This is a genomic window from Nostoc sp. ChiSLP03a, from assembly GCF_034531215.2.
In the GTDB taxonomy this organism is placed as follows: Bacteria; Cyanobacteriota; Cyanobacteriia; order Cyanobacteriales; family Nostocaceae; genus Nostoc.
Window position 1 is genome coordinate 1 of the sequence record NZ_JAVRBQ020000006.1, and the last position, 53,947, is coordinate 53,947.

Genomic DNA, 53,947 nt, shown 5'->3' on the forward strand with positions numbered 1-53,947 from the left:
TGTGACTTTAGGCACTTTAGATCCCCCCTAACCCCCCTTAAAAAGGGGGGAACCGGAGTCAAAGTCCCCCAATTTATCGGGGGATTTAGGGGGATCTAAAACTTTTGATACCGACAAGAGGACTTTTCAAACATCCTCTAAACCCGCTTGATAGATTTTTTAGATGAAAAAATCTATCGAGCGGGTCTTATTGAAAAGAGTAGAAAATTTCGAGCTACCTCTTTTTTTGAAGTTCGTGCATACTTCTAACAACCTTTGTGACTAAATTTCTCGGCGTAAATCTGACGCTTTCAGTTAATATCTTATTTCTCATCCCAGGAACAACAACAGTTTTGTTTTTCATTAAGCCCCGATAACCAATTCTAGCGACAGTTTCCGTATCCATCATTCTGTTGACACTAGCAATCTTTGAATTTTCCATCGCAGCATTTTGTTGGAATTCCGATGCTGTTGGCCCTGGACAAAGAACAGTCACGCTGACACCTGTACCCTCTAATTCATTTGCGATCGCTTCTGAAAATGATAATACATAGGCTTTCGTAGCAAAATAAACTGCCATTAGAGGCCCTGGTTGAAAAGCAGCTGCTGAGGCGACATTTAATATTTTTCCATAGTTTTGCTCGACCATATCTTTAAGAAACAATTTAGTTAAATGAGTCAGACTGACCATATTTACCTGTAGCATTTTCAATTCAATGCTGAGGTCTGTTTCGTTAAATACTCCATAAGTACCAAAGCCAGCATTATTAACTAGCACATCAATCTTAATGGATGCTTGCTGTAGTTCTATGAAAATTTCTTCCGGAGATGTGGGAATAGATAAATCCTTGACAAAAATTTTGACACAAATACCAAACTTTTCGGGAAATTCATCTATAATTTTAGTAAGTTTTTCTTCATTCTTATCTACTAACACAAGATTATAACTATGACGAGCAAAAATCTGGGTTAATTGATAGCCTATGCCACTAGCCGCTCCTGTAATTAAAGCAGTTTTTTTTTGCCGACTTTCAGATGTTTTATTCATGCTAGAAAAATGGCGAATGTGAATTAATTAATTTAAGTTTTATAAATTTAGCTACAGCAATATATATTTACTGTAGCTATTTCTATGCAGGCAATAAATGATGCTATCCACCTGAAACAAGTATGCTTCAATCAAGGATATTAAACGCAAATATAAAAAACTGTATCTATATAAACAAGAGCAAGAATATTTAATCTCGCCATTATAATTCAGTACCCACAAGTCAGTATTTAAAAATAATCTAGTATACTTAGTATATTTATTATCAAATATTCTCCTGATTCTTTAACTATTCTGACTCCTGTTAGCGGATAGCTAAGGTTTAGCTCATTCTGACTCCTGAATTCTTACATATCATCATCAATGTCACAACCTAATTCCGTTACTATAACTGACGTGCAAGCAGCACAAAAGCGAATTTTAGGGATTGCTCACCGCACACCCGTGCTAACATCTAGAATCGTTAACGATCGCACCAATAGCCAAGTATTCTTTAAGTGCGAAAACTTTCAACGCACGGGAGCATTTAAATTTAGAGGTGCATACAATGCCTTAACGCAACTATCGGTAGCACAAAAACAAACAGGCGTTATCACCTATTCATCGGGAAATCATGCCCAAGCGATCGCTTTAGCTGGACAATTACTAAATATTCCCACCACTATTGTCATGCCTGATGATGCACCTGTTGTCAAACAAACTGCTACTCGTGGCTATGGTGCAGAGATAATTTTGTACAATCGCCAAGAAACAAACCGAGAAGAATTAGCCCAAAATTTAGCAGATGAGCGCTCTTTGACACTCATTCCCCCTTACGATCATCCCCATGTAGTCGCTGGACAAGGGACAACTGCTTTAGAACTGATCCAAGAAGTTGGTGAATTGGACTTACTATTAGTTTGTTGTGGCGGTGGTGGATTACTTTCAGGATGTGCGATCGCAGCCAAATCACTTTTACCTAATTGTAAAGTAATCGGGGTAGAGCCAGCCCTTGGCGATGATGCTACCCGCTCCTTTCACACCAAAACTCTGCAAACAGTCAAAAACCCTAATACCATCGCTGATGGCGCGCGGACTCCTAGCCTTGGTAAAATTACTTTCCCCCTAGTGCTGCATTATGTCGATGATATGGTGACGGTATCGGAAGAAGCGATTCTTCGCACCATGTTTTTCTTGTGGGAACGTCTGAAAATTGTTGTTGAACCCACTGGGGTATTAGCTGCTGCTGCTTTACTCGAAGGTGTGGTGACAGCACCAGAAGCGAGAGTTGGTGTCATCATTAGCGGTGGAAATGTAGATTTGGCGCAAGTTGGTAAATTGTTTTCTGTGGGATTGAATTGAAAACTTAAATTCCCAGCAAAGTTTCTACACAAATTGGGCATTTCTTCAGTTAAACTTTTACTTTGCCATTGCTATTCACACCAACAATCATTGACGGTGGCTCATTACTAACAATTGGCGATTCACCTCGCAATCCCTTGCGGCGTTTGTTTTTAGGAACTCCTCCCGCCATACCATACTCTACACTGCTTTTGCCATATTTAGCCCCGATGCCCATGAGTATGTGTTCTGTCATGTCTGCCAACTGCTGCTCTGTTTCTAACATTTCACGGTATATCTTATCTAGGTTAGAAAGCGCAGTGTTGTAAATATTTTCTTTATTTCGCATTGTCTCAATCAGGCTTGAGTACGCAAATAAAGTGAGTCCATTACTTACATCTAAGTTTGGATCGATTGAACTGATACTGGCTGCACGACGTGCTGCTTTTTCTAGCACTTGAGAAGTTCTTTTTAGTCTAGCCATAAAATCTACCTTTTAATGCAGTTATTTATTTGATTATCAGTTCTCGAATTCACTGATTTAAGCTTCTTTACTTTAAAAAACTTCCGTATCGATCAGCCTGAGGAAATTTCTGCAAATCTCTATTAACTTTTATTACACTGTAAATTGCTAATAAATCAGTAAATTACGCAAAAAAGTACTCAAACCCCAGTTTGAGAACTCAATATTAGCTTTTGAGTACTAAATATACTCAATTGAGTTCTCAAACCCCAGTTTGAGAACGCAAATCGCCTTATGAGAAGTTTTCAATTTATTACTCCTCGCGGGAATGGAAAAATTGAGCGCAGTTGGCAGTGCGATATCTTCTCTACGAGACGCTACGCGAACGATGGGCTTCCCCTACGCATCTGCTACTTTAGTATTGGATTGCAAAAGGGTGTTAGTTTCACCAAGCAACTGTTTCAAATAAGCGATGTCTACGACGGTCACTGAGCGCAGCCGAAGTGCGGGCTACACCTACGCATTCTTAGCAAATGTGTCAAATTGGAAAAAGATTTAACTAAATGGATTCAACGTGGATATACCACAACCCTCAAAATCTTTAATATTTCTAGTAATAAGTGTCAAAGAATGTATTTTAGCTGTTGCCGCAATAAATATATCAGCTTGCGAGCGCGGTTTACCTTGAGTTCTTAAAAAACCTCTCAATTCACCCGAACACTTGGCAATTTCTGAGGTGATGGGGAGAATTTGACAGTGAGTGAAGAGAAAGTTTTCAAACCAGTTTTGGATTCTAGCATTAGGCTTGGCTGTTAAACCATAATAAATTTCCTCAATTGTAATCACACTTAAATTAATAGATGTCACAGTAGCAGTCCATTCTGTCACCCCTGGATTTGGTATTGGGCGAGTTAATTCACTGATTATATTCGTGTCACAAAGATGGCTCATCCTATTCTTCCGTAAAAGGATTGTCGCGATCGCTTCGTGGTGGTATCTCTAAGCTATAGTTTTCTTCGCTACATAACTGCTGAAGTTCTTTAAAGACTTGAGCTAGAGATGTTTTAGCAGTTTTTTGCCGCCAGTCTAAAAATTCTTTAAAAAGCTCAGGGTCTACAATTGCAGCCACTAATTCCTCTTGAGTATAAATTAGCTGAGGTTCAAGACTTGTAGCATTAATTATGGAAGGTAGCTGTGCTTTGGCTTCTTCAAGTGTCCATTTCATTGGAAAAACCTCCAAGTTTTGGAAGTATTGCATATAAAGGCTGTTCTCAAGTTAGCTTATTTTCTCAAGCGATGTCTGGTGACAACAAGCAAAGCTTCTACGCACACTTCGCTGCCAAATTAGCGATGTCTACGACGGGCTACACCTACGCACTATTGATGATGGGGTTAATGTAGGCGATCGCCTCCAGTTATTGCTCACATCATCGCGCTATCAGCTTTATTCTGTCAGAGTATCAAGTTTAGCCAGTACTCTTAATCCTTCTTCTGGGTTGCCAATTTCAGCCATTGCTTTAAATCTTGTATGGGCATCGAATTCTGCTAGAGCTATAGTTGAAAGTTCTTCAATCAACTTATTAACACTGATGCCTTTGGCTTGAGCTAGTTGCTTCAATCTATTATGCTTATCGTCTGGTAAACGAATAGTTAAAATTGCCATTAATGTTTTTTCCTGCGTGGTCTATTTCATTAATAAAGTGCTACAAATGACATTTATAATCCAAAAATTGTGTTGATAATGAAATGGCGATCGCTTATTTTCCAAAAAAATTTGCTTGAAAAACCAGGAACATCAGGGCTTTTACGAATAAAGTTAACATATGTTAATATTATTTGGTTTAAGTACGGATATTCACTATGGTTCCCATAAAGACCGTTCTAAAAAATTCAGAGCAAGTCACTCGGTTGTTTTCTCATCTGGAATTTGATGGAAAAAAACTCAATCATCAACCGGGTAGTGTATTGGGAAGTACTGCATTGATTGCAGGAACCACTGTTGGGGCTGGGATTCTGGCTCTACCAGCCGTTACGCTGCCATCGGGTATTGTACCATCCACATCTGGACTGATTGCTGTTTGGCTCTACGCTTTAGTTTCAGGGTTATTAGTTGCAGAAGTTACCTTAAACACGATGCGAACAGAAGGGCTTTCAAGTATAGGTTTTTTAGGAATTGTTGAGAAAATCCTTGGTAAGGTGGGAGCGCGAATTGCTGGCGGTGCATATTTATTCATGCACTATGCTCTGTTGGTGGCATACATCACAGAAGGCGGAGAGATTTTAGGAGCGGCGGCGGCAAAAGTCTGGGGTATGCAGATATTGCCGATGTGGATGGGCACAATGGCTTTCACGCTCTTGTTTGGTGGCATTATGTATCTTGGGCGAGAAAAGTTTATTGAGAAATTAAACAGCGCCTTTGTCGGAATTGTCATTGTTTCCTTCTTAGGACTATTATTTCTGGGAGGAAGGCATATTCAGAGTGCCCAACTATTATTTCAAAACTGGAGTGCGCTTGGTAGTGCCATTTCAGTGATGTCTGTGGCGCTGTTTTTCCAAAACGTTGTGCCATTGGTTGTGACGCAACTCGAAGGAGATGCCCGCAAAATTCGTCAGTCTATCTTTATTGGTTCTGTAATTCCTCTAATTATGTTCTTGGCGTGGAATGCCGTAATTTTAGGAAGCGTCAGTCCCGATATGCTACATAGCACATCTGGCGGTACAAGTGTTTTCGATCCACTACAAATTCTTCGAGCAGGTGGCGCGGGGGAATGGTTAGGAGTGCTAGTATCCATTTTTTCAGAGTTTGCGATCGTCACATCATTCATTGGATTTGTGTACGGGTTGCTGGATTTGTTCAAAGATATTTTCCTACCTGCACAGTGGCAACTTTCTAGCCGCTTACCCCTCTATTCCCTGGTTCTTTTCCCGCCGATGACTCTCGGAACGCTCAACCCCAGCATCTTTTTTACTGCCCTAGATTACACTGGAACATTTAGTATTTCAGTTATAGGTGGAATTATTCCGGCGTTAATGAGTTGGAAGCAACGTGAAAACTCAGATAGCACAAATCAACCACTCGTTCCTGGCGGCAAGGTAACACTCATTGCGATCGTTGGAGTGGCATTAGCCATGATCGGAAGACAAATTCTGTCAATTTACACCAAATAAAACCATCAATAAAAATTATGTACTACAAAAAAATATAATTGTAGTACAAATATATTAACCACAATCAAACTGCAACATGAGAGTCAAATGACCAATGACCAATGACCAATGACCAATGACTACTTAATCAAATGAATGATTCTCGACTCGTCAAAATCAGCAAATATCTCAGCAAATATCTACGACATACACCGGATGCTATTGGCATTAAACTTGCTCCTGGCGGTTGGGTTGCTGTTGATGACTTACTTACTGCTTGTGCTAAAAACAAGTTTCCGATTACCCGCCAGGAATTACAGATGGTAGTTGAATTCAACGAGAAGCAACGCTTTTCTTTTGATTCTACAGGTAATCTGATTCGTGCGAACCAAGGACATAGTGTAAAAGTCGATTTACAATTAGAAGCTGTTGTTCCTCCAGATGAGCTTTATCACGGCACAGGACACAAATCTGTAGAGTCAATTCTGCAAACAGGACTTTGCAAAATGTCGCGGCATCATGTCCATTTGTCAAAGGATATAAAAACAGCAGAAATCGTTGGTGCAAGGCATGGAAAACCAGTGGTTTTTGCTGTAAATACTGCGGCAATGCATCAGGCAGGTTACATCTTTTATTGTTCTGCTAATGGTGTTTGGTTAGTCGATCGCGTGCCACCTGAATATCTACAAAAAATTTAAATTTTAACGTGAGTTCAACGAGTGCTATTTTGACCTCTCCCCCAGCCCCTCTCCTACCAGGAGCTACGGTGTACACACAAGTGTTGGTGCAGTGTATCTATCCCGCCTCGAAATAAATTCCGAGTCTCATAACCAAAGGCTTCTTTTAGAGGACTAAACTAAATTTCTTGTTTAGTCCTCTAAAAGAAGCCTTTAGCTTATCAGCCCGGAACTTTAGTTCTGGGCGGGATATTTGCTCAGTGACTAAAGCCAGCAAAAAATAGCTCGACAGTAGATGAAATTGATTCTATGTCGAACACCCAAGGGGTCAGATGATGATTGCAATACAACTTTTTTATAACTTTGTCGTCATTGAAAAGGACAAGAGAATTTGGTGACAAGGGGATAGATTTTCAACAAATCATTTCTTCTGTTGCCTTGTCTGATTGCGATCGATACTTAAAATAGCTCGTTCAATTTATGAACTCAGATCGATGTACCCATAGCGCTTGCACTCCCAATACTGTATTCTCTGATAGATTAGCTTTTGCAAAAACAGGGATTAGCAGTAATTCCATTCCGGTTGACACCTAAAAAAGTAACTTTGTAGATTTGTCTATAAAATTACAAACTCTCAATAGTAAAAATACTATCAATCTCTTAGCCTACTCACCCAATGTAGGTTAAAAATCTCACCAAACAAGCATTTTAGACCTATCCAAACCCCAAGATGCCTTCTAAGCGAATCTTGTTTATCAGTAACGGCCACGGAGAGGACAACCACACCTCTCATGTTATTCAAACCCTGCGCCAATTGTGTCCTTCAATTGAGATGGCGGCAATGCCGATTGTGGGAGAAGGAAAAGCTTACCGTAGCTTGGATATTCCCATTATTGGGCCCACACAAACAATGCCCTCCGGCGGATTCTTTTACATGAAACGCCTCTATTTGCTGAAAGATTTTCAATCGGGATTAATTGGGTTAACGTGGCGACAATTACAAGCGGTGTTGCAGTATGCTCCCAACTGCGATTTAATTATGTCTACTGGGGATTTTATCTCCCAGACGTTTGCTTACTTAACAAAGCGTCCCTTCGTTTCGTTTATCTCTTGTCTTTCTGCCCTTTATGAAGGGCGATTGCGGATCAATCCACTGCTGTGGCACGACCTTAATTCTTCTCGATGTCTGACAGTTTTTACTAGAGATTCCTATACGGCTTTCGATCTCCAACGGCAAGGTATAGCTAAGGCTCAGTTTGGTGGGATTCCGGCTTTAGATCGTCTTGTCCCTACTGGCAAAGACTTGTACTTAAAACCAGACGTTCCGGCGATCGCACTTTTACCAGGATCGCGGATGCCGGAAGCCGCACGAAATTTCAGTTTGCAGTTGCAACTGGTGATAGATATTGCCAAGGTGATGCCTTCAGGATTCCAGTTTCGCGCCGCCTTAGTACCAAATTTGATGGCGCAATTAGACGACATTGCTCAAAGTCAAGGTTGGCAACTGAATCAAGGTATACTCACCTATTCTCCTCCAGGAAGTTCGGCTGAGGAATCACCGCTTGTAGAAGTGAGATGTTACTCAGATGCCTTCAGTGATATCGTATATTACTCCGATCTCGTTATTGGGATGGCAGGGTTGGCAGTGGATTTAGCTGTAGCGATCGGCAAACCGATTATCCAGATTCCCGGAGAAGGCCCTCAATTTACCTATCAATTTGCAGAAGCGCAAACGCGGCTGTTGGGTATTTCGGCTCAAACCATCGGCACTAAGCCAGCAACCCCTGAAATTCTCAAGCAAGCAGCAAAACGAGTCGTTGAAACTTTACAAGATTCAGACTACCTCGCTAAATGCAAAGAAAATGGCCCTGAGCGATTTGGCCCACCCGGCGCATCTGAGAGAATTGCCCGCTTTATACTAAACTCTCTAGGAGAAACTGAGTAAAAATTGCGTCAGAATTTAGGAGTCAGCACGGTTGGGTAACATGGTGTGGTAGGCTAACGCCTTAATGCGCCTAACTCCTAACTCCTGAATTCTTACTTACCTATGAAAGTCCGCTCTAGTTACTGGCAACTGTTGCCTTATCTTTGGCCCCAATGGCCGCTGTTAATCCGGGGATTGGCTTGTATCTTAGGATTTGTGTTATTTACTCTAGCAGTACCCTATTTAGCAGGTCAGGTCGCTTTTTATCTTGGTCAGGGAAATGTAAACCAGATTGCCTACTGGCTCGGACTTGCTACTTTAGTATTTTTGATTCGAGGGCTTTGTCAATACGGGCAGAATGTCTTTATGATCGCTGCTGCCCTGAACATGGTTTTAAATTTGCGTAAGCGGGTTTATGCCCACCTGCACAAACTTGGATTAGATTACTTTGAAACCACACAGACGGGAGACTTGACTTATCGCTTGACTGAAGATATTGATCGCGTCGGCGAAATTGTAGACAAGTTATCTCATCAGTTTCTTTCCAATTTGTTGCAGTTAATTGCAATTCCCATTTACATGCTCTACCTGAATTGGCTGCTCACTCTTGCGGGTTTGATTTTGGCTCCTTTAATGGCTTGGTTAATCGGGCAATTTGGTCAGCGATTGCTTGTGCTATCTCGCCAGAGCCAAAATCAGGTTTCCAATTTGTCGGCGATGCTAACTGAAGTATTTAGCGGGATTCGCGTTGTTCAAGCTTTTGCAGCCCAAGAATATGAAGTGAAGCGATTCAATAAAGAAGCAGAAATCAATCGCCAAGCTAAGTATCGCGCTCTACAACTTAAATCCATTCAGTTTCCCGTTGTCGGTTTTTTGGAAGCAGTTAGTATTATGCTGCTGTTTTTATTAGGAGGATGGCAGATTTCTCAGGGACGGCTGACAGCTCAAGGGTTTATCAGTTTCTTAGCTGCTGTGGCTTTACTGATTCAGCCAATCGACCTGATGATTAGCAATTACAACGAGTACAAACAGACCGAAGCTTCTGTTGAACGCATCTTTGAACTGATGGCGAAGGAACCTAGTATCAGCGAAAAATCGAATGCTCAAGCAATGCCACGAGTTATCGGCAAAGTAGAGTATCGTCATGTCGATTTCGCCTACAATCCCGGTCAGCCAGTGCTTAAGGATCTCTGCCTAGAAGCTTCTCCTGGTGATGTCATTGCCTTGGTTGGTTCTTCTGGAGCAGGCAAATCAACATTAATTAACCTTTTACTTCGCTTTTATGACCCTCAGAGGGGTCAAATTCTGGTTGATGATATTGATATCCGTGATGTTACACTTACTAGCTTGCGCCATCAAATTGGCATTGTTCCCCAAGATGTTACCCTTTTTTCGGGGACGATCGCGGAAAATATCGGTTACGGTCAAGAAGAATTAGATTTAGCAGCGATTCAAGAAGCAGCCAAGATTGCCAACGCTCACTCCTTTATCACCCAGTTTTCTCAGGGTTATCATACCTGGGTAGGCGAACGGGGAGTTAACCTATCGGGAGGACAACGCCAAAGATTAGCGATCGCCAGAGCAGTTGCTAACGATCCGCGAATTCTCATCCTGGATGAGGCCACCTCTGCCCTCGATTCGGAATCAGAAGCACTAGTTCAAGAAGCACTAGAACGAGTGATGCAAAATCGTACCGTGTTTATTATCGCCCATCGTTTGAGCAGCGTTCGTCGAGCTGATTGCATTCTCGTCATCGAACAAGGAGAGGTGGTAGAAGCTGGTACTCACACTTCCCTCCTGTCTCAAGAAGGACGGTATGCCCGTTTTTACGCTCAACAGTTCTACTCTACAGATGAGTAGTAATCTGTCAATAAATAAATGAGTAATGAGTAATACCCATTACTTATTACTTATTACTCATTACTTCAAAATTAAAGACAGTTGGAGTCGGCGATTTATCGCGTTTCTCTAACTTTTTCAAATCAACACCCCAGCAATACAAGCGGTGATAAAACCCGCTAACAATCCGCCAATCATTGACCTTACACCCATACGAGCTAAGTCATGCTGCCGATTAGGTGCTATCCCCGCAATGCCGCCAATGGTAATGCCAATTGAACCGAGATTTGCAAAATTACATAATGCGTAAGTTGTAATAATTACTGCACGTCGAGAGATTTTTCCACCTTCAATTAGTGCTTTCAAATCCAAAAAAGCAATAAATTCATTGAGAATTGTTTTTGTACCCAATAAAGCCCCAACTTGCCGACAATCAGCCCAAGGTACACCCATTAGCCACGCCACGGGAGCCATAATCAAAGACAAAATCCACTGTAATGAGAGTTGTTGTAAGCCCACAAATGCCCCCAACCATCCCAAAAGGGCATTCAGGGCAGCTAATAATCCTAAAAAGGCGATAATCATCACCCCAACGTTAACTGCTAGCTTCACGCCGTCAATTGCTCCGGTGGTAGCAGCATCAATTACATTTACATAATTGGTTTCTATATATGCTTTTGCTTTACCAGCCGTCTCTGATATTTCTGTTTCTGGGTAAAGTAATTTTGATACCACCAAGGATGTAGGAGCAGTCATAAAGAAAGCAGCAATCAGATGTTCTGCTGGGATGCCAAAGGAAAGATATGCTCCTAGTACTCCCGCCGCAATTGTGGCAAAACCACCCGTCATCACGGCATGGAGTTCCGATTGCGTCATATTCGCGATATAAGGTTTAACTATCAGCGCCGCCTCTGTTGGCCCCAAAAAGATGTTACCCGCACAGGATAAAGATTCAGAACCCGATGTTATCATTGTTTTCATCATTATCCACGCCACCACATTTACGACTCGCTGTAAAATGCCGTAGTAATACAAGACGCTAATGAAGGCAGAGAAAAAGATAATTGTCGGCAGCACTTGGAAAGCAAAGAAATGATCTTTAAAATTTTCTCCAAAGACAAATTTTGCCCCAACATCAGAAAAGGCTAAAAATTGACCGACAATATCTCCCAGAGATTTAAACACATTTAAACCCCAAGGAGTTTTCAGAATCACAAGTGCAAACAAAAATTCCAATCCCAAACCCCATACGACTATGCGCCAACGCACTGCCCGACGATTAACAGAGAAGGCGTAGGATATACTGAGAAAAACTAAAATTCCTAACGCAGAGATAGCGCGTTCCATGTTTACTCCCGGAAGGTATTGTTAAAGCACTTAGTCACAGAGCATACACAAAATCTGCCTTTTTTTGGGGTTTTGTAGTCAATTACTAAAGTTTTGATGCTGTAAATAAGAATTTAGCGATGTCTACGACGGGCTACGCCTACACACATTCATATCTTGTTACAAAATTGCCTTCCCAAACCTTAAGCACATTTGTATTAATAGGAACAACAAATGTAAACAAGAAAAAATTAACCTTGGAGGGAAAAGAGAATTATGATGGCACTGACCGGTTATCAAATAAATGAACTAATTTATTCGGGGTCTAAAACCCTAGTGCATCGCGGCATTAGAGAATCAGATCGAAAGCCAGTAGTAATTAAACTATTGCGACGTGAGTATCCGACATTTTATGAACTTGTGCGGTTTCGCAATCAGTACACAATTGCGAAAAATCTAGATATTGATGGGATTATCAAAACCTATAGCCTGGAGAACTATCAAAACAGCTATGCCTTAGTTATGGAAGACTTGGGAGGGATTTCTCTCCAAGAAGAGATGGCGAGGTGGGGAGATGGAGGGATGGGGAGAACTACTGATGGGTTGCAGACATTTTTTCACATTGCTTTGCAAATTGTCTCAATTCTTGATGGACTTTATCACAACCGAGTGATTCACAAAGACATCAAACCCGCTAATATTTTGATTAACCCCACCACAAAAGACATAAGACTGATCGATTTTAGTATTGCCTCCTTACTTTCCAGAGAAACGCAAACTCTGACTAATCCAAATATTTTAGAAGGGACGTTAGCATACCTTTCTCCCGAACAAACTGGACGAATGAACCGGGGAATTGACTATCGCAGCGACTTTTATTCCTTGGGTGTCACCTTTTTTGAACTCCTCACCGGAGAGTTACCTTTCAAATCTGATGAACCGATGGAGTTGGTGTATTGTCATTTGGCAAAGCTTCCTCCACTGGTACATAGTCTCAATCCCAACATTCCCCCAATTCTGTCTGAAATCATTGGCAAACTGATGGCAAAAAACGCCGAAGATAGGTATCAGAGTGCATTGGGGTTGAAGTATGACTTAGAAATTTGCTGGCGTCAGTGGCGAGAAATTGGCAGGATTGATGTCTTTGAGTTAGGAGTGCGAGATATTTGCAATCGCTTTATCATCCCAGAAAAACTCTATGGTCGGCAAGCAGAAGTAGAAAGCTTACTCGCAGCATTTGATAGAGTAGCTAACCCCCCTGAATCCTCCCTTGCTAAGGAGGGACTAAGGGGGGTAGAAATGATTTTAGTAGCAGGTTTCTCTGGTATTGGAAAAACTGCCGTTGTTAACGAAGTCCATAAACCAATTGTGCGACAACGGGGTTATTTTATCAAAGGAAAATACGATCAATTTCAACGCAATATTCCTTTAAAAGCTTTCGTCCAAGCATTTCGAGATTTGATGGGGCAATTACTAAGTGAAAGCGATGCCCAACTCGAACAATGGAAAGCCAAAATTATGACAGCTTTGGGTAAAAATGCTCAAGTAATTATTGAAGTTATTCCCGAACTAGAAAAAATTATTGGACAACAAGCACCAGTACCCGAGCTTTCAGGGATTGCTGGACAAAATCGCTTCAATTTACTGTTTAAAAAATTTCTTCAAGTTTTCACAACCAAAGAACACCCATTAGTAATATTTTTGGATGATTTACAATGGGCAGATTCAGCATCTCTAAAGTTTATGCAATTACTAATTAGTGAAAGCAAAATTCACTATATGTTAGTTATTGGCGCTTATCGAGACAATGAAGTATATCCTGCACATCCCTTGATGTTAACCTTAGGAAAAATTCAGAAAGATGGTGCAAATATTCATACTATTACTTTAGCCTCTCTCAATCATACAGATTTAAATCATATAATTACTGATACTCTAAAATCTAACTTAGAGGTTGCTCTACCTCTCACAGACTTAGTATATCAAAAAACTCAAGGCAACCCCTTATTTACTAATCAGTTTCTTAAGTTTCTGCACGAAGAAAAGTTAATTAACTATAACTTTGATATCGGTCATTGGCAATGCGATCTTACTCAGGTTAGAAGATTAGCATTTACTGAGGATGTGGTAGAGTTTATGGTGCTTCAGTTACAGAAGTTACCAGAAGCAACTCAAAAAGTTTTGCAGCTTGCAGCTTCTATTGATAATCAGTTTGACCTAGCAACTCTCGCAATTGTCTATGAAAAATCTCTAGCAGATACAGCAATAGACTTATGGAAAGCTTTGCAAGAAGGTTTGGTCATACCCACAACTGAAGTTTACAAGTTTTATCAACAGGAATTAGAAGAATCTATAATTACTTCTGATTCCTCAATGCTCAATTCTACTTCCTGCTCCTACAAGTTTTTGCACGATCGCGTTCAACAAGCTGCTTATTCTCTAATTCCTGAAAATCAAAAGCAGACAGTACACCTCAAAATTGGGCGATTAATGTTGAGGAATATCTCGCTTGAAGAACGCGAAGAACATTTGTTTAAATTAGTCAATCAGTTCAACTTAGGAGTTGAATTAATTACTCAACCAGAGGAACGAGAAGAACTGGCAAAATTAAATCTAACTGCAAGTCATAAAGCCAAAATTTCGACTGCTTATGAAGCCGCTGTAGAATACACAAATTTTGGAATTAAGTTACTCACAGAAGATTGTTGGCAACATCAGTATGACTTGGCTTTAAAACTGTACTCAATCTCTGCCGAAGTCGCCCATCTTAACGGTGATTTTGAACAGACGGAACAATGTATACAAGTAATATTACAACATGGCAAAACACTGATAGATCGAGTCAAAGCCTACGAAGTCAGAATCTTATCTCAGGTAGCACAAAACAGAATGGGGGAAGCTATAAAAACGGGACTCCATGTTCTCAAAATATTGGGAATAGAACTGCCCGAACAGCCAACACCAGAAGATATTAACCGCGGACTACAGGAGACACAATTAGCTTTAGATGGTAAATCTATTGAAGGGTTACTAGAGTTACAAGTAATGACTGAGCCAGATAAGTTAGCAGCCATGAATATTTTGACCAATATTGCTGCTGCTGCTTATCTAGTTATCCCAGAACTCTATCCCTTAATATTATTTAAACAAGTTAATTTATCCCTCAATTATGGAAATACCGCTAATTCGCTTTATGGATATTCATCTTATGGGCTGATTCTTGGCGGGATTGTCGGAGATATTGATTCAGGTTATGAATTCGGTCAACTAAGTCTAAAACTATTAGATAAATTAAATGCTAAAGAATTCATAGCTAAAACATATATGATTGTTTATGGCTGTTTGAATCATTGGAAGAAGCATCTTAATGAACTTTTAGTTCCTATACAATCAGCTTATTATAGCGGGGTAGAAACAGGAGATTTAGAATTTGCAGGTTACTGTGCGTGTAATTATTCTTTGAGTTCATATTTTGCTGGGAAAGAATTATCTTCTCTAGCACAGGAAATAGGAACTTATAGTCAAGGACTCGCACAAATTCGTCAAGAACCATCCTTACATAAAAATGAACTGTATCGGCAAGTAGTGCTTAACTTACTCTCAAAAAATCAAAACCCTTGCCGCTTAATCGGTGATGCTTACAATGAAGAAACCATGTTGCCGCTTCATCTCCAAGGCAACGATCAAACTATGATTTGTTCGTTGTATTTTAATAAATTGGTTCTTTGTTATTTATTTGCTGAGTATACTCATGCTATTGAAAATGCTGACTTAGTACAGAATTATTTAGAAAGTCTTCTGGGAAGTATTATTTTTGCTCTATTTCATTTCTATGATTCTCTGAGCCAATTAGCCGTATATTATGATGCTTCTGAAGACGAGCGAGCATTCATCCTCAAAAGGGTTACAACTAATCAGGAGAAAATGCAGAATTGGGCGCATTATGCGCCGATGAATCATTTACATAAATTTCATTTAGTGGAGGCTGAACGCTATCGTATTCTTGGCGAATATATTCAAGCAATGGAAATGTACGATCGCGCCATTCAAGGAGCCAAAGAAAATGAATATATCCAAGAAGAAGCTCTGGCTAACGAACTCGCTGCCAAATTTTATTTAACATGGGGTAAAGAGCAAATTGCCCAAACCTATTTGACAAATGCTTACTACTGCTATGTTCGTTGGGGCGCTAAAGCCAAAGTCTATGATTTAGAAAAACGTTATCCTCAATTACTCGCCCAAATTCTCCAATGGGAAAAAATTCGTTTCAATCCTACGGAACCAGCATCCAGTTTTTATAACATGTCCCTGTCTACTTTGGCTGCTGATACGACAATTTCATCCAGCAGTGCCAGCATTTCCGAAGCTTTAGATTTAGCAAGTGTTCTCAAAGCCTCTCAAGCATTATCTAGCGAAATTCATTTAGAGAAGTTGCTCTCTACATTAATGCAAGTGGTGATGGAGAATAGTGGAGCCAAAAAATCTGCTTTAATTTTACTTAAAGATAATATTTGGGCGATTGAAGCGATGTCTACGACGGGCTACGCCTACGCAACATTTCAGCAAGCGCCAACTATTCTGCAATCTATTCCCATTGAGTTTAGCCAAGATATCCCTCTAACTCCAATTAACTATGTCAAACGCACCTTAGAAACATTAGTAATTGATGATGCAACTGCGAACAATTCCTTCACCTCCGACTCCTACATTATCAGACAACAACCTAAGAGTTTACTGTGTACCCCCATTCTCCATCAAGGGAAGTTAATCGGCATCCTTTACTTAGAAAATAATCTCATTGCTGGAGTATTTACCCATGATAGACTCCAAGTAATCAATCTATTGTGTTCGCAAGCTGCCATATCTTTAGAAAATGCTTCTTTTTATCAGCGATCGCAAGAGAATGCCCAACAATTAGAACACTCACTTACAGATTTAAAGCAAATGCAATTACAACTGGTGCAAAGTGAGAAAATGTCAGCATTAGGTAATTTAGTTGCAGGTGTAGCCCACGAAATCAACAATCCTGTAGGCTTTATTGCAGGTAATATTCAACCTGCTGTTGATTTTGTTGAAGATTTGTTTAACTTGATCGATCTTTATCAAGAAAAGTTTCCAAATCCGGGTGTAGAAATTGAAGAAAAAATTGCCGAAATTGATTTAGAATATATCAGAGAAGATTTGCCAAAAATGATTTCTTCGATGAAATTAGGTATCGATCGAATTCGGAGTATTAGCAATAGTTTGCGAACCTTTTCCAGAGCAGATACAGAAAACAAAGTTGCTTTTAATATTCACGATGGTATCGACAGTGCAATTTTGATTTTGAAGCATCGCTTAAAAGCATCGGAACTACATCCAGATATTAAAGTAGTGAAAAAATATGGCGATATATCTTTAGTAAAATGTTTTCCTGGACAACTTAATCAAGTATTTATGAATTTATTGGCAAATGCCATTGATGCTTTGGAGGAGTCTAATGTTGGACGGAATTTTCATGAAATTAATAATAAAATTGAGATTAAAACTTGTTTGAGTGAAGACAAAGAGCGAGTATTAATTTACATTCAAGATAATGGGATGGGAATGTCTGATGAAGTCAAACAAAAGATTTTTGACCATTTATTTACAACTAAATCTGTCGGTAAAGGTACAGGATTAGGATTAGCGATCGCCAGACAAATAATTGTCGAAAAACACGGCGGTACTCTAGATGTTAATTCCGTACAGGGAGAGGGTACAGAATTTGTGATTCAAATTCCGATTTAAAATTACGCCTCTTGGCGCGGGTAGCCAAAGCTAAGATGGCTGCCAATGAGTGTATAAAAATCATTTGGCGCGTGTGCAGCACCCCCTGCACAACCCGGAATCTTGCACTTATCGCTAACAGTTTGGGCGACTTTAGAAAGCTCACTGGTGTGTGGTGTCATGTCCCATTCTTCGCCACCATAGCTGCTTGTGGTTTTTTCAATATTATGCAAAATGATCGCTTCCAGCTGCCAACCATTGATTTTACACTCGCCCAAACGATAAATTTTAGACAATGCTGGATCTGATAAAGCTAAACGTAACTCTTTTTCTATTTGCGTGAAGTCAGGCTTTTCTGGCTGCATCTGCAAGTAAGCAAGCAATTCTGCGGCTGATGTGCCAGTTCTAAAAAACACCAATGCGTAACCGTCTCCCCCAGAAACGACTCTCCAATCAACTAAGGTGAGTTCTGGTGACTGCGCCAGCGCCACAATCAATGAAGTGTCAGTTTGGTTATTTGTGCCAGTTATTCCACCATAACCAGACTCAATGCCAAAATTGCGATCGCAAACACCAATGATTTGCCAGGTATAACGTGCAACAGTAATTATAGGCTCATCTCTTTGTATACCCAACATAACTTCAGCATAGTTGCTCTGGTCAACATACAAATCGTAAGAACCTGGAGTATTGGAGTTTCCACATGGTGCATTGATTAATTTGCCAACAAAGTGGCAATGTTCAAAACCTGACAGTGGATGCTGGCGCACCAAAGCAGCAAGGCGTTCAGCATCAGACAAAGCAAAAGTGGCATTGAAGTAGTAGTGAGGGCCTTGTCCGCACTCTTTGATTTCCCAGAACCAATCCTGAAATTTACTCACTATATAAAGATACACACAACGACATAACGACCAAGATAACTGGTGGCAGATAATATTGAATACCCAGGATATAATCTCTAAGCGATCGTGTGCAATGATTTGTTCGGTGGCAGATTATACTTGCGACGCTATTCTTGGGCAAACTCATGAAAAGACCGGAAGCGTCCTGCTTCAAAATCATCAAATCCTTGTTGAATGCACTTTATAGCTTCCTCTGATTCTTGTATTTCCCACTCTAGGACACTGGTAAGCAACTCAGGCACGACAAGACTAACATCTTGACCTTGCCGAGCAACTTTGTCACGTAGTAATGCTTCTAATTCTGGGCTAATGAAGGGTAATGATTATTGGCATGGAGCTATTTCCTTTAGCAAATCAGCAGTTTCCGTCCGCTAAAAAACTAATTGACATTACCACTATTCGTTCGAGATAAAAGTTGATTTCGTGTTTCAAGAGCTTCACGTCGGCGCCACTCATACTCAGTATTTGACAACTCTTGTCTTATCCATTCATGTAATTTATCCATTTGCTTTCTTGAATCCCACCCAGTTAGTACTATGTGGTCAAACCACTTGTGATACCACTCAAGAAATTCTCCACTCAACAACTCCCGAACTAAATCTTTATCAGCACGGTTATATTCAACTGCCAGTTGCAAACGTCGAAAAAAAGAAAGAACCATTTGGATGGGACGCTTTTCGTCTGCTGGTAGGCTGGAATAAAAATCATCTAGATCGCGTGCAGTTATATAGTTTGTAAAGAGCTTGTTAGCTTCACTTCGTGCCTGAGTTAATTCAACGCTCACCAACTCTCGATGAAAATCGAATGCCGTATCAATTCGCCTTTGTTTTGCTTCTGAGTTTGACTGTATCCTGAATTGACTGAGCGCAATTAAGTAAGCAAGCAATGCACCAATAATAGTGCCAAAAAGGTTGGAGATAAAGGTAAAAATAAGTTCAGCTTGTTTGTCAGGAGTGAGATTCCGAACAGCAAGAGAAACTACGATAACTACCACGATTACGAAGCTTACTACTGCTATGGTGATGGATCTTCGCATTACTTACCACGCCTTACAAAAATGTGTAACTTAAAGCTTAACTCCTTATAAATATGGTTTAGCAATTTGTTAGCCTACTTACCGCAAGGCACTTTAATCTACACCATCAGGCGATCGCTGTTACGTGTCAGGCTGCTGACAGACTCACCCAAAGAAACATAATTGTCATGGCTACCGATCCAAAACCATGTCACAGTGTCTTCTTCCAAAACTTCAAGTGCCCGATAGCCTCGCGTTACCCTCACTGACCAAATCCCCTCCTGAGTATTGATGCACTTGAAATGTAAAGACGGGTGAAATGGATTCTCTGCCCACAGCCAATATGCTTTCCTGGCACTTTGCCTATTTTCGCTGCTCAACTGTCGATACTCAGACCAAAAGGAGGGAAGTACTGCTGACTTCATAGCTGGTCGTAGTTCATTGCAGTGGTTTGCCCCTTTGAGATTTCTTGTTTAGCTTGTTTGGCAGCAGCAATAAGTTTTGATTGTGTTCTCTGAAACGATTCATTCCATCTGATTTCATCTTGCAGATCGTCAATGTACTCTCGCAGATGCTCTGCAATCCAATCTTGTACCTCAATGGGTAAAGATTCCATCATTTTGATCGCGGTGGTAATTGCTGCTGACGATATGGTGAATTGCTCTCATACAACGCTTTGCTTTTAAAGCTAACACCGATCGTTTCTCTTTATTCATCAAGCTCTCATGCCTGACAACATCAATTATTGCCGCAATTGATCAACTTTAACCTTGATTAAGTAATTGTATTCTCAACTTAATTTCAAGTTACAAAATAGAAAATGGTGTTGGGTACTGGAATTTTATGAATTTACCATTACGGACATTGGGAGTTGCACCAAATGCGTGGACAGTGAATGATGCGATCGCAGATATCACTCGTCCTCAAAAGACCCCACAACCGGTTATCTTATCAACAGAAACTAAAACCCTGCGCCTAGACTTGGCAAAGACTGCTATCCTCGTCATTGATATGCAAAACGACTTCTGTCACCCTGATGGCTGGTTAGCGCATATCGGTGTAGACGTAACTCCAGCGCGTCAGCCTATTGAACCTTTGAACAACTTACTTCCAGAACTGCGTGAGGTTGGCGTTCCAGTCATTTGGATAAATTGGGGTAATCGCCCCGACTTGCTCAATATTAGTGCTAGTTCGCGCCACGTCTATAATCCTACAGGGGAAGGTGTGGGATTGGGCGATCCACTACCAAGCAATGGTGCTAGAGTACTTATGGCAGGTAGTTGGGCTGCGGCAGTAGTAGACGAGCTAGAACAGATTCCCGAAGATATTCGTGTGGATAAATACCGTATGAGTGCGTTCTGGGATACACCTTTAGATAGTGTCTTGCGGAATTTGGGAAGGACAACATTATTTTTTGCTGGTATTAATGCCGATCAATGTGTGCTAACTACGTTATGTGATGCCAACTTCTTAGGATATGACTGCGTGTTGGTTAAAGACTGCACTGCGACAACTTCTCCTGAATATTGTTGGCAGGCGACATTGTATAACGTCAAACAATGCTTCGGTTTTGTTACTGACTCGCAAGCGATTTTAACAGCGCTGCAAAAGAGTGAGGAGTAGGAGAGACGCGATTAATCGCGTCTGTACAGGTGATTTTGCGATTTAGAGATACAACTAATAACTCAATATTCAGGACTCAGATTTCAGAAATTTTCATATCCATTGATAACTTCAAAGGAGATAAATAAATGAACGCTACTAGTTGTGTAATTCCGGTTATAAAATCTGCTAAAGATTACCAAGTATATCGCATTAGTCCCAACGACTCTAATCGATTAGCAATTGTCTTCGATTCGACAAATGCGAATACTTCCTTGACTTGCTGTATAGAAATTTTTGATGTTGGTGGACAAACACCGCCAAATCGCCATCAGTGGGCGGTGGAAATGTTTTTTGTCCTTAAAGGGGAAGCGATCGCCACGTGTGATGGCAAGAATACCACGATCAAAGCTGGAGATAGTTTATTGATACCTCCCACTGGGACTCATTTGATTAAAAATACTGGTTCTAGTCGCTTGTACACGTTGACTGTTATGGTTCCCAATGAAAACTTTTCCGAACTAATTCGCAGTGGGATTCCGGCGGAGTTAGATGAAGAAGATATGGCAGTACTAGGGAGATTTGATGCTTTGATGCCCTGTTAAAGATATTTGAAACCTCACTTCTATTTCTCTCTTTTACAAAGCTACGGTGTACACACAAGTTTTGCCGTAGCTATATCTTTATTAATAAATGAAATCTCACATTGCGCTTCTATCCCGCCTTTCCTGCTCCCCTGCTCCCCCGCCCCCCTGCCCCTCTTACCTTGTTCGCAATAACTGCACGAAAGTATTACTCACCGTATTGTCTTTGGTGTCGGCGGCGTATTGAATCAATTCTTCCCGCAGTTTTTTGGCTGCATCTATCTCAAGTAAGGTTGCTAGCAAGAAATAAACGCCACGAAAACGCGGATCGCCCATTCTATCAACTAATAGTCCTTCGGCGGCATCAGTTTCGCCGAGAAAGTTTTGCACTAAGAAGAAATCCATGATTTTATCGTGGCGGAAGTACCATTCTTTCTGGGCTTCGCCTTTTTTATCTTGCCACTGACGGCTGACTACCATTTTGTATTTCTCGTCTGACAAAGACATGGCAACTTGGAAAAATTCGTCTGCGGGTAAGGCTTGTTTGTCTGCGAGTCGCATTTGGTAGACGGCGGCTGAGAATTTCTTTAAAGGAAATTCTTGATTCCATTCTTTGAGGTATTCTGCCGCCATTAAATTGTATTGCTGTTCTTGCAGGCGAAATAAGTTAGGGTGTTTGCCTTGTGATAACATCAACGCTACCACTGTTAGATCCATTGGATTGGAAAGAGTTCGGCGGACAGCATCTAACTCTTCTTTAACTTGTTGTTGGAAGACTTCTGTTAAATAATCGGTGCAGGCTTTGGCGTAATCAGCACCTTGAACTTGGGCATCTTGGGGTAGTCGCGGCTGACGGGATATCAAAAACTCTTGAATTTGTTGTTGCTCAAGGGGCTGCAATTTATATATCTTGGCTGTTGAGGGTGGTGTCCACTCTAGGGGCTGGGTAGTCATTATAATGTTGCCCCGGAAATAGCTTTCGACAAACTGGCAGATTTTAGCGCGTGTTTCGGCGGTGACTTCATTGAGTCCGTCGATGCAAATATCTATCGCGCCACTGTAAATCAGATTTTTCAGGAAGCCAGCATCTTGTGCTTGGCCGTGTAACTTGTCTTGGATGGCCTCAATTACGCCTTTATGACATTTCTGGGCGGGGAGATAAACGACTATGCGCTGGGAGTTGTTCAACAGATGACGGAGAAACATCGACTTGCCTAAGCCGGAATCACCTTCTAAGATAATTTGTCCTTGAATACTGGGTAATGCTTTGGTAATTGGCAGGATGTCTCCGAAAGCGGGAACTTTGACTTGAGATTCTGGGAAGTATGATTGGTCAGAAAAATTATCTAAGCCAGCATCGGCTAATAGGGAAGGTTTGAATGGTTCAAATAATTTGCGCCGGAAGGGGGGAAACCAGGTGAGGAGAAAGCCAACATAGCCGACGCCTAAGATTCGGCGTACCCAAGGGTTCCAGAAGAAGATGGCTTGGACTTGGGGAAATTTGGGGTAGGCAAAGATCAGGGCTAGCCAAAAGGCAGCATGAATCAGGATGGTAATTCTGGCTTTGAAAAACCACCGCCAATATTCCAGATTATTAATTACTGACTGCACCGCATTCGCATCAGTGGGGTAGACTTTTTTAAGGTTGCTGTAATGGCTTTGCAGTAAATTAATATCTTGCCATTTCCAAGGAACGTTTTTGTTAGCGGCAACTTCGGAAATTTGCTTGGCTAAGTCGTTGCGTAAGCGTTCTAATCCTTGGCTGTTATTCCAAGTTTGCAGAAATAGGTTGAGAGTTTTGATGCCTTGCTCATGTGAGAGTTTGTCAGGAGTTGCTTGAGGAGAGCCGAGCCATTTCAATAAAGTTTTCACTTCCCCAGTGCCACCACCCAGGAAATAGGTTAGAAAACGCCAATTTAAGTATTCTGAATTACCAGGCTCATAAATATTATTTAGAATTACAACAACCTCCTTTAACTCCAGTTTTCTGATATTCGCTAATGCCTCTGCCGCACTGCCACGAACATTTGAGGCAACCTTTTCATCTTTGAGGAATTTCAGGATTTCAGGGATGTATTGAGCCGCCGCCTGCCCGAAGTTGCTCAATGCCACTGCCGCACTGCCACGAACAATTGAGTCAACCTTTTCATCTTTGAGGATGTTGGCAACTTTCTGTGCTATGTTCTCCGGTTTCTTAACCACGGTTTTCAAGTCTTTTAGTTCATATGCAGCTAATTTCTCAAAAGCATATCCCTTCACTTTGTCGTAGCTGTCGTCAAGAGCTGCTACTATACCGTTAATCTGCCAATCTTGGGGTTTGGGTTTGGGGGTTTCTTTGGCGCTAACCCAAGGTAGACAAAAAAGGAAAGAAAGGATGAAAGCTAAAGCATAAAGGATAAAGCGAGAAGGCTTGCTGCGGTGGCGGGGAGTTGTTACCATGTTTGGAGCAAGGTGGCAGAATACACGAGATTATGAGTATAATAACAACCTTGCAATTCCTAATTCCTGATTGAGAGCCTTTAATATTCGTGAGCGAGTATTAAAGACTCATTAATGAAGCTCTGAGGTTCATCGCCAAAGCTCTGAGGTTCATCAGCGAAGCTCTGAGGTTCATTGACAAAGCTCTGAGGTTCATCGGCGAAGCTCTGAGGTTCATCGACAAAGCTTTGAGGTTTATTCACCAAAAGATACATCTCGTTTTGCAAATTAGGAGACTCTCAATACGATTCGGTTAAGAGGATATTTGAAAACTCCTCTCCTCGGTAGCAAAACGTTTTAGATCCCCCTAAATCCCCCTTAAGAAGGGGGACTTTAAGAGCTTTTTGCCCCCCTTTTTAAGGGGGGTTGGGGGGATCAAAAGCCTGTGGCGCAACTCTAGAAGACTTGTGTGTACCGTAGCTTTTTAAGGAGTGCTAGGGGGGATCAGACGCTGTATCTGCTCACACACACTATCAAAGTGATTTAAAACTTGACTATTTGTAAACCGAAGAATCTTTAAACTATAGCCTTCCAAAATGTTTGTTCTCTCTAGATCGTAATCTTGACCTTCATCTGTAAAATGGCTATCCCCATCAACTTCAATCACTGTTTTTAAAGTAGGACAGTAGAAATCAACTATGAAATGATTAATCGGTCGTTGTCTTAAAACCCGAAATGGAAAATTTCTCAAATATTCATACCACAGCTTTTTTTCTGCTGGGGTCATATTTTTACGAAGTTCTTTCGCTCTTTCTACAAGCTTTGGATTGTAAGGTAAATGGTGATTGCTGCTATTGAGTTTTTTTGTCATATTTTCTAGTGTTTATACCCCCTATCCAATACTGCGTAGGTTTTGGTGCATAGTCATTTGAGATCCCCCCTAACCCCCCTTCAAAAAGGGGGGAACCGGAGTCAAAGTCCCCCTTCTTAAGGGGGATTTAGGGGGATCTAAAACGTTTTGCTACATCACTAAAGGCTTTTAAAAAATCTTTTAAGAATCGACAGCAGCTTTAGCAGGTTTCTTTTTAATAGCTTTAAACCGTTCGCCTAATTGTTCAGCAAGACTTTTTAAACCTGGAGTTTTCTTCGCAGCTGTCTTGACGTAATCATAAACTGTCAAACTACTGCCCATTGCTTCGCTACCAACTGCCATTAAGGTATCATCTACTTGTTCTGTCAGTTGTCGCAGTCCAATCAAAACTTCGGTAAGGGTGGCGGCTAGTTGATAATCCCGCACAAACTCATCTACATCGAAGCTGGCTGGTAAAATGTCCTTGTTAGACTGGGCAGCAATCAGGCTAGTGTTGACAAAAGCTAGTCTTTTATCGCCCATCTTAAATAAGTTACGTCGTTCTTCTGCACTCAGGGTAACTAGAAAAGGCATCTTTGCTTGGATAGTCGCAAACGCTGCTTTAATTTCTTGAATATCTGCTGGGGAAAGGGAGCCTGTAATATTTTGGTATGCCATTGATTATTTACTGTGGTAAATCTGTTTGTTATGATTCCCACTGGTAAATGCGATCGCACATCTCAACGTCAAGCTGACTTTTCACAATATCTGGAAAACCTCTCTCTAAATTTCTCTCCTTTTAGGCTAAGGTGTACACACAAGTTTATCCGCGAGTTCTCAGCCAAAAAAGGTGGATTCAAACTGCTCAAGCCCACGAATCAAAGTAGTAATTTCGGGAGGTTTCTGAAGTGAAAAGTCAGTTTACCGAATAATTTCCTTAACAACGCCAACAAAGCGTTCCATCTCAGCTTGGGTAATAGCTCCCATTGTCGAGACTCGGAAAATAGATTGAGCTAAATTTCCCTGTCCAGAATAAATTATATAATCTCGTGCTTTCAGTTGGTCGTGAAATTCTTCATAGCTGAAACCGTCTGGTAAGTAGTAGGCATTCAAGACAACGGATGAACTGCCAAGAGGAAGTAGGGGTTTAATTCCGATTGAGGCTAACCCGTCTCTAACTAAGCTGGCAAGTTGGTTGTAATGGTTGTGTCTAGCACACCAACCTCCTGCTTCTGCCATTTCTTGCAAAGCTTCTGTTAAAGCATAAAATGTTTGTACTGATTGCGTAAAAGGTGTGCCGCCTCGGTCTTGCTGCTGGCAATAAGTTGCTAAATCTAAATATAAAGTGCGGGGGATCGTGTCTACTGACGGCAGTGCATCCCGTCGCAGGATAACAAAGGACGTTCCGGGAACGCCATGCAGACATTTATTCGCTGTCGCAGCGCAAGCAGTGATTCCCCAATCTGCAAAATTTAATTCCTCAGCACCAAAGCTGCTGACTGCATCTACTAATAGTTTGATACGGCGTTCTTGGCAAATTGGGGCAAGTTCTGCCAAATTATTTAAGCGGCCGGTAGTAGTTTCGTGATGGACGACAGCAAGGTGGGTGATGTCGGTGTTTTCATCTAGGAGTTTGACTAAAGCTTTGATATCTATTTCGGCATCCCAAGGATGGGAAAGTGTGATGTAATTAATGCTGTGGATTTTGGCGATTTTGGAAAGTCGTTCGCCATATACACCGTTTTCAATGACTAGTAATTTTCCGTTTGTGGGTACTAAACTACTAATCATCGCTTCCATCGCGGCGGTTCCAGAACCGGTCAGGAGAACTGCTGCCCAGCAATCGCTTCCAAGCCCATAAACTTGAAGTAGCTGTTCGCGGATTCGGCTTTGAAGTTGAGAAAATTCTACTTCACGGTGGCATAAATCGGGACGTAATAAGGCGTTTCGGACGCGATCGCTCAAATTAACGGGGCCGGGATTTAGTAAAATCATTTTGTCATTTGTCATTTGTCATTTGTCATTAATAAATTAAGAGTTTGTACTTTTAATTTATTAATTACGAATTACCAATATGTTTCATGAAACGTTGTAAAACTTCTTCTGGGGTGAGGTTGGGTCTGGGTAGCTTTTCTAAAGTTCCGGGACGGATTTTTAAATGAGCGAATTTAGGTCTGGTATTAGCATCTGCGGTAAATAAAGCATCTAAAAGGGCAGGGTCATCCCCGGCTAATGTAACACCGTAACCGCACGCTTCGGCAATTTTAGCAAAGGAGATACCCGCAGAAACGGTGGCTTGTGCGCCTGTGGAATCGTGGACTTCATTATCTAAGAGAATATGGGTCAAGTTAGCACCGCCATAAGTGCCGATGGTAGCAAAATTACCCATTCGCATCAAAGCTGCGCCATCGCCATCAATTACTACTACCTTCAGGTCTGGACGTGCTAAAGATAGTCCCAATGCCATTGAAGAAGCACAGCCCATCGAGCCGACCATGTAAAGCTGATTAGCACTGTCTTTACTGGCGAAGAGTTCGCGTCCCGTATATCCAGTGGTGGCAATTACTACAGTGTTTTCTGGATCGATGAGTTCTACAATCCGAGCTAATGCTTCGCTGCGAGAAATGCGTTGTTGTTTGCGATCGCGAAAAAAGCTTTGCTGAATATGAGCGCTATTACTATTTTCTCGTTCAGGGATAGAAGAACGGGTGAGTGCATGGGGGGCGATCGCTCCTTTACGCATAATTAAAGCATAAGGACAGCGTTCTTGTTGCATATAGGCTGTGGCTCTTTGTAGAACGGGTTCTATTTCTGCTGCCTCTGTGGGAAAAAATTCCCAAGGTATAGTCATTGTTTGCAGCAACTTATCTGTGATTTGCCCCATTAATTGATGTTGCGGTTCATCTTGCAACAAGCGATCGCCTCTTAAAGTACAAATCAGCAGTAGCGGAATCCGAAAGATATAAGTGAGGGAGGTTAGCGGGTTTACTGCATTACCCAAACCAGAGTTTTGCATCATTACTACAGCTGGTTTCCCAGCAATTGCGGCTCCAGCTGCGATCGCTACAGCATCTCCCTCATTGGCTGCGGAGATATATTTAAGTTGAACGTCATTGATGACGTAGTTAATAAAAGGCGTGAGAAAAGAACAGGGTACGCCTGTGTACCACCCAAAGCCAAGATTACGCGCAGCTTCTACAAATTCTTCTGCCTGGATCATAATTAAAAATTTACAGCAATTTTCAGGTCAAAGATCAATTTTATTTTTGTAACCCTTTCTTACCAAAGTCTCAAACCTTGCATGACTGCTGGTGACAGGCTCGCTACTTTTGGGACTATTTTTATTAGAATCCTGATTGGCATTAATTTGCATCTGCAATAAGTAGTTCCCTGTTGCACTTAGATAAAAAATGATTTGTAGAAATATTAAAAAATTTTGAATTTTATTATTTGGCTTTTGAGTTTGATTACTCATAATAACTCCGAGTGAATTCACTTTTTACGATAATAAACGACTTGAGTTTCAAAAAGGTTTAAATGAGAATTAAATCTGCTCACAAATAAGAGATTACTTTTTTTTCAAATAATTTTGTAATTTTCTCAATATCATTAAGAGAATTACTTAAGTGTAAATCAATAGCGTTACTTAATCTTTCTTGGTTTAGATCAAGTATGGCTTGAAAAATCTCCAAATGAATTGCATTTTGTCCAATTGTTATATTAAATTTTAGTTGAGGAATCCAAATTTTGAAAAAATCCATATAATCTTGTCTATATCGTTCTACTAACCTTTTTGCATATTCATTAGGATGAGCATTCATAATACACGTATGAAGATACTCGTCCAAAACAATCATTAATGAATTATCTTTTTCTTGATATGCTTTTTTATATAAATAGAAAACCTCTTTGAAACTATTTAAATCTTTTAATGGCAACACTTTTAGAAAATATTTTGTAGCTTCTTTTTCATATTTAAATCTTACTTTTAATCGCTGCTCAAATTGTCCAATAGAATACTGTGGAAAGTATTCAAGCAGAGGATTAGATAAAGTTTTGGCAAATGCCTCTCGACAAAGTTGATTAGGAGAAGTTTCTCCCGTTTCAATTGCTACTATAGTCCTTCGACAGGTATGACACTTTTCAGCTAACCTATCTTGTGACCAAATCATATTATTTCGTGAGTTTTTCAATATGCGCCCATAGGCTAGCTTTGTTAACTTATCTTGTATTAAACCATCCATAATTATCCTAGTTCGTTTAGAAGCTTAATTATTTTTCAGTCTATCAAAATCAAATAGTAAATTTACTGAAGCGAGGAGCATGTTTTCTGCTCACCGATGGACGAGCATTGGGCATGGGGATTAGAGAAGGAAGATTATTATTTGAGCTTTAAAACTCAAAACTTCAACCTCACAATTCCCCATGCCCAATGCCCAATGCCCCACTCCCTATTGTTTCAATTGAAAAGCAAGGTCAAGATCGTCTAAAGAATTAACATCTAACCAGTTACCGCGAATATAAAGCACCTTGATCGGTTTGCCTTGCTCGATTAAATAATTGCATAATTCTGGTAAACCCAGACTGTTAAATTCCGGTCGTTTTTGCAATTCATTGAGTGCTTCACTCACCCATTGTCTACCTTGACTCCGCAAACGCAACATCCCAATCCAGCGTCCGCTAGACTTTCCTAATTGCGTTTGTGTGGTTTTAGAAACGTTCAACAGGTTGACATCCTGTCCAAACAGAGAAAGATCGTCTGGAACTGAGCAATAGGCGTAGTCAGGTGAACCGCTAACAGACTTGTTGTTAGCAACAGAATCAACCACAGCCACAATTTCTCCGGGACATTCTAATAAATCTCGCAGGATGTAGCTTCTAAATAGTAAATCGCCGTAAAGCACCAGCATTTCTTCACCAAAACTAGCTTGAGCTACGGCTAAGGATGCTAATTCTCCGGTTGTTTCATAATCTGGGTTGCGGATGACTTTAGTCCCCGGAACATTGATAGTTTCTGCTTTGTAACCGGCGACAACGGTAATATCATTGATAGCAAGTTTCTTGAATTTGTCTACCAACAACCTGAGTAAAGGTTTACCTCCAAGGGGTAACATTACTTTTGGTTTATCTTGCGTCAATCCGGCTAATTCTTGGCCTCTGCTAGCAGCCAAAACGATCGCTTGGGTATTTTGTCGTCCGTTGTTAAAATAGCGTTTTTCAGCTTCTTGGAGTTCATCCGCTCCTTGTAGCCGGAAGATTTCTTTTACAGGAGCAATATCATCTTCAATGTTGATTAAAGTTTCGCTGGCTTTCACTTCGCGGGCGATCGCTTGCATACTAGCAACAGCAGCTCGAATCAGATGGTTTGCCCAGATGACCAAATTAACTTCCGCTTTCCGAAAAACATCAGTAGGCGTGCTGTAATATTTGGTCGGTATAAATACTAACGGAGAACGGCCCGCCCATTCTTTAGCAAAGGCTAGCACTTGATCGGGGCGCGATGATTTACTGTGAATTAAGATGGCGTTTGCTCCGGCGGCGTGGTAAGCTTCAGCTCGGCGCAAAGCCTCCGAAAGATCCCAGCCGGCGATCAAAGCTTCGAGTCGGGCGACGATGCAAAAATCTGCATCTGTTTGACTATCTTTACCCGCCTTAATTTTGCCGCAGAATTCATCAATATCAGCTAAAGCTTGGCGACTACCGTTGATAAAGCTATTGGTTTTGGGAAACAGCTTATCTTCAATACAGACTCCAGCAATACCTCGCTGTTCTAACTTCTTAACCAGGCGGCGCATATTATTAAAGTTGCCATAACCAGTATCCCCGTCTAATAAAATCGGGATGCTGGTGACATCAGACATAAACTCCAGCATTTCTACAACTTGAGTCCAACTGGCTTCATTATTATCTCGAACGCCATACTGAGCCGAAAGGGCTAATCCACTCGCCCAAATTCCTTTAAATCCAGCCTCTTCCACAATCCGGGCGCTAATCCCATTGTGAGCTTCCATAATGAAGTCGAGTTGAGGCGATTCTAGTAATAACCGTAATTGGGCACACTTATTTAATTTTGCAGAGGTATCATTGGGTGCAAATATTTGATGCATTTATTCTGCTTTTTTCAACCTATACTAATAATTAAAGAAGAATTCAGAAGCCAAAATTCAGAATTCAGAATTTAGAATCAATTAGTGGGAGATTCAAAACCGCCACTATGTTTTTGACCGCTAAATCGGATATTTAATGGGTATTTTCAACCCCTCAATTCACCCGCTAGTAGCAAATAATTTCATACTGACTCCTGAATTCTGACTCCTGACTCCTGAATTCTTTCAAAGATATTTTCAGATATGTTCTGCGACTTCTATCTGAGGTAAAATCTCGTTTTGGGCGCGTTGAATATCCTGGGGAAAATCGATTTCGAGCCAAGGTAATCCAGTGATGTCTTCGTAGCCAAATGTTTCTGGAGTTTCTAAGAGCAGATCCCGAATTACTTCTTCATAAGGTTCATTATCCCGTCCGTCTGCAACATATTGTTCTGTGCGAATCGCAAGACGGCGAGCAACAGCACTTTCAAAACGAAAGAATCCCACTGACTCACCCGCAAAATCATAAGCTAAACCAGGAGCTACTTGTTTGCGAAACTCCACTAGATAATTATCTCTAACGCAAAGCTTCACGGGTTCATCTCCCGGTTCAAAATCCCGATCTAATAAAAAGCTATTGGGGAGATTTGTCTTTACCAATCGTTCGATGATGCAGCGATCGCACAATACATCTGCATCCATTAATAATATCTCATCGCTAGCAACTAAATGCTGACGTACAGTCCAAAGGCTGATTACACTCCCTTTGGTATAGTCAGGATTATAAATTGTACTGACCCAACTTTCGGCTCCTAATGCTTTGATTTCATCCTGAATTTTTTCTGCTTGATAACCCACAGCAATCACTACTTCATCAATTTGGTAATGACGGAGATTGTTAAAATGCCGCTCTAATAGAGATTTGCCGTTAAACTTCAGTAAGCATTTGGGTTGGATTTGCCCGTCTTTACCTAAGCGTCGTCCAACGCCAGCAGCTAAGATAATTGCCTTCATCGTCAAATCACCAACAGTAGCTTAGACACCAGGAAATCTGGAAGCTTCCCCAGTATTTTATAATGACTGTTTTTCGTTCAAGACAATATTTGTTAATTAATTCTTAACATAGAGGAGGCAGGTGGTCACTGAGCGTAGTCGAAGTGAGGCAGAAGGGAAAATGGTAGTGCTAAGAGCGAAACACTTGGCGAAAACCAAAATAGGCGATCGCATCTTTCATATTTGAGACAAAACGTTTTAACATACCCATGCGGGTGTCGGTGACATACTCCAAAGTCAAGACAATGCGTTGTTCGTTGTCACCCAAAGGGGTCACTCTGTGATAAAGTTTGTCACCATTGAATAAGACTAGAGTACCAGGGGTTATGGAGAGCGATCGCGTTTGAGTTTCCCGTTCTGGAATATCTTTGTAGAGTTGATATTCCAGTTTACTAGATGAATTATCAACCAAACCAAGCAACACTGTATAGCGTTTCCCGTGATAGTAAGAAGTATCGTAATGATACTGGATATGATCTCCAGGCTCAGTGTAATAGTACAGCGCGTAAGTATGAGGATCGGAATCAGGACAGGGAAGGAGTTTTTCTGCCGTAATTTTGTTCAGGAACTCGAAAAAGGCACTGAGTTGATAAAACTCTCCAAAAATCGGAGCAAGGCTATCTAAGCTATAGCGGCTGATACTACCGCCCTTTTTATGATTGGGAATATAGTTGCGGTTAATAGCAGGTTGCAAAGACGGCAACAGCGCCAAAAACTGCTCAATAATGGAGTTAGGGACAAAGTTTTCAACCACCAAAAATTCATTTTGAGCTTGAAACTCAGCTTGAAGTTTCTGGTAATCAACGGCTGCTATAGCTTTATCAATTTCAGTTTGAAGCTCCATTGATGTCCATTGATAATTATTTATTCTCTCACTGCTTCCTTATCTAGTTTGATTCTGGCTGCGGGAGTGTCCAAAATTGCCAAATTACCCATATAGCAAAGGTTGGCGCGCCAATTGTCGCTGCTATTAATAAAGGCTCTAGTCCATTCAGTAAGGGAACTATGGGAAACAAATATAGCACGTCTTCAATGTCAAAGCCGGCGAAATTTGGTTGACGGCTGGCGTCTTTACCTAAACGTTGTTCCATTTGGTTTCGTAAATGAAAGATGCAAGCAACAGACACCCCAGATACTATCCCCATCACCAACGCCCACCAACCAAATTTTCCCTCTTTAAGACCATATCCCATACACACAAACAATAGAATATGGATGATAGCGTCACTAGCAAGGTCATAGTGATGTCCCCATTTGCTACTTTTCCCACTCAAACGAGCTAATTCACCGTCTGTATGATCGAGAAAGTTAGATAAAGCAAATAGCCATGCTCCAAGATTAACCCAAATGGTATTACCAACTGCGAGGGCGACAGCCGCCGCCAACCCTGTCAAAAGTCGCACTGTAGTAAGATGATTGGGATTTACCCAACTGTCTTTTAGAGGTTTAATTAGCCAGTAAGCAAGTTGAGCATCCCAAGGCTTTGCGATCATAGATGAACTTAAATTTGATCTAGTCTTGGAATATATATATAGCGGTTCTCATTTGGATGCAACATCCATTAGGGTAAGTAAGTGGGTGGGAAATAAAGATTTCCAACTTCTGAATACTTAATATCTGGAACATTTGTCATTAAAAATAGTCTTACAAAATTCAATTCTGAATTTTGACCGGAGGCGGAGCGTCTCCGGCTCCGCTCCTGAATTCTGAATTCTTCTTATCTACATTAGGCATTCCCATGCAGAGCATGGGAACGAGAAAAAAGCACATCACACTGATTTAAAATTCACAATCCGAGCGAAACTCTCAGGTTCTAGACTTGCTCCTCCCACGAGGACGCCATCAATTTCTGGTTGAGCCATAATCTCATCAATATTATTCGGCTTGACTGAGCCGCCATATTGAATTGATACATTCGGATTAGTCAACTGGCTACGAATTAAGCCAATTATTCGATTAGCTTCCTCTACTTCACAAGTGTCGCCAGTGCCAATCGCCCAAATCGGTTCGTAAGCAATCACCAAATTATCTTGATCGATATCTACCAAGGCTTTGTCGAGTTGGAGAGCAATCAGTGATTCAGTTTCTCCCGCATCTCGTTGTTGTTTACTTTCGCCAACACAAAGAATTGGAGTCAAACCAAACCTTTGAGCAGTTCGGAGGCGCAGATTAACGGTGGCGTCCGTTTCTCCAAAATATTGCCGTCGTTCGCTATGACCGACAATCACAAAGCGCACACCACTTTCTGCCAGCATTGGGCCAGAAATCTCACCCGTATAGGCTCCATATTCTTCCCAATGGATATTTTGTGCCCCCAGTTGGATGAGGCTACCGTGCAAAGTCTTGGACAAAACGTTTAAATCAGTGAAAGGAGGACACAATATCACTTCTCGCCCTTGGGGGGTTTCCTCTAAATGAGGCAGAAATCCTTGTAAAAACTCTTGGGTTTCTGCCTGGGTTTTGAACATTTTCCAGTTGCCGGCAATAACGATTTTCCGCACAGGTAATTTAGTCAAGATCCTAACGCGTTATATTTAGATGCATTTTTCAGTTTATGACGTTTTGTTAGCCATTGGTCATTAGTCATTAGTCATTAGTCATTAGTCATTGGGCATTGGGCATTGGGAATTGGGCATTGGGCATATTTATTCCCCTTGCCCCTTGTCTCCTTTGTCTGCATCGTCTAGCCAAACCCCTCATAAAAATAACTAGGATAGTAAATGAACTGTATCTAAAATTTAAAATCTAAAATCTAAAATTTAAAATCTAAAATCTAAAATCTAAAATCTAAAATTAATATGACTTCGACATTGCCCGTGCCTGAACCTCATCAAAGCGATTTCAACACTGACGCAAATTCTCTCAGCTGGGAGGAAGAATTGGATAGTGCTATTTTCAGTTTTGAAGACATTCAGACGGAACTGAACTATAAACAAGCACAAACAGCGTTGCGAAACTTGGTAGCCAATCTCGATCTTACTCCCCAGGAAAAAACCGGATTGGAGGCAGAAATTGCTGATTTGGAAATTATGCTAGGGAAGTTAGACCGCATGGTGGTGCAGATTGCGGCTTTTGGCATGGTGGGACGTGGTAAGTCTTCGCTACTAAATGCTTTGGTTGGGCAAACGGTATTTGAAACTGGGCCGCTGCACGGTGTCACCCGTACTGCACAAACAGTTAATTGGAGTATTAGCGAGGAGATGATTGGGGAAACTGAACGTGCTTTGCGTGTGACTCTTCCTGGTGTAGGTCAATCACAAGTGGAATTAATTGATACTCCTGGGTTAGATGAAGTAGATGGTGCAACTCGTGCCGCCTTAGCTGAACAGATTGCAAAACAAGCAGATTTGATTCTGTTTGTGATCTCTGGCGATATGACAAAACTGGAATACATAGCCCTTTCTCAGTTGCGGGAAGCAGGTAAACCGATTGTTTTGGTGTTTAACAAAGTAGACCAGTATCCAGAAGCAGACCGGATGGCAATTTATCACAAAATCCGGGATGAAAGAGTGCGGGAATTACTCACACCTTTGGAAATAGTTATGGCTGCGGCATCGCCATTGGTGAAGACGGCGATTCGTCGCCCTGATGGTACGAGGAGCATACAGTTGCGTACAGGGAATGCCCAAGTCGAGGAACTGAAGCTGAAAATATTGGAAATTCTGCATCGTGAAGGTAAAGCTTTGGTTGCCCTTAATACCATGCTTTATGCCGACATTGTAAATGAGCAATTGGTTGAGAGAAAACTGATGATTCGGGAACAGAATGCCAATCAGTTGATTTGGAAAGCTGTGATGACTAAGGCATTAGCGATCGCACTCAATCCTCTAACTGTGGTAGATATTCTCAGTAGTGTGGTAATTGATATTGCTCTAATTTTGGGTTTATCTAAACTTTATGGCTTCTCCATGACCGAAGCTGGCGCTGTACAATTGCTACAAAAAATCGCCCTGAGTATGGGCGGTATCGGTGCTAGTGAATTGTTAGCAAATTTAGGCTTGAGTGGATTAAAAACTTTACTTGGGATTTCGGCAACAGCTACGGGTGGTATTGCGCTAGGCCCTTATATATCGGTGGCGATTACCCAAGGAGGAGTCGCTGGTGTTTCTTCTTACGGTATTGGACAAGTTACCAAAGTTTATTTAGCCAATGGCGCAACTTGGGGGCCTGATGGGCCGAAAGCAGTGATTAATCGGATTTTGACAAATTTGGATGAGACTTCAATTCTGAACCGGATTAAAGATGAATTACTCCAGAAAGTAAAACTCAAAAAATGATGTATAAATTAGGTTTGGTCAGCCATATTTATCCTTACACTTACCTGTTCTAGAAGGCAAAAATTATACTTTTGGATACTTTTAAAACATCTTCTTAAAATAAGCTATACATTATTGCTTAGTTATTATGACTTTGTCAAGGTTTCTGAAAACTAAATTTTAAATATCCCCTCTCGCACTCAGTACTCTCTAGGATACTTGCAACAAATAGGTCATACAATGCCCCATTAAAAAGTAAACTACTAACATGGCAGCAGCAGCAAGAGCAACCAAGGTACCAGCCAACATTAGAGAAAATTCTTTACTCTCGTAGGCTTTCTCCATTAAGTGCAGCGACCACGCTACCAGGGCAACATCAAAAAGTAAAATAGGAAGCAACATATTTCTTAATATTTGTTAATACTTGTAAAATAATATTAACACCCTTTTCAGGAAGTGTGTCTAACCTTAGATAGATGTCATTAAATGAATAATGGTGGATCAACAAAATGTTCTGACTGGCACGTTGCGATCGCGCAAGTAAGTTTTAATTTCTGCTACGCTTAATTGTCCGTAATGTAACAGTGACGCAAGTAATGCGGCTTCAGCCTTGCCTTCAGTTAGGGCAGTGTAGATATGTTCACAATTACCTGCACCACCAGAAGCAATAACTGGAATTTCTACAGCATTGGCAATCGCCCGTGTAATCTCAATGTCATACCCGGCTTGGGTTCCATCAGCATCCATACTTGTGACTAGCAGTTCTCCGGCCCCCCGTTTTTCAACTTCCTGTGCCCACAATAGGGCATCTAAGCCTGTATTTTCTCTGCCACCCCGCACATACACATCCCAACCTAGATTCTCCGGGTTATTTCTGCGTCTGGCATCAATAGCAACAACTATGCACTGATTACCAAAGCGATCGCTTGCCCGATTAATCAAGTCTGGTTCCCGCACTGCCGCAGAATTAATACTAACCTTATCTGCGCCCGCCCGTAACAAAGCTTTAACATTTTCTAAGGATTGAATGCCACCACCTACAGTCAATGGAATAAAGACCCGTTCAGCAGTGCGGTAGACCACATCTAAAATTGTAGCTCGGTCTTCATGAGTAGCTGTAATATCCAGAAATACTAATTCATCAGCACCGGCTTCGTTGTAAACCTTGGCCAGCTCTACCGGATCGCCTGCATCTTGGAGATTAACAAAGTTAACTCCTTTTACAACCCGTCCCGCCTTCACATCTAAGCACGGTAAGATTCTTTTAGATAACATAATAACTTTTGTACTTCTGGGTAATTAGCCGGAATTTAAATTTTAAATTGGCGCGGGTATTCTCAAACGAAAATTTTCACAAGTATGAGGAATGAGGCATTGGAATTAGGAAAGAGGTGACAGGTGACAGGTTATAGATGAATAATCTGTACCCTATAACCTGTAACCTATTGCCTTCCCCAGTCCCCAGTCCCCAGTCCCCAGTCCCTTAAACATAGATAGCTGAATTATGGCGATAATCTCATCGAAAAAACAGCCTCCAGAACCCAACGGCGAACCAAAGCAGCGTCGAGAGTCGGCGAAAGCACCATCCACAGAAAATATTTTGCAGCCTGAAGCTGCTCTTGATGAGCAAGAACAGCAAGAAGAAGGTATTCGACCACACCGCTTTGCTGATTACATTGGGCAAAAAGATTTAAAGGATGTGCTAGATATTGCCATTAAAGCAGCTAAGTCTCGTGGTGAGGTACTGGATCACTTGCTTCTGTATGGGCCGCCGGGATTGGGCAAAACCACAATGGCAATGATTTTAGCATCGGAAATGGGGGTAAATTACAAAATTACCAGTGCGCCAGCCTTAGAACGTCCACGAGATATTGTTGGGCTACTAGTGAACCTCAAGCCAGGGGATATCTTATTTGTAGATGAAATTCATCGCCTCTCGCGGATGACGGAGGAAATTCTCTATCCCGCGATGGAAGATTATCGCTTAGATATTACCATTGGTAAGGGTTCTAGTGCTCGGATCAGAAGCTTGCCGCTATCAAAATTTACCTTAGTAGGGGCTACAACCCGTGTGGGTGCTTTAACTTCACCACTGCGCGATCGCTTTGGTTTAATTCAAAAACTGCGATTTTACGAAGTTGACGAACTGACTCAAATTGTACTGCGAACCGCTCAATTACTCAAAACCCCTATTACAGAAGATGGTGCCACAGAAATTGCCCGTCGTTCCCGCGGAACACCACGTATTGCTAATAGATTACTAAAACGAGTGCGTGATTATGCGGAAGTAAAAGAATCTGGGGAGATTAATGAAAACATTGCATCTGAAGCATTGCAACTATTCCAAGTAGATCCTTGCGGTTTAGATTGGACAGACCGCCAGATGTTGAGTGTAATAATTGAACAATTTAATGGCGGGCCAGTGGGGTTAGAAACAATGGCAGCAGCCACGGGTGAAGATACTCAAACAATTGAAGAGGTGTACGAACCTTACCTGATGCAAATTGGGTATTTAACTAGAACTCATCGCGGCAGAATGGCGACAAAGGCAGCATATAAGCATTTGGGATTTACGCCGCCTAATGAACAGTTGTCATTATTGTAATTATGGGAAATTGGGCATTGGGCATGGGGCATTGGGCATGGGGCATGGAGCATTGATTGATACTCGTAAATGAGTGTTTGAACTCTTTTAATCAGCCTTTGAACTCCATTCCTCTGCTCCATACTCAATGACAAATGACAAATGACAAATTAGGTAAACCTAGATGATTAAGTTAATTAGTATTTTTTTCAGTCTGTTACTTGTGTTTGGCTGGGGTACACCAGTTATGGCACAATCTCAGCCGCCCATTACTCAAGAACAGTTAAAACAAGGTGATGAGTGGGCAAATCAAGCGTTTCTAGCGACGAATCAAGGTGACTTTGCGACGGCTGAAACTTACTGGACAAAAATTATTGAGCAATTTCCGACAAATGCGGGGGCGTGGAGTAATCGGGGAAATTCGCGGGTGAGTCAGAATAAGTTACAAGAGGCGCTGGCAGATTATAACAAAGCCATAGAATTAGCGCCAAATGTTACCGATCCATATTTGAATCGGGGCGCGGCGTTGGAAGGGATGGGAAAATGGGATGAGGCGATCGCAGATTATAATCATGTCTTAGAACTCGATCCTAACGATGCGATGGCGTATAACAATCGCGGTAATGCCAAAACAGGTTTAGGAAAATGGGATTCGGCGATCGCAGATTACAAAAAATCTAATGAGATAGCCCCAAATTTTGCCTTCGCCCGTGTCAATTACGCCCTCGCTCTTTATGAAACTGGTAAAAAAGAGCAAGCAATCCGTGAAATGCGAAATATCGCCCGGAAATACTCCAAATTTGCTGATGTGCGTGCCGCCCTCACAGCTGCATATTGGGTAAATGGAGAACAAGGTGAAGCCGAAAGCAACTGGGTAGCAGCTTATGGACTTGATAGCCGCTACAAGGATATCGACTGGGTAAAAAATATCCGCCGTTGGCCTCCCAGCCTAGTTACTGCTTTGGATAAGTTCTTGAAAATCCAGTAATTAGCAGGTAAATAACAGGGGAAGCGAAGCGATCGCTCCCACCTGATTCTGAGACTTTTTACACTAAGTTAGTCTCAAGAACTCGCTGATTTTGCTGACGCTTTCCAGTTACCACCATTGGTACACCACCGCCTGGTGCTAACAGGAAGCTTTTGCGAACTGGCAGTACTGACTGTGTATCAGCTAGTTTCATTTGCCAATCAGATATTATAGTTGCCAATACCAGTTTCATTTCAAACAGGGCAAATGCCATGCCAATACAGCGACGATTCCCGCCACCAAAGGGCAAAAATTCAGCTGGAGTAAATTGTCTTTCCAGAAAACGATCTGGCTGAAACTGCTTTGAATTGGGGTATAAATCTTCTCGATGATGGCTCAAATAAATACAAGGAACCAATATAGTACCAGGGTCAAATTTGTAGCCTGCAATTTCTAAAGGTGATTTAACCAATCGATTTAATCCCAACATCGCCACCGGATACAGGCGCATTGTTTCCGAACAAACCGCATTCAAATAAGGTAATCGGAAAATGGCGTTTGGGTCTTTGTTCTCACCCAGGCTATCCAGTTCTTGCACCAGTTTTTCACGGACTTCAGGTTGATGATGAATCCAATACAGTGCCCATGCTAAAGAACTAGCGGTAGTTTCATGACCTGCAATCAACAAAGTCATTAATTCATCACGTAATTCTATGTCTGTCATCGGCTCACCTGCTTCATCACGAGCCGCCATCATCAAAGACAGAATATCACTTCGAGACTGGTCGCCAAGCGATCGCCTTTCTTGAATTTCAGCATAGATGAGATCGTCCATTTCCTGCCGCAAACGTAGATAACTTCCCCAAGGACTGCGAGGCCCGAAATCTTGTCGTAATAATGGGAAAAACAGCATTATTGCCCGTACAACAGGTCTTTTTGGATTCAGGATAGCAATCAGTGTTTCTTTGAGTTTTTCATAACGAAGTCCGTCCTTTAGACCAAATACAGCCTTCAAAATCACCTGAAAGGAGATTTCTTGCATGGATGGCAAGACTGTAAAGGTTTCCCCAACTGGCCACTCACTAGTTACTTGCTTGGCGATCTCACAGATTAAATCACCATAAGCCTGCATTCTTTCCCCATGTAGAGGAGGTGTTAGCAGTTTACGCTGGCGCTGGTGAGGTTTTCCTTCTAAGGATAGTAGAGAATTTGGCCCTAATAAAGGCGTTCCTGAACCCGCTGCTGCACCAGAATCTAACTGTTTAGGATCGGTAGTAAAAATCTGCTGAATCGCTTGAGGATTGCTAATAAAGACTTGAGGCGTAAAAACTGGGCCGATTCGCAGAGTGAACATATCACCATAGCGTTTAGCACAGTCTTCTAGGTATTCTAAGGGATTAGTAAGCCATTGATACGTCTGTACCCAAGGGTGAGTTTGGGGGCCGTTAGGCAGTTTAAGTGCAGACATTTTTATTTATCTCCCAATGATTAAAGCAAGATTGTTATCAGCCAGTCATTCATACACCCCTAGCTTGATTAATCTTAGACCACAGATCAAGCAAATGAACTTACCAATTCTTGAATCTGCCTTGGAGTCAATTCTTGGACATTACGCAAAACTACTGCTGCTCCTGCTGCTATTAGTGTCTTAGTGTAAGCATCACTACGCGCTGTTGTTTCCTGTACGTGGGGCGGTAAAACGCCTATACCAAGCCAAGTGCGAGCAGAATCTAGATTTCGCGCTTTCTCGACGGTATACATATCTGCTACCGTATCTCCCACATAAACGATCGCTAATTTTTGCTCAATTCCATTTTCTAACTCACGAACTGTAGCGAAAAGTCCAGTAGGATCGGGTTTCCCTGGTGCATCTTCCATTGCAATCAACACCGGAGATTTCAAACCCAGGCGTTTTTCTAAGACATAGTTGGCGGAAGCACGAGTTGCACCGCTAAAAAATCCCCAGGCAATCCCGGCTTGAGTAAGTTGTTCTAAATAGCTGGGTTGTAATAATAAGGGTTCATTACAGATATAACCAGTAAAATTATTTGGATCTGAGCCTCGGTAACGCGATTGAAAAAATTTAACGATCGCACTGTAATCTAGTTGCAGTTGTTCGCGCGTTTGTCCTTGGGTTTCAAAGTAGCGGTAAATTAATTCCTGCGATGCTTCCCAATCGTTATTCCACACGCCTTCAGACTTCAGTTGGTCAATATCTAGTGGGGTTGGACGATATGCTTGGGTAGTAAAATATTCTACGGTATCTGCGATCGCCCGGCGATAGGAACCGCTAACATCGCGCACAACGCCATCAATATCAAAAATAGCGATCGCTTTTGCAGAAGTTGGTTGAGTCATGGGGTAAGGAAGCAAAAGAGTTTTACATCATCATAATCCGCTCATGACTCAGGTAAAAAATCGGGATTGAGGGCTTGCTCTGGCGTAAAGGGAGATTCTTCGGGGAAGATAGCCAAATGCAATTCAGTTTCATCAGCAGCCAAGAGTCTAGCATCGTCATAACACAGCCCAAAAACCTCATAAAAATATGGTTTGAGGCTAGGACTTTCTTCTAGAGCTTGTCTGAGGCGTTTGCGATGCTCCCGAATTGTTGCTCGCCAACTACCAGAGCGCTTCTCGGCTTGATATTTATACTTCAATAGATGCATTAGTACCACTTCCAAGTTGCTTCTGAGTGCTTTCTTTTCACTCCTGCCCATTGTTTCAATTTCATCAATCAAATTCTCTAAATCCAGTTCTGTGAGCCGACCTTGTTTGAGCAGTTCTGCCGTGGTTTGAATCCACAGGTAAAAGTCTTGCTCGTACAAATCTGAACCAGATGTTGTTTGAGATTCGGGCAGTTGAGCAGTCATAAGCATCTTTTGTTAGCGCCGACTAAACCTTATGCTAGACCATTCTCAATCACTGTTTGGTCATTTGATAGGGTATTGCGTTAAAATAAGCGATCGCTATCCTAAATGCCCGGAAATTCCCGGAGGTGTGATTGACCAAGTTTATTTTGAAAATTTTGTGGTTAGACGAGAACGTTGCTCTCGCAGTCGACCAAGTTGTAGGTAAAGGCACCAGTCCCTTGACTAAGTACTTTTTTTGGCCCAGAAATGATGCCTGGGAAGAGTTAAAAAAGGAATTAGAGTCCAAACATTGGATTACTGATGTGGATCGTGTTGAGTTGCTTAATAAAGCAACAGAAGTGATTAACTACTGGCAAGAGGAAGGCAGAAACCGTCCAATGGCAGAAGCTCAATTGAAATTTCCAGAAGTTGCCTTTACAGGTAGCGCTTGATATTACAAAATTAGCTATTGTCCTGTTCTACAAGCTGCCACAGTTTGATAGTCTTGTCCCGGCTGCCGCTTGCAATTAATTGTGTAACTTTGCTCACAGCAACAGCAGATACTGAGTCTACATGACCAGAGAGAGTAACAATCTCTTCTGCTGTGCTTACCCTCCAAAGTTTAACTGTTTTGTCGCAACTTGCACTTAGGAGTGTTTCGCCATCGGCAGTAAAAGCCACAGCCACCACAGACCAAGAATGGCCTACAAGCGTGCAAATTAGCTGACCAGTGTTTACGTCCCATAATTTAATAGTGTTATCATCACTACCCGTCGCCAAAATTTGACCATCAGGACTAAAAGCGACTGTCAAAACCGCCCATGCATGACCCGAAAGGGTGCCTAATAAGCGAGGGAAATGAGGCAAGGGGGCAGAGGGAAAGGGGCAGGGGGCAGGGGGCAGGGGGAAAGGGGAAATTTCCTTTGTTCCTTGTAGGCGGTCTTTTAACTCAGCACTATCCATATCTCCCTGCTCCCAGCTCCCTGCTCCCCTGCCTCTTCTTGATATCTGCCACAGGCGAATTGTTCTGTCATAACTAGCGCTGGCTAAAAGCTGTCCTTGGGGACTAAATGCCACTGAATTTACCTTTAATTGGTGTCCGGCTATAGTGCAAATTTCTCTGCCAGTATTGACATCCCAGAGTTTGATTGTCTTATCCCAGCTACCACTAGCGAGAATCTGCCCATCTGGACTGAAAGCAACTGATTTTACAGCGTGTGCGTGTCCCCAAAGGGTGCAGATTTCTTTTAATGTATCAAACTGCCACAATTTGATAGTTTTATCATCGCTAGCAGTTGCCAGAATTTGACCATTAGGACTGAAGATAACTGATTTTACAGCTTGAGAATGCCCTGATAAGCTAGCTAGGACTTTTTTAGTATTTAAATCCCACAATTTGATGTTTTTGTCATCACTAGCACTGGCTAAAGTGTGACCGTCAGGACTAATGGCAAGGGCATTCACACTACTTAATGCCCCAGAATGCTCAGTTAGGGTATGCAAGCATCGCCAAAGAGGAGCGCACCTTTGCTGCACTGACGGCGCAACTGGGATTTTGGATTGAATACCCATTGCTTGCATAACTGCATCAGCTGATTGAAAGCGACGGTTCGCCGCATTTTGCAGTAGTTTGTCGAGAATTTGCGCCAAGCGTAGACTTTTTGAGTCTTGTCGCCAGACATCGCTTACCTTAGTAGTAAGATATTGTTGCCAAACCCAGCAATCGTTTGCAATATCAAATAAATCAAAGGGAGAAATCTGGGTAAGTAAGTAAATACAAGTTACACCCAAGCTATATAAATCACTAGCAAAAACGGCTTTTCCCTTTGTTTGCTCTGGTGCAGCGTATTCTGGACTACCGATACTGGTTTCAGATGTTAAACGATCGATTTCTGTAACGATTTTCGCAGTGGAAAAATCGACTATGACGAAATCTGCCTTGTTGGTAATTGGGCATCTACGGATGATATTTTGGGGTTTAATATCGCGGTGGATGATGTGGCGATCGCTAATAAACTGCAAAACTGGCAACACATCTTCTAAAAGTTGCCAAATCTGAGTTTCATTAAAAGCGCCTTCTTCTTCAACCACCTGAGCTAAATTAGTGCCTGCAATAAACTCTTGCACTAAATAGAAATGCCCTTCTTGCTGAAAATAATTTAGTAATGCGGGAATTTGTGGATGCTTCCCTAATTTTTCTAGTTGTTGCGCCTTTTGCTCAAAAGTAATAGAAGTCTCGTATTCTTGCGATAATTCTTGAACGACGCAAGGAATTGGAGGAAACTCACCCTCATCTACAGCGAGGAAGGTTTTAGAGAATCCTCCTTTACCAATCTGCTTAATTAAACGATAACGTTCTTGTAAAAGCAAAATTTATCCACCTACAAGGTGGGCAAAATGCCCACAATAAGATACTGTCGTTTGTTTTTTATAGGACTTACGCAAAATATCTCTCAAACTCTGATTTCTTCGTGTCCTCTGCGCCTCTGCGGTTCGTTATTCCGTAACTCGTGCGTAAGTCCTATTTTATAAGGGCACAACAATGTTATGCCCCTACCTCATATTCCTGATGTTACTTATCCGCCGGAAAATTCACAACTATCGGTGGATAACCGTTTTCTGTGGTCGGTTGTCCATTGTTAACTACTGGTTGTGGATGCAAAGGTGTTGGTGTCAATTCACCCTTACCAGTTTGATTCCATAAAATCAAGGATAGTAGCCCATCCACTAAGCCATTATTGCTGCCGTTACTGCCAACTAAGACATCTGGTATCAAGCGGACATTGCGATCGCCTATAATCTGCATTAGTTGCATTGCTGTATAACCTTGTGAACCCAAGGCTTCCACACCAGCGCGGTAGGTTTCAGCTTTGGCGTTACCTGTGGCCCGAATACCTTCAGCCTCAGCAATTGCCCGGAGTTTTGTCCCCTCAGCTTCACCGTTCGCCTCTTTGATTTGGGCTTGGGCTTTTAGTTCAGCAATATGCACACTCTGCTCTGATTTTACCATTTCTTGCTGGATATTAGCGAGTGCCGTTTCGCGAACAAGCTGCTGCCGTTGGGTTTGCGCCATCTGCTGGACTTCATAAGTCTTGCGTTCTTCTTCAGCAATTTTCCGGTCTGTCTGTGTCTGCATTAACGATGCTGGTGGCTGAATATCACCAATCAGGGTGTCGATCGCTTGCACGTCATAAGCCCGCAATGCTGTTTTAATATACTCAGCAGCCTCAGATTGTCGTTCGCTCCGAGCGGTAAGAAAGTCTAGTACAGTATAGTCTTGGGCTGAGTTGCGGAAATAATTACCAATAGTTGGTTCTAATACATGGTCTACCAGATTTTGCATTGCACCAACGCGAGAAATTACCTTCGGAGCATCTAAAGCACCCACATGGATAATTTGCGCTACTTCCAAATCAAAGGCAAACCCATCACGCGATCGCACTGTCAAGGAAGCTAGTTGAGCATCATAGCTGTGGCGTTCAGTGCGATCTGACCAATTTAATACAATGTTGGTCGTTGGCACCAGTTCCATCTTCATGATCCGGGAATTAATCGGGTGCTTGCCAGGATATAGCGGTTCGACCCACACGCCCTTATGTCCAGGATTCACCAAGTTACCGTGGGTGAAGGCTGCGCCGCTAACATCTTGATGTGCCTTACCCACAAAAGAAATTACCACACCCACATACCCAATGGGAATTTCCGTCATCGGCACTTGTTCAACCTGGACAAACCAAGGGTTTAAGTTCCAAGAACCAGAAAGCAAGGTTTGCTCTTGTAAGCCCCGCCGCCCACCGCCATTAATAAATTTCTGACCATTTTGGAAGTTGTCGTGTCCCTCAATTATGGGGCCTGCAAGTTCGCCGGCAGAAATTGGCACACCATCTAAGGTAGTAACGATGCCAACTTTGTCCGATGCCAGACTGTACACCCGCAACTGTTCTGGTGTCATGCCATGAGCGCTGGCATTTGCTGCCACGATCACTTTAAACAAGGCGGTATTAATCCGGTACGTACCAGCCGTAAGAAAACCCATTTGCCGCCCTTTTTCCCCACCTTCAGTAAGGAATTTCCGAGCATCTTGGAAGTTGTCGCAACTGACAATTTTACCCAAAATTCGCTCTGGTGGGTTGGGTTGACCATCTGCTGCCACAATCAAAGCGATTTCCCCTTGGGGAACGACAACCACTGGCTCTTTTTTTACAGAATACTGCCAAGGCCAATAGCCCCAATGCCAACCAGGAGCTAAAGTATCTGCCTGCAAGCCAGCTTCACCGTTGAGGGCAATCAAACTGCCGGCAGGGAGTCCGCGCCCGGAAAGGGTAAATTTTCTAACTACAATACCGACTTCACGTTCGCCAATTACTACAAGTCCGCCAAAGAATAAGGGTACAAATATAACTAAACCGCCCACAAGTAGAATTGGAACCACTACAACAGGATTAATTCCAGCAGCTTGATATTGAGTCCTGCTAATTTGTAACTGAGCAATATTTGGTTTGGTCTGATTTAGCTGGACTGATGCAGTAGTTGTTTTTAAAGGCGTGGCATTGGCAGAGTGAATACTTCCAGCGATCGTCAAAGAAACTGGCGCAGCCATCGCTAAGGTTGCTACGAACGATGCTGCAAAACGAGCTACCTTATTTTGTTTACGAGTACCAAGCAAAGATGAAAGGCTTTTCATAATTTGTGCCCATCTGGGCAACTAATTAGCTAAATTAACACTTCACCAAGGCTTGCCTCGATTTCTTAAACTTGACGTAATTTTTTTAAAATTTAATAAACAAGGAGTCAGAATTCAGAATTCCGGATTCAGAATACTCTATCTATTTACGGAGAAACTTTTAGCATCCGTACAGAATTAATACTGATTTCTGACTCCTGACTCCTGAGTTCTTCTTCATAAATAATTTGTAGGTTGGACATTTACCCAACCTACAAAGTTGAAATAGAAAGTAAAATTAGATTGAACCGCCAGCAGCTTGAAACCGAGCGCGGGCGCGTTTGAAGGCTTGGGTTGCCTGAATTTGGGCTTGGCGATCGTCTGCGGAAACTTGACTTAGACGTGTTTCTGCTTGGTTGTAAGCAGTACGAGCTTCATCAAGGTTAATTTTGTCGCCACGTTCAGCGCCGTTAACCAGAATTGTCACTTCATTTTCTTCGACTTCGGCAAAGCCACCCAAAAGGGCGATCGCTTCCCAATTCTGATTTTTAGCGCCCCGAACTCGCATTACACCAGTATCAAGGGCGGTCAAAAGTGGGGCGTGTCCAGTTAGGATACCTAATTGACCAGTAGTGCTAGGTAAAACTACTTCTTCAGCTGGGGCATCCCAGACTGTTTTATCTGGGGAAATTACACGAACGGTTAATGTCATTTGTCCTTTGTCCTTTGTCCTTTGTCTTTTGTCCTTTGTCTTTTGTCCTTTGTCCTATGTCATTTGTAATTGCCATTAGTCATTAGCCTTGAACTAATGACTAATGACTAATGATTAATGACCAGTGACCAATGACCAATGACCAATGACTAATGACTAACCTTTGATTTTTGCAGCTTTGGCGATCGCTTCGTTAATATCGCCAACCAAGTAGAAAGCCTGTTCTGGCAGATCGTCCAACTCACCAGACAGAATCTTTTGGAATCCTTTGATGGTGTCTTCCAACTTCACGTACTTACCAGGAGAACCGGTGAATACTTCTGCCACAAAGAACGGCTGGGACAAGAAACGCTCTACTTTCCGGGCCCGCGCTACGATGAGACGGTCTTCTTCAGACAATTCATCTAGACCGAGAATGGCGATAATGTCTTGGAGTTCTTTATAACGTTGCAGAGTTGATTGCACCGCCCGCGCCGTATTGTAGTGTTCGTCACCGACAATATTGGGCTGAAGCATGGTGGAAGTTGAACCAAGGGGGTCAACTGCGGGGTAAATTCCCTTAGCTGCCAAACCGCGAGACAGTACTGTAGTTCCGTCCAAGTGGGCGAAGGTGGTAGCAGGTGCGGGGTCGGTGAGGTCATCCGCTGGTACGTACACTGCTTGAATGGAGGTAATCGAACCCTCGGTAGTCGAGGTAATCCGCTCTTGCAGTTCACCTACGTCGGTTCCCAATGTGGGCTGATATCCTACCGCAGAAGGCATCCGACCGAGTAGCGCCGACACTTCCGAACCTGCTTGTACAAACCGGAAAATGTTGTCAATAAACAACAGCACATCCTGCTTGTTCACATCGCGGAAGTATTCTGCTACTGTCAATCCTGAAAGACCAACCCGCATTCTAGCTCCGGGTGGTTCGTTCATTTGACCGTAAACTAGAGCAATTTTTGATTCGTTGAGGTTGTCTTTGTTGATAACCCCAGATTCAATCATTTCATTGTAGAGGTCATTGCCTTCACGAGTGCGTTCGCCCACGCCAGCAAAAACGGATACTCCACCATGCTGAGTAGCGATGTTGTTGATCAACTCCATCATGATCACGGTTTTACCAACACCAGCACCGCCGAATAGACCAATCTTACCACCGCGTCGATAGGGAGTCAGAAGGTCAACAACTTTAATCCCAGTCTCGAACACTGAAGGTTTAGTTTCCAGGTCGGTGAATTTGGGAGCAGAGCGGTGGATGGGTAAACTTGCCTCAGCATTTACAGGGCCTCTGTTGTCTACGGGTTCGCCAAGGACGTTGAAAATTCGACCCAAAGTGGCTTTACCAACTGGCACGTTAATGGGAGCGCCTGTATCGGTGACTTCAAAACCACGCACTAAGCCTTCGGTGGAACTCATCGCAACAGTCCGCACTTGGTTGTCGCCCAGCAGTTGCTGTACTTCAACGGTGAGGTTGATTTCTTGTCCACCTTCGTTGGTGCCAACGATTTTCAAAGCGTTGTAGATTTGTGGCAATTTCCCGCCGGGAAATTTAACGTCTACAACTGGGCCAATGATTTGGGTAATGTAGCCAATGTTTGTTTTTTCTGCGGTTGTGACCATGCTGCGCCTAATGAGTGAAGCTAGATTTCAGATAAGGTCGGAGAAGACATAAGAATAAGAAATGTCACCTTTCACTCTAGCATCGGACGGGGACATAACTCTCTTAGTAATTCCTTAAAAAGGTGTTTGGTGGCTATGGCTGTAGTCCCCATCTTGACTAGATTGACGGGATAGGCTCTAGTTTATCCCTAATTTCATTTTTCAGATGCGATCGCCCTAGCTTTAACTTAATGTAGCAAAATATACTATTACTCTAAATTACCTAAATATTTACACTTGCAGGCAAAAAGCTAGGTATCAAATATCTAGCTTTTGCTTTGAAATAATTCATATTTGTATTACATTATGTTCTTTGCATGGTTACAGTCCATCAAAGAGATCGCCAACGCAGCATTTACTAAAAGTTAGTTAGTAATAGATATATAAAGCTATCTATAAACTTCATTTCCAAAACTTCTGAATATCCATAAGATGAAGATAGATACAAAAACAGCTTTTAGCCAAGCCGCGATGCCTGAGTTGGGCAGAGCTGCGGCTTCATCCTCACACCTCCACCGAGCAACAGCTTATGAATTTATCGTCAGCACGACAATATTTTTACCAGGAGATTCAGCAGTCTGACGAGCAAATTGATCTAGCAAAGGCAGCTTTGTACATTGCACAAGAAGAATATCCCAAGCTAGATGCAGAAGAATATCTCAACGCCCTTGATACAATGGCATGGGAGCTTCAAGAACGTCTGCCTGATTCAAGATATCCTTTGCGGATAGTTCAAAGTATTAATCAGTATCTCTACGATGATTTAAAATTTTCTGGTAATAAAATTGACTATTACGACCCGCGCAACAGCTTTTTCAATGATGTAATCGATCGCCGATTGGGGATTCCCATTACCTTAGCGCTGGTTTACCTGGAAGTTGCTCGACGGATTGATTTTCCGATGGTGGGTATAGGTATGCCAGGACATTTCTTGATCCGCCCAGATATTCCTGATATAGAGATTTTTGTGGATGCTTTCAATGGCGGTGAAATAATATTTACCCAAGATTGCGAAGAACGCCTATCTCAACTTTATCAGCAACCTGTGACGCTACAACCAGAATTTTTAGCTGTAGTTAGTAATCGGCAATTTTTGGCCCGGATGTTGACAAATTTAAAATTTATTTACCTCAAACAGCAAGAGTTAGAAAAAACACTGGCAGCAGTTGAACGAATTTTGTTGCTGTTTCCTGGTTTAAATTTAGAATTGCGCGATCGCGGTTTGATCTACTATCAACTCGGTTACTACCCCCAAGCCATAGATGACTTACAAAATTATTTAGCAAAAGTTCCCGACGCCGAAGATGCATCTGTGATTCGGCGGCTACTTATCGAACTGGGTAAAGAGAAGTAGGGGAGAAATCAATTCAAAATTCACGCATTCAAAATTCACGCATTCAAACATTGTAGAACTTCTGCCTCCTGCCTCCTCTTTCCCAATGCCCAATGCCCAATGCCCAATGCCCAATGCCCAATGCCCAATTATTTTTGTTCTTCTGCAACTCGTTTGAGGCGACGTAGCTGGGCTTGCATATCTTCTTTCGTCCACGACGCAGCAAAAGTATTAAAACCCCAACTAATTAAAGGGTTAGGGATATCGTACTCAAAGCGGTTAAGTAAAAGCGTTCCCTTTTCTGTTGGCTGACATTCCCAGCGATCGCGCCCTTGAAAAAACCCCTGAAATTCCCAGACTACCAAACCCGGTTGTCGTTCTACAACTACGCTATTCAAGGTGGGTTTCAGTAGAGGAATTTGAATAATAAAACGACTTTTACTACCGACATCGGTACTCCAAGCTTCGCCCACAGGTTCGCAACGGAGAACGGGGTTGAGCCAACGGTGCATAAGAGCTAAATCGCTAATACAGCGCTCCACCACTGTAGCTGTAGCATTAATTTGAATCGATTGTTCCAAAACTTGGGACATTCCACATCTTTAGTGCTGTTGCTGCAATTAGAGTAACGCAAAATTCAGCAAAGTGGAAGATGAGGGAGCAGGGAAGCAGGGAGCAGGGGGCAGGGGGAAAATTCCTCTTCTGTGCATCCTTCCCCCTGCTTCTCTGCCTCTACCCAATGCCTAATGCCCGTATATTAAATCAAATATGAGTAAATATGTATGTTTTTACTGGTAAATTGATAGGCAAAACACTGACTCAGTGTTTGCGGCGAATACTTAAGCATAATTCCCGAAAACCATGAACACAACTTGGCAAGAAATAACCCAGGTGATGTCTACGACGGGCTACACCTATGGAGTTGGTTTATCCACAAAGGTGCAGCAATTTTTGGCACAATCATCGCCCAGCCTGCAACCAATACAACCAGCAGTGAATCAAGGAATCGCTGATGTGCAAGGTATTGTTCAACAGTTGATTCTATTTACGCCTCGTCTTTTAGGGGCGGTAGCAATCTTACTCGTAGGTTGGCTGATTGCAGCGATCGCAGCTGCACTGACGCAAGGAATCCTCAAGCGCACAAACATAGATAACCGCATTGCTGCTGGGATAACGGGTCGTCAAGATGTTCCCCAAGTGGAGAAATTAGTCTCTAGCTTAGTCTTTTGGAGCATTATCCTGTTAACTGCGGTAGCTGTTTTACAGACGTTGGATCTGGAAGTAGCCTCTCAACCCCTAAATAATTTCCTCAATCAACTTATTGGCTTTTTGCCAAAGTTGGTTGGTGCAGGAATCCTTTTGGCAGCAGCCTGGTTTTTGGCGACGATTGTGAAGATTATCACTGTCCGCTCATTACAGGCATTTAACCTGGATGAGCGTTTGAATCCAGAACCAGAAGACAGAGCGCCCAGCTTGAATCAGCTGTCTCTTAGCGATACGATCGGCAATGCTCTGTATTGGTTTATATTTTTACTGTTTCTTGCCCCAGTTTTAGATACTCTCGGACTCAGGCAGGCTCTACAACCAGTACAAGCTCTAATTACAGAAGTTCTGCTAATTCTGCCGAACATTTTAGCGGCGATCTTGATTGCTGTAGTTGGCTGGTTCATCGCTAATGTAGTACGGCGGATTGTGACGAACTTGCTGGCAACAACTGGTATCGACCATTTAGGTAGTCGGTTGGGATTATCTACAAGTGCAGGGGTACAACCTCTATCGAGTATTATCGGCACAATTGTCTATGTTTTGATTCTGATTCCTGTGGCGATCGCAGCGCTGAATGCCTTGCGAATTGATGCGATATCTGTCCCGGCGATCGCTATGCTGCAACAGATTCTCAACGCTTTACCTGCCATCTTTACAGCTGCAGCAATTTTGATTGTTGCTTATTTCATTGGGCGGTTTATCGCGGACTTGGTTACAAGTATCCTCACCAATTTAGGGTTTAATAACATTTTCACTATTTTGGGTCTGACTACACCCGGCCGACGAATCGTCATTTCTACAGAATCAGCAACCCCACCGATTCCAACCCGCACTCCATCGGAAGTTGTAGGCATTGTTGCTTTAGTGGGGATCATGCTGTTTGCTACAGTGGCGGCGGTGAATATCTTGAATATTCCAGCCCTGACAGCATTAGTGTCTGGGATTGTGATTATATTCGGGCGGATTTTGGCCGGATTGGTAATCTTTGCCATTGGCTTATTCCTGGCAAATTTGGCTTTTAACATCATTACCAGTTCAGGCGATCGCCAAGCCCAGATTTTGGGACAAGTGGCGCGGATTGCAATTATTGCCTTAGTCTCGGCAATGGCACTGCAACAGATTGGAGTTGCCAGTGATATTGTGAATTTAGCCTTTGGACTTTTACTAGGTGCGATCGCAGTTGCTATTGCCCTAGCCTTTGGTCTTGGAGGACGCGATATTGCAAGAGAGCAAGTTCAAGAATGGTTAAACTCTTTCAAAGGTAGAAACTAAAAATTGATGAAGGCGCAATTTTATCTGTAAATCTGGAAAAGTGCAGCCGTAAGCATCAATAGTGCAGAAAATCTATCGGCAATTTTGCTTAAGAGGTTGAAAGTTACAGCTTAGAAACTCGGAGTTTGAGTATAGAATTTGATGTTTCGAGTTCTAAAGCTCAAGTTCCGAGTTCTGAAGCTCAATGGTAATAATCGGCGATCGCTCTCAAAAACAAGAAATATAACAGATTTCAAATTGGTAAGCTACAAAAATAATGGAAAGCAGAGAGCGATCGGACTGAGAGCTAATTTGTAAACTCAAGTAAAGTCCTTGTCTTGTATACTTTTCAGGAATTTGAGCCAATAATGCACTTATTCGCTGAAACTCAGACCTCGCAATGATTTGAGTATCCTTAAGATTTTCTTTACGAATCAGCTC

50 protein-coding genes and 1 pseudogene are annotated in these 53,947 nt (G+C 42.1%); 16 read left to right on the forward strand and 35 right to left on the reverse strand.

Features of this window, described 5'->3' with window-relative positions; all coding sequences use genetic code 11:
- Positions 1-214: 214 nt before the first annotated feature.
- A complete protein-coding gene (locus tag RMY32_RS00640; RefSeq protein WP_322710293.1) occupies positions 215-1,027 on the reverse strand; it encodes an SDR family oxidoreductase in 813 nt (270 codons plus the stop codon).
- A gap of 363 nt (positions 1,028-1,390) precedes the next feature.
- Here RMY32_RS00640 and RMY32_RS00645 point away from each other — a divergent pair, with 363 nt between their 5' ends.
- A complete protein-coding gene (locus RMY32_RS00645) occupies positions 1,391-2,368 on the forward strand; it encodes a threo-3-hydroxy-L-aspartate ammonia-lyase (RefSeq protein ID WP_322710294.1) in 978 nt (325 codons plus the stop codon).
- A 49-nt stretch (positions 2,369-2,417) separates the two neighbouring features.
- Here RMY32_RS00645 and RMY32_RS00650 read toward each other — a convergent pair whose 3' ends face one another.
- From RMY32_RS00650 to RMY32_RS00660, 3 genes are all read right to left on the reverse strand, one after another.
- The gene (locus RMY32_RS00650; RefSeq protein ID WP_322710295.1) at positions 2,418-2,831 is read right to left on the reverse strand and encodes a hypothetical protein; all 414 of its coding nucleotides are present in this window, start codon (positions 2,829-2,831) and stop codon (positions 2,418-2,420) included.
- Between the two features lie 534 nt (positions 2,832-3,365).
- Entirely contained in the window at positions 3,366-3,761 is a 396-nt protein-coding gene (locus RMY32_RS00655; RefSeq protein WP_322710296.1) for a type II toxin-antitoxin system VapC family toxin, read from the reverse strand.
- 1 nt (position 3,762) lies between these two features.
- Positions 3,763-4,035 carry a prevent-host-death protein gene (locus RMY32_RS00660; protein ID WP_322686299.1) on the reverse strand — a complete coding sequence of 91 codons (273 nt, stop codon included), beginning with the start codon at positions 4,033-4,035 and terminating at the stop codon, positions 3,763-3,765.
- On the opposite strand from RMY32_RS00660, the gene RMY32_RS00665 reads away from it, so the two are divergent.
- A complete protein-coding gene (locus RMY32_RS00665) occupies positions 4,035-4,211 on the forward strand; it encodes a hypothetical protein (protein WP_322710298.1) in 177 nt (58 codons plus the stop codon). The two genes, RMY32_RS00660 and RMY32_RS00665, sit on opposite strands and share 1 nt — an antisense overlap.
- A 43-nt stretch (positions 4,212-4,254) precedes the next feature.
- Here the strand turns inward: RMY32_RS00665 and RMY32_RS00670 are convergent, their stop codons facing one another.
- On the reverse strand, positions 4,255-4,473 hold the full coding sequence (locus RMY32_RS00670; protein WP_322710299.1) for a toxin-antitoxin system HicB family antitoxin: 219 nt from the start codon (positions 4,471-4,473) through the stop codon (positions 4,255-4,257).
- A gap of 197 nt (positions 4,474-4,670) precedes the next feature.
- Here RMY32_RS00670 and RMY32_RS00675 point away from each other — a divergent pair, with 197 nt between their 5' ends.
- The 4 genes from RMY32_RS00675 (at position 4,671) to RMY32_RS00690 (ending at position 10,418) form a co-directional block, all read left to right on the forward strand.
- Entirely contained in the window at positions 4,671-5,978 is a 1,308-nt protein-coding gene (locus RMY32_RS00675) for an amino acid permease (RefSeq protein WP_322710300.1), read from the forward strand.
- 131 nt (positions 5,979-6,109) lie between these two features.
- Positions 6,110-6,655, forward strand: coding sequence for an RNA 2'-phosphotransferase (locus RMY32_RS00680; RefSeq protein WP_322710301.1), 546 nt, complete (start codon positions 6,110-6,112; stop codon positions 6,653-6,655).
- A 709-nt stretch (positions 6,656-7,364) separates the two neighbouring features.
- Positions 7,365-8,579 (forward strand): lipid-A-disaccharide synthase-related protein, encoded by a 1,215-nt coding sequence (locus RMY32_RS00685; RefSeq protein ID WP_322710302.1) that lies wholly within the window; start codon positions 7,365-7,367, stop codon positions 8,577-8,579.
- 102 nt (positions 8,580-8,681) lie between these two features.
- Positions 8,682-10,418 carry an ABC transporter ATP-binding protein gene (locus RMY32_RS00690; protein WP_322710303.1) on the forward strand — a complete coding sequence of 579 codons (1,737 nt, stop codon included), beginning with the start codon at positions 8,682-8,684 and terminating at the stop codon, positions 10,416-10,418.
- A 117-nt stretch (positions 10,419-10,535) separates the two neighbouring features.
- On the opposite strand, the gene RMY32_RS00695 is transcribed toward RMY32_RS00690, so the two are convergent.
- Complete coding sequence (locus RMY32_RS00695) at positions 10,536-11,744, reverse strand: NupC/NupG family nucleoside CNT transporter (protein ID WP_322710304.1); 1,209 nt, start codon at positions 11,742-11,744, stop codon at positions 10,536-10,538.
- Positions 11,745-12,002: 258 nt separating this feature from the next.
- Between RMY32_RS00695 and RMY32_RS00700 the strand changes: the two genes are divergently transcribed.
- Entirely contained in the window at positions 12,003-17,492 is a 5,490-nt protein-coding gene (locus tag RMY32_RS00700) for an AAA family ATPase (RefSeq protein WP_322710344.1), read from the forward strand.
- Between the two features lie 2 nt (positions 17,493-17,494).
- Here RMY32_RS00700 and RMY32_RS00705 read toward each other — a convergent pair whose 3' ends face one another.
- The 5 genes from RMY32_RS00705 to RMY32_RS00725 all read right to left on the reverse strand — a co-directional run bounded on the left by RMY32_RS00705 (position 17,495) and on the right by RMY32_RS00725 (position 20,040).
- A complete protein-coding gene (locus tag RMY32_RS00705; protein ID WP_322710305.1) occupies positions 17,495-18,352 on the reverse strand; it encodes a hypothetical protein in 858 nt (285 codons plus the stop codon).
- Between the two features lie 128 nt (positions 18,353-18,480).
- On the reverse strand, positions 18,481-18,615 hold the full coding sequence (locus RMY32_RS00710; RefSeq protein WP_322710306.1) for a hypothetical protein: 135 nt from the start codon (positions 18,613-18,615) through the stop codon (positions 18,481-18,483).
- A gap of 137 nt (positions 18,616-18,752) precedes the next feature.
- The gene (locus RMY32_RS00715; protein WP_322710308.1) at positions 18,753-19,409 is read right to left on the reverse strand and encodes a hypothetical protein; all 657 of its coding nucleotides are present in this window, start codon (positions 19,407-19,409) and stop codon (positions 18,753-18,755) included.
- Between the two features lie 98 nt (positions 19,410-19,507).
- Positions 19,508-19,813: a hypothetical protein gene (locus RMY32_RS00720; RefSeq protein WP_322710310.1), complete on the reverse strand. Its 306-nt coding sequence runs from the start codon at positions 19,811-19,813 to the stop codon at positions 19,508-19,510.
- Entirely contained in the window at positions 19,810-20,040 is a 231-nt protein-coding gene (locus RMY32_RS00725; protein WP_322710345.1) for a hypothetical protein, read from the reverse strand. The genes RMY32_RS00720 and RMY32_RS00725 overlap by 4 nt, the downstream gene beginning before the upstream one ends.
- A gap of 191 nt (positions 20,041-20,231) precedes the next feature.
- Here RMY32_RS00725 and RMY32_RS00730 point away from each other — a divergent pair, with 191 nt between their 5' ends.
- The gene (locus tag RMY32_RS00730) at positions 20,232-21,011 is read left to right on the forward strand and encodes an isochorismatase family cysteine hydrolase (protein ID WP_322710311.1); all 780 of its coding nucleotides are present in this window, start codon (positions 20,232-20,234) and stop codon (positions 21,009-21,011) included.
- 128 nt (positions 21,012-21,139) lie between these two features.
- A complete protein-coding gene (locus RMY32_RS00735; protein WP_322710312.1) occupies positions 21,140-21,595 on the forward strand; it encodes a cupin domain-containing protein in 456 nt (151 codons plus the stop codon).
- 156 nt (positions 21,596-21,751) lie between these two features.
- On the opposite strand, the pseudogene RMY32_RS00740 reads toward RMY32_RS00735, so the two are convergent.
- From RMY32_RS00740 to tpiA, 13 genes and pseudogenes are all read right to left on the reverse strand, one after another.
- Positions 21,752-23,743 (reverse strand): annotated as a pseudogene (locus tag RMY32_RS00740) (PBS lyase); the annotation flags it as partial.
- 350 nt (positions 23,744-24,093) lie between these two features.
- Positions 24,094-24,258, reverse strand: coding sequence for a hypothetical protein (locus RMY32_RS00745; RefSeq protein WP_322710314.1), 165 nt, complete (start codon positions 24,256-24,258; stop codon positions 24,094-24,096).
- A gap of 218 nt (positions 24,259-24,476) precedes the next feature.
- Positions 24,477-24,863, reverse strand: coding sequence for an endonuclease domain-containing protein (locus RMY32_RS00750; RefSeq protein WP_322710316.1), 387 nt, complete (start codon positions 24,861-24,863; stop codon positions 24,477-24,479).
- Between the two features lie 180 nt (positions 24,864-25,043).
- Positions 25,044-25,520 (reverse strand): hypothetical protein, encoded by a 477-nt coding sequence (locus RMY32_RS00755; RefSeq protein WP_322710318.1) that lies wholly within the window; start codon positions 25,518-25,520, stop codon positions 25,044-25,046.
- Positions 25,521-25,763: 243 nt separating this feature from the next.
- A complete protein-coding gene (locus RMY32_RS00760; RefSeq protein ID WP_322710319.1) occupies positions 25,764-26,852 on the reverse strand; it encodes a 2-aminoethylphosphonate aminotransferase in 1,089 nt (362 codons plus the stop codon).
- A 49-nt stretch (positions 26,853-26,901) separates the two neighbouring features.
- Entirely contained in the window at positions 26,902-28,062 is a 1,161-nt protein-coding gene (gene aepY / locus RMY32_RS00765; RefSeq protein ID WP_322710320.1) for a phosphonopyruvate decarboxylase, read from the reverse strand.
- A 27-nt stretch (positions 28,063-28,089) separates the two neighbouring features.
- Positions 28,090-28,317 (reverse strand): hypothetical protein, encoded by a 228-nt coding sequence (locus RMY32_RS00770; RefSeq protein ID WP_322710321.1) that lies wholly within the window; start codon positions 28,315-28,317, stop codon positions 28,090-28,092.
- A gap of 79 nt (positions 28,318-28,396) precedes the next feature.
- The gene (locus RMY32_RS00775; protein ID WP_322710322.1) at positions 28,397-29,086 is read right to left on the reverse strand and encodes an FCD domain-containing protein; all 690 of its coding nucleotides are present in this window, start codon (positions 29,084-29,086) and stop codon (positions 28,397-28,399) included.
- A 207-nt stretch (positions 29,087-29,293) separates the two neighbouring features.
- The gene (gene aepX / locus RMY32_RS00780) at positions 29,294-30,949 is read right to left on the reverse strand and encodes a phosphoenolpyruvate mutase (protein ID WP_322710323.1); all 1,656 of its coding nucleotides are present in this window, start codon (positions 30,947-30,949) and stop codon (positions 29,294-29,296) included.
- A 237-nt stretch (positions 30,950-31,186) separates the two neighbouring features.
- Positions 31,187-31,942: a phosphocholine cytidylyltransferase family protein gene (locus RMY32_RS00785; protein WP_322710325.1), complete on the reverse strand. Its 756-nt coding sequence runs from the start codon at positions 31,940-31,942 to the stop codon at positions 31,187-31,189.
- Between the two features lie 169 nt (positions 31,943-32,111).
- Positions 32,112-32,825 (reverse strand): 2OG-Fe(II) oxygenase, encoded by a 714-nt coding sequence (locus RMY32_RS00790; protein ID WP_322710326.1) that lies wholly within the window; start codon positions 32,823-32,825, stop codon positions 32,112-32,114.
- Between the two features lie 43 nt (positions 32,826-32,868).
- Positions 32,869-33,474, reverse strand: coding sequence for a CDP-alcohol phosphatidyltransferase family protein (locus tag RMY32_RS00795; RefSeq protein WP_322710327.1), 606 nt, complete (start codon positions 33,472-33,474; stop codon positions 32,869-32,871).
- A gap of 276 nt (positions 33,475-33,750) precedes the next feature.
- The gene (gene tpiA / locus RMY32_RS00800; RefSeq protein ID WP_322675149.1) at positions 33,751-34,482 is read right to left on the reverse strand and encodes a triose-phosphate isomerase; all 732 of its coding nucleotides are present in this window, start codon (positions 34,480-34,482) and stop codon (positions 33,751-33,753) included.
- A gap of 297 nt (positions 34,483-34,779) precedes the next feature.
- On the opposite strand from tpiA, the gene RMY32_RS00805 reads away from it, so the two are divergent.
- Positions 34,780-36,258 (forward strand): GTP-binding protein, encoded by a 1,479-nt coding sequence (locus RMY32_RS00805; protein WP_322710328.1) that lies wholly within the window; start codon positions 34,780-34,782, stop codon positions 36,256-36,258.
- Between the two features lie 189 nt (positions 36,259-36,447).
- On the opposite strand, the gene RMY32_RS00810 is transcribed toward RMY32_RS00805, so the two are convergent.
- Both RMY32_RS00810 and hisF read right to left on the reverse strand, forming a co-directional pair.
- Entirely contained in the window at positions 36,448-36,639 is a 192-nt protein-coding gene (locus tag RMY32_RS00810) for a hypothetical protein (RefSeq protein ID WP_094348875.1), read from the reverse strand.
- Positions 36,640-36,738: 99 nt separating this feature from the next.
- A complete protein-coding gene (gene hisF, locus RMY32_RS00815) occupies positions 36,739-37,512 on the reverse strand; it encodes an imidazole glycerol phosphate synthase subunit HisF (protein ID WP_322710329.1) in 774 nt (257 codons plus the stop codon).
- Between the two features lie 229 nt (positions 37,513-37,741).
- On the opposite strand from hisF, the gene ruvB reads away from it, so the two are divergent.
- Positions 37,742-38,842: a Holliday junction branch migration DNA helicase RuvB gene (gene ruvB / locus RMY32_RS00820; RefSeq protein ID WP_322710330.1), complete on the forward strand. Its 1,101-nt coding sequence runs from the start codon at positions 37,742-37,744 to the stop codon at positions 38,840-38,842.
- 163 nt (positions 38,843-39,005) lie between these two features.
- Positions 39,006-39,809 carry a tetratricopeptide repeat protein gene (locus RMY32_RS00825; RefSeq protein ID WP_322710331.1) on the forward strand — a complete coding sequence of 268 codons (804 nt, stop codon included), beginning with the start codon at positions 39,006-39,008 and terminating at the stop codon, positions 39,807-39,809.
- A 58-nt stretch (positions 39,810-39,867) separates the two neighbouring features.
- Here the strand turns inward: RMY32_RS00825 and RMY32_RS00830 are convergent, their stop codons facing one another.
- The 3 genes from RMY32_RS00830 to RMY32_RS00840 form a co-directional block, all read right to left on the reverse strand.
- Positions 39,868-41,256, reverse strand: a complete 1,389-nt coding sequence (locus tag RMY32_RS00830) for a cytochrome P450 (RefSeq protein ID WP_322710332.1) — start codon at positions 41,254-41,256, stop codon at positions 39,868-39,870.
- Positions 41,257-41,342: 86 nt separating this feature from the next.
- The gene (locus RMY32_RS00835; RefSeq protein WP_322710333.1) at positions 41,343-42,146 is read right to left on the reverse strand and encodes a TIGR01548 family HAD-type hydrolase; all 804 of its coding nucleotides are present in this window, start codon (positions 42,144-42,146) and stop codon (positions 41,343-41,345) included.
- A gap of 41 nt (positions 42,147-42,187) precedes the next feature.
- Positions 42,188-42,658: a DUF29 domain-containing protein gene (locus RMY32_RS00840; RefSeq protein WP_322696961.1), complete on the reverse strand. Its 471-nt coding sequence runs from the start codon at positions 42,656-42,658 to the stop codon at positions 42,188-42,190.
- 131 nt (positions 42,659-42,789) lie between these two features.
- Between RMY32_RS00840 and RMY32_RS00845 the strand changes: the two genes are divergently transcribed.
- Positions 42,790-43,089, forward strand: a complete 300-nt coding sequence (locus RMY32_RS00845) for a 30S ribosomal protein PSRP-3 (protein ID WP_013190996.1) — start codon at positions 42,790-42,792, stop codon at positions 43,087-43,089.
- Between the two features lie 10 nt (positions 43,090-43,099).
- Here the strand turns inward: RMY32_RS00845 and RMY32_RS00850 are convergent, their stop codons facing one another.
- The 4 genes from RMY32_RS00850 to atpD form a co-directional block, all read right to left on the reverse strand.
- Positions 43,100-45,010, reverse strand: a complete 1,911-nt coding sequence (locus tag RMY32_RS00850) for a protein kinase domain-containing protein (RefSeq protein WP_409882156.1) — start codon at positions 45,008-45,010, stop codon at positions 43,100-43,102.
- A gap of 199 nt (positions 45,011-45,209) precedes the next feature.
- Entirely contained in the window at positions 45,210-47,321 is a 2,112-nt protein-coding gene (locus RMY32_RS00855; protein WP_322710335.1) for a flotillin family protein, read from the reverse strand.
- Positions 47,322-47,598: 277 nt separating this feature from the next.
- Entirely contained in the window at positions 47,599-48,012 is a 414-nt protein-coding gene (gene atpC, locus RMY32_RS00860; protein ID WP_322696958.1) for an ATP synthase F1 subunit epsilon, read from the reverse strand.
- A gap of 156 nt (positions 48,013-48,168) precedes the next feature.
- Complete coding sequence (atpD, locus tag RMY32_RS00865; RefSeq protein WP_322710336.1) at positions 48,169-49,617, reverse strand: F0F1 ATP synthase subunit beta; 1,449 nt, start codon at positions 49,615-49,617, stop codon at positions 48,169-48,171.
- Between the two features lie 471 nt (positions 49,618-50,088).
- Here atpD and RMY32_RS00870 point away from each other — a divergent pair, with 471 nt between their 5' ends.
- Together RMY32_RS00870 and RMY32_RS00875 are read left to right on the forward strand one after the other, a co-directional pair.
- A complete protein-coding gene (locus RMY32_RS00870) occupies positions 50,089-50,238 on the forward strand; it encodes a hypothetical protein (RefSeq protein ID WP_322710338.1) in 150 nt (49 codons plus the stop codon).
- Entirely contained in the window at positions 50,186-51,010 is an 825-nt protein-coding gene (locus RMY32_RS00875) for a SirB1 family protein (RefSeq protein ID WP_322710340.1), read from the forward strand. The genes RMY32_RS00870 and RMY32_RS00875 overlap by 53 nt, the downstream gene beginning before the upstream one ends.
- A 128-nt stretch (positions 51,011-51,138) precedes the next feature.
- Here the strand turns inward: RMY32_RS00875 and RMY32_RS00880 are convergent, their stop codons facing one another.
- Entirely contained in the window at positions 51,139-51,582 is a 444-nt protein-coding gene (locus RMY32_RS00880) for an SRPBCC family protein (protein ID WP_322710341.1), read from the reverse strand.
- A gap of 268 nt (positions 51,583-51,850) precedes the next feature.
- Between RMY32_RS00880 and RMY32_RS00885 the strand changes: the two genes are divergently transcribed.
- A complete protein-coding gene (locus RMY32_RS00885) occupies positions 51,851-53,527 on the forward strand; it encodes a mechanosensitive ion channel (RefSeq protein ID WP_322710342.1) in 1,677 nt (558 codons plus the stop codon).
- A 207-nt stretch (positions 53,528-53,734) separates the two neighbouring features.
- On the opposite strand, the gene RMY32_RS00890 is transcribed toward RMY32_RS00885, so the two are convergent.
- Positions 53,735-53,947 (reverse strand): hypothetical protein (locus tag RMY32_RS00890; RefSeq protein WP_322710343.1); only part of this gene is annotated, 213 nt, incomplete at its 5' end.

Coding starts and splice junctions, on each gene's coding strand:
- RMY32_RS00640 (WP_322710293.1), bottom strand. CDS start 1,027: ATGAATAAAACATCTGAAAGTCGGCAAAAAAAAACTGCTTTAATTACA.
- RMY32_RS00645 (WP_322710294.1), top strand. CDS start 1,391: ATGTCACAACCTAATTCCGTTACTATAACTGACGTGCAAGCAGCACAA.
- RMY32_RS00650 (WP_322710295.1), bottom strand. CDS start 2,831: ATGGCTAGACTAAAAAGAACTTCTCAAGTGCTAGAAAAAGCAGCACGT.
- RMY32_RS00655 (WP_322710296.1), bottom strand. CDS start 3,761: ATGAGCCATCTTTGTGACACGAATATAATCAGTGAATTAACTCGCCCA.
- RMY32_RS00660 (WP_322686299.1), bottom strand. CDS start 4,035: ATGAAATGGACACTTGAAGAAGCCAAAGCACAGCTACCTTCCATAATT.
- RMY32_RS00670 (WP_322710299.1), bottom strand. CDS start 4,473: ATGGCAATTTTAACTATTCGTTTACCAGACGATAAGCATAATAGATTG.
- RMY32_RS00675 (WP_322710300.1), top strand. CDS start 4,671: ATGGTTCCCATAAAGACCGTTCTAAAAAATTCAGAGCAAGTCACTCGG.
- RMY32_RS00680 (WP_322710301.1), top strand. CDS start 6,110: ATGAATGATTCTCGACTCGTCAAAATCAGCAAATATCTCAGCAAATAT.
- RMY32_RS00685 (WP_322710302.1), top strand. CDS start 7,365: ATGCCTTCTAAGCGAATCTTGTTTATCAGTAACGGCCACGGAGAGGAC.
- RMY32_RS00690 (WP_322710303.1), top strand. CDS start 8,682: ATGAAAGTCCGCTCTAGTTACTGGCAACTGTTGCCTTATCTTTGGCCC.
- RMY32_RS00695 (WP_322710304.1), bottom strand. CDS start 11,744: ATGGAACGCGCTATCTCTGCGTTAGGAATTTTAGTTTTTCTCAGTATA.
- RMY32_RS00700 (WP_322710344.1), top strand. CDS start 12,003: ATGGCACTGACCGGTTATCAAATAAATGAACTAATTTATTCGGGGTCT.
- RMY32_RS00715 (WP_322710308.1), bottom strand. CDS start 19,409: ATGCGAAGATCCATCACCATAGCAGTAGTAAGCTTCGTAATCGTGGTA.
- RMY32_RS00720 (WP_322710310.1), bottom strand. CDS start 19,813: ATGAAGTCAGCAGTACTTCCCTCCTTTTGGTCTGAGTATCGACAGTTG.
- RMY32_RS00730 (WP_322710311.1), top strand. CDS start 20,232: ATGAATTTACCATTACGGACATTGGGAGTTGCACCAAATGCGTGGACA.
- RMY32_RS00735 (WP_322710312.1), top strand. CDS start 21,140: ATGAACGCTACTAGTTGTGTAATTCCGGTTATAAAATCTGCTAAAGAT.
- RMY32_RS00750 (WP_322710316.1), bottom strand. CDS start 24,863: ATGACAAAAAAACTCAATAGCAGCAATCACCATTTACCTTACAATCCA.
- RMY32_RS00755 (WP_322710318.1), bottom strand. CDS start 25,520: ATGGCATACCAAAATATTACAGGCTCCCTTTCCCCAGCAGATATTCAA.
- RMY32_RS00760 (WP_322710319.1), bottom strand. CDS start 26,852: ATGACAAATGACAAAATGATTTTACTAAATCCCGGCCCCGTTAATTTG.
- aepY (WP_322710320.1), bottom strand. CDS start 28,062: ATGATCCAGGCAGAAGAATTTGTAGAAGCTGCGCGTAATCTTGGCTTT.
- RMY32_RS00770 (WP_322710321.1), bottom strand. CDS start 28,317: ATGAGTAATCAAACTCAAAAGCCAAATAATAAAATTCAAAATTTTTTA.
- RMY32_RS00775 (WP_322710322.1), bottom strand. CDS start 29,086: ATGGATGGTTTAATACAAGATAAGTTAACAAAGCTAGCCTATGGGCGC.
- aepX (WP_322710323.1), bottom strand. CDS start 30,949: ATGCATCAAATATTTGCACCCAATGATACCTCTGCAAAATTAAATAAG.
- RMY32_RS00785 (WP_322710325.1), bottom strand. CDS start 31,942: ATGAAGGCAATTATCTTAGCTGCTGGCGTTGGACGACGCTTAGGTAAA.
- RMY32_RS00790 (WP_322710326.1), bottom strand. CDS start 32,825: ATGGAGCTTCAAACTGAAATTGATAAAGCTATAGCAGCCGTTGATTAC.
- RMY32_RS00795 (WP_322710327.1), bottom strand. CDS start 33,474: ATGATCGCAAAGCCTTGGGATGCTCAACTTGCTTACTGGCTAATTAAA.
- RMY32_RS00805 (WP_322710328.1), top strand. CDS start 34,780: ATGACTTCGACATTGCCCGTGCCTGAACCTCATCAAAGCGATTTCAAC.
- RMY32_RS00810 (WP_094348875.1), bottom strand. CDS start 36,639: ATGTTGCTTCCTATTTTACTTTTTGATGTTGCCCTGGTAGCGTGGTCG.
- hisF (WP_322710329.1), bottom strand. CDS start 37,512: ATGTTATCTAAAAGAATCTTACCGTGCTTAGATGTGAAGGCGGGACGG.
- ruvB (WP_322710330.1), top strand. CDS start 37,742: ATGGCGATAATCTCATCGAAAAAACAGCCTCCAGAACCCAACGGCGAA.
- RMY32_RS00825 (WP_322710331.1), top strand. CDS start 39,006: ATGATTAAGTTAATTAGTATTTTTTTCAGTCTGTTACTTGTGTTTGGC.
- RMY32_RS00830 (WP_322710332.1), bottom strand. CDS start 41,256: ATGTCTGCACTTAAACTGCCTAACGGCCCCCAAACTCACCCTTGGGTA.
- RMY32_RS00835 (WP_322710333.1), bottom strand. CDS start 42,146: ATGACTCAACCAACTTCTGCAAAAGCGATCGCTATTTTTGATATTGAT.
- RMY32_RS00840 (WP_322696961.1), bottom strand. CDS start 42,658: ATGACTGCTCAACTGCCCGAATCTCAAACAACATCTGGTTCAGATTTG.
- RMY32_RS00855 (WP_322710335.1), bottom strand. CDS start 47,321: ATGAAAAGCCTTTCATCTTTGCTTGGTACTCGTAAACAAAATAAGGTA.
- atpC (WP_322696958.1), bottom strand. CDS start 48,012: ATGACATTAACCGTTCGTGTAATTTCCCCAGATAAAACAGTCTGGGAT.
- atpD (WP_322710336.1), bottom strand. CDS start 49,617: ATGGTCACAACCGCAGAAAAAACAAACATTGGCTACATTACCCAAATC.
- RMY32_RS00870 (WP_322710338.1), top strand. CDS start 50,089: ATGAAGATAGATACAAAAACAGCTTTTAGCCAAGCCGCGATGCCTGAG.
- RMY32_RS00875 (WP_322710340.1), top strand. CDS start 50,186: ATGAATTTATCGTCAGCACGACAATATTTTTACCAGGAGATTCAGCAG.
- RMY32_RS00880 (WP_322710341.1), bottom strand. CDS start 51,582: ATGTCCCAAGTTTTGGAACAATCGATTCAAATTAATGCTACAGCTACA.
- RMY32_RS00885 (WP_322710342.1), top strand. CDS start 51,851: ATGAACACAACTTGGCAAGAAATAACCCAGGTGATGTCTACGACGGGC.